This is a genomic window from Amycolatopsis sp. NPDC003676 (assembly GCF_053587275.1).
The window spans coordinates 1-53816 of record NZ_JBSFNS010000046.1; the positions used below are offsets into that span (position 1 = coordinate 1).

Consider the following 53816-nt stretch of genomic DNA (forward strand, 5'->3'; position numbering starts at 1 on the left):
GTCAAGGCATCTTTCCCGCCTTGACAAGCACCCCCAGACCGCAGGGACGCTTCATATCGGGGTGCGGGGGAGGGGCTGGGTGCCTCGATAGCGGGTGCACGGGTGCCGGTTTGTTGGTGGGGCGGGCTGGGTGCCTCGATCGTTGGGTGCGCGGGCTGCGGTTCATGGTTGGGGTTAGCGCCCCAATGTGGCGTTGGGTGCATGCGACGCACCCAACGCCACATTGGGTGCGCGGGACGCAACCAATGCCGCATTGGGGCGCATCCTGGCGGGTGCTGGGTGGGTTGTGAGGGGAACCCTGAGGGAATCAGCGTTCGTGAGGGTGGCCCTCACGGAATGGTGGACAGGATTTCCTTGGTGTTTTTCACTGTTGCGAAGCCGCCGCCGTGGAGGTTTGTCGCGGTTGCTCGGGACAGTTCTTCTCCGGTCAGGGTGGTGCCGTCTGGGCCTTCCAATGCGAAGGTGAAGGTGGCGTCCAGGGCGAAAGTGACGTCGTAGCCTAGGTTTCCGCCCATGCGGGCGGTGGTTTCGCAGCAGAAGTTGGTTTGGATTCCGGCCAGGACGAAGCTCTTGATGCCTCGGGTTTTGAACCAGGCGTCCAGGTCGATGTCGCCCAGGAAGGCGGAGTTCACCTTCTTTCCGAAGACCAGGTCAGGGCGGGCGTTGGCTAGTTCGGGCTTGAAGTCGTTGCCTGGCTGGCCTGGGCGCAGGGGCGAATCGGGCTTGATGGAGTCGTGGTGGACCAGCACGACGGGGGCGCGCCGATCCTGCCAAGACTGCAGCAGCGCTTGGATGTTCGCTTCGGCGTCAGGGTTGTTGCGCGGGCCCCAGAAGTCGGCGTCGTCGAAGCCTTGTTGGACGTCGATCAGCAGCAATGCGGTGGTCATGAGCTCGATTTTGGCGGTGACCGCGGCAAAGGGGGAGTGGCATAAGAGGCGCGATGCGGTACTTTTCTGCCATGCGCACGATCGGGGTGCTGCTCTTGCCGGGCAGCCGGATGTTCGACCTGGCGGTGATCGCGGAGGTGTGGGCTCAGGACCGCACCGACAGTGGGATCGGTCCGTTCACGGTGCGCGTGTGTGCGCCTGGGCGGGGGCGGACGCGGGTGTCGCCGTTCGGGGAAGTTGTTGCGACGCATGGGCTTTCCGGGCTGGATGAGTGTGACCTGATTCTCGCGCCGGGGCGTGACGATCCGTTGGCTGAGGTGCCTGCCGCCGCGCGAAGTGCGCTTCGGCGGGCTCATCGGGGTGGGGCAACGGTTGCTGGGCTTTGTTCTGGGGCGTTCACGCTCGCTGCTGCGGGCCTGCTTGACGGGCGGCCTGCTACTACGCATTGGCGTGATCTGGACGCGCTCGCGACAGCTGCGCCGGCGGCGGAGCTTCGGCGTGACGTGTTGTACACCGAGCAGGACGGCGTGCTTACGTCGGCGGGGGTTGTTGGGGGTCTTGATCTTTGCCTGCATCTGGTGCGGCGTGATCATGGGGCGGATGTTGCGGCGCGGCTCGCTCGCCGTCTGGTGATGCCGCCGGTTCGGGAAGGCGGGCAGCGGCAGTATGCGGAGACTCCGTTGCCTGCCAATGCTTCGCGGCCTGGGATTGCGTCCACAATGGACTGGGCGATGACTCGGCTCGCCGAGGAGATAGGGGTGCCGGATCTGGTGGAGCACGCGGGGATGAGTCCTCGGACTTTTCATCGCGAGTTCGCCGCCGCTACGGGCAGCACGCCTGGGCGGTGGCTGCTCGTCCAGCGGGTGCAGCATGCGCAGCGGCTGCTGGAAACTACCGATCTGCCGGTCGCGCGGGTGGCGGAGCGGGCGGGGCTCGGCAGTGCTGCGAACCTGCGGCGCAGGCTGCGGGCGGAGGTGGGGGTCGGACCGGATTCGTATCGGCGCACTTTCCGCATCCCGGTCAGCGGGGTTACGGTCGGGGCATGGGCGAGTACGAGCACATCCTCGTAAAGCGGGACGGCGACACGGTCACCATCACGATGAACCGCGCGGCGCGGCGCAATTCGCTGTCCGCCGAGCATCTCGGCGAGTTGCTCGCCGCGTTCCGTGCGGCGGGCGAGTCCGATGCGACCGGCATCGTGCTGGCGGGGGCGGGGCCGGTGTTCTCCGCCGGACACGACTTCGGCGACGTCGCCGCGCGTGACCTCATGGGGGTGCGCGAGCTGCTCACCCTCTGCACGACGCTCATGCGGACGATGGAATCAGTGCCGCAGGTGGTGATCGCGCGGGTGCACGGACTGGCGACGGCTGCGGGGTGTCAGCTGGTGGCGTCGTGCGATCTGGCGGTCGCGGCGGAGTCTTCGGGGTTCGCGCTGCCGGGCGGGAAGGGCGGCTGGTTCTGCCACACGCCCGCGGTGCCGGTGGCGCGCGCGATCGGACGGAAACGCCTGATGGAACTGGCTTTGACCGGCGACGTGGTCGACGCGGCGACGGCGTTGGACTGGGGATTGGTCAACCGCGTGGTCCCGGACGACTCCCTGGACGAGGCGGTCGCGGACCTGCTCGGCCGCGCGACCCGCGGCAGCCGGGCCAGCAAGGCGATGGGGAAGCAGACTCTGTACGCCCAGCTGGACCGTCCGGAAGCCGACGCGTACGCGATCGCCGTCGAGGTGATGGCGTCGGCTTCGCAACTGCCGGGCGCGCGTGAGGGGATGGCGGCGTTCCTGGAGAAGCGCAAGCCCGACTGGACGGATTGATTCCGCGCCCTGGCCTCGGTTTCGTGCCGCCCCAATGTGGCATTGGGTGCGTCTGACGCACCGAACGCCACATTGGGTGCGTGGGGTGCACCGAACGCCGCATTGGGTGCGTGGGGTGCACCGAATGCCGCATTGGGTGCATCTGACGCACCCAATGCGGCATTGGGGCAGCAGCGTCGGAGCCGCCGGTGCCGTGAAGGCGGTCAGCGGCGTTCGTGCAGCAGCAACAACGTGTACGCCGCCACCGACTGCGCGTCCGAGAACTCCCCGGTGGAGATCATCTTCTCCACCTCGGTCCGGCTGAACCACGCCGTCCGCATGTCCTGTTCCTCCAGTTCCCGCTCCGGCTCGCCCTCCGTGAGGCCGGTCGCGAGATAGACATGCCCGCGCTGGCTGGTCAGGCCGGGCGCGACGTCGAGCATTCCCAGTTCCGTGAACGTCGACGCCCGCAACCCGGTCTCCTCCCGCAATTCCCGCTGCGCCAGCTCGGCGGGCGGGGTCTCGGCGAGGTCGGGCGCGGTGCCCTGCGGGAATTCCCATCGCCGCATCCCGACCGGGTACCGGAACTGATCGACCAGGTGCAGCCGGTCGCCGTCGAGGGGGATGACCAGTGCGTAGGTCGGTTTGTCGACGACGCCGTAGATGCCGTCGCTGCCGTCGGCGCGGCGGATGGCGTCCTCTCGCACCGTCATCCAGTTGTTCCGGTACACCTCGCGGGTCGCGACACGCTGAATGGGGTCCACCTCGCCAGTATCACCGAGACTGTCCTACCCTCGGCGGGTGCGTCTCGTGCTCCCTTCCCAGCAAGCCAGCCCGCTCCGTGCGGGGCGGGTCCGATGAGGCTCGTCGTCGCCCGGTGCCAGGTCGACTACGTCGGCAGGCTGACCGCGCATCTCCCGATGGCCAACCGCGTCCTGATGGTGAAGGCCGACGGTTCGGTGCTCGTGCACTCCGACGGCGGCTCGTACAAGCCGCTGAACTGGATGTCGCCGCCGTGCTGGCTCATCGAGGACCCGGACATCTGGACGGTCCAGAACAAGGCCGGCGAGAAACTCGTCATCACGCTCGCCGAGGTCATGCACGATTCGAAGCACGAACTCGGCGTCGACCCTGGCCTGCAGAAGGACGGCGTGGAAGCGCACCTGCAGGAACTGCTCGCCGAGCACATCAAAACCCTCGGCGACGGCTACACGCTGGTCCGCCGCGAATACCCGACCGCGATCGGCCCGGTGGACATCATGGCCCGCGACGCCAACGGCGGTTCGGTCGCCGTGGAAATCAAGCGCCGCGGCGAAATCGACGGTGTCGAGCAGTTGACCCGGTACCTCGAACTCCTCAACCGCGACCCGCTGCTCGCCCCGGTGCAGGGCGTGTTCGCGGCGCAGGTGATCAAGCCGCAGGCGCGCGTCCTCGCCGAGGACCGCGGGATCCGCTGCCTGGTCCTGGACTACGACGCGTTGCGCGGCACGGATTCCGACGAGTTCCGGCTGTTCTGACGGCGGTCAGGAAGCGATCGGCTGCTGATACCGCAGCGCCTGGGTCGCGACCCGCGCTCCGAGGTGGCGCGCCGTGGCGAGGTCCGCGGCGTGGACGGCGTCCGGGCCCTGGTCGTTCCACGTTTGCGCGCCCGCGCCGAGGTAGAAGCCGAGCCGGTTGTCGTCGTGTTCGCTGCTGGTGGTGGTGTTCCAGCCGGGCATCAGGCCGAGGCTGACCCAGTGCATGCCGTGCTGCGCGGCGAGCAGCGCGAGGTACTGCAGCGTGTGCAGTTTGTCGCCGCTCATCGATCCGGAGTTGGTGAACCCGGACGCGAGTTTGTCCAGCCAGCGCTGGGTCATCCAGCGCTTCGAGGTCGCCTCGGCGAACGCGTGGAATTTCCCGGAAGCCGATCCCATGTAGGTCGGGGTGCCGAAGACGATCGCGTCGGCGGCGTCGAGGGTTTCCCACTTCGCGTCGGACATCTCGGCTACGTCGACCAGGTCGACGCGAGCTCCGGGCACTGATTCGACACCCGCGCCGACGGCCTTCGCGAGCTCGAGCGTGTGCCCGTATCCGGAGTAGTAGGCGATGGCGACGTGCACAGAAGGCATGAGCTGATCCTTTCGGTGTTGACGTTGATAACGCTATTACCGTGACAGCGTCAGTGTCAACGTCAACAGAATTCTGTTATCGTCGGCACATGGCAGTGGAGGACCAGCGCGAGCGCATCCTGAGCGAAGCGGTGAAATTGCTGACCGCGGCCGGACCGTCGGGGCTGTCCACCCGGGCTGTCGCGACGGCGGCCGGAGTGCAAACACCCACGCTGTACCGGCTTTTCGCGGACAAGGACGGGCTGCTCGACGCCGTGGCCACCTTCGGGTTCGAGAGCTACCTCGCGGAAAAACGCGCGTTCGAACCCGGTGACGACCCGATCGACGACCTGCGCCGCGGCTGGGACGTGCACGTCGCGTTCGGGCTGGCCAACCCCGCGATCTACGCGCTGATGTACGGAAGCGTCCGGCCGGGCAGCCGGCCCGCGGCAGTCGCGGAAAACCGGGCCATCCTGTGCGGCATGCTCGAACGCGCCAACGCCCAAGGCCTGCTCCGGACCTCGGTCGAGGCGGCCGCGGTGGCCATCGAGGCGTCCACGACCGGCGCGGTTCTGCACCTGCTCGCCCAGCCGGAAGAAACGCGGGATGTCGAGTTGATCCGGCCGTTGCGCGACATCGTGCTCAACGCGCTGACCGAGCAAGACGCACCTGAGGAGAGTTCCCCGATCGCCGACCGTGCGCAGGCATTGCTCGGGATCGTCACGCCCACTAAAGACGCCGACCCGGTGACCGACGCGGGCTTCAGCGTCTCCGAAGCCGGTCTGCTGCGCGAATGGCTCGCCCGGCTCGAAGAGGCCAGCCGGTAACTGAAAAGGGCTCCCGACCCAGGTCGGGAGCCCTCAGTTCAGTGCATACGTCAGATCGTCGATCCGGGTTGCGGGGCAGCCGGACCAGCCGCGCCCCGGCGCTGCGCCGCCTTCGCCTCGAACCAGTCCTTGACCTGTTGCTGGAACAGCGTCGTCACCACCAGCCCGGCCAGCACCAGCCCCACGAGCGCCTGCGGGCTGCCGGACACCAGGTTGATCAGCCCGCCGATCGCGGACAGCCCCTCGCACACCAGCAGCGCCCACCGGCCCCAGTCGTAGCCGAGCAGGATCGCGATGCCGGACGCCAGCAGTCCGGCGGCGAAGACGTAGGACAGGAATTCGATCAGGTACAGGACCCCGGCCGGGTCTTGGCCGTGGTCCACCCATCTCGCGATCTCCAACTGGGCGAAGATGCCGAATATGCCGTTGAGCAGCGCCTGAAGGAACACGAACACGAGCGCGCCGCGCAGTCGTCCTGGCATGCGGAGAGGGGAAGCGGGACCGGTCATCACAGGGGAGTCCTTTCCGGGGTCCTCGAAGGTTCCGGGATCTTATGGGCGGCGACGGGGAACCCTCCCGGATCGGGTGAATCTGTGACCTTGGTGAGTCCTTGTCCGGTGATGCGACAGGACTCAACACGGGTGCTTCCGGGCACGCGGAATGCACAGGTCAGCGGCAGGTTGGTGAAAAACCGCGGTGTCGGGGTGCCTGTTCGGAATCCATGCAGTACTGTCCCGGTCTGACAGGAACGATGGTGTTTTCTGTGTGAGAATGTTTGATTCGGAGGTGGCAGGGGTGCCGTTCCTCGCCGACGCGAACTTGCGGCTCGACGCGAGTCCGATCGACTACATCGAGTTGGCGTTCTATTTCGTCCTGGTGCTCGGTATCGGCGCTCTCGCCCGAAGGCAGGTGTCGAGCAGCCTCGACTTCCTGCTGTCGGGCCGGTCGCTGCCCGCGTGGGTCACCGGCCTGGCGTTCATTTCCGCGAACCTCGGCGCGGTCGAGGTCATGGGCATGTCCGCCAACGGCGTCCTCTACGGCCTGCCGACGGTCCACTACTTCTGGATCGGCGCCATCCCGGCGATGCTGTTCCTCGGCCTCGTGATGATGCCGTTCTACTACGGCTCCAAGGTCCGCAGCGTGCCCGAGTTCATGCGCCGCCGGTTCGGGCCGACCGCGCATCTCGTCAACGGCATCAGCTTCGCCGCGGCGCAGATCCTCATCGCGGGCGCGAACCTGTTCCTGCTGGCCAGCGTCGTGAACCTGCTGCTGGGCTGGCCGCTGTGGGTGTCGATCGTCATCGCCGCCGCCATCGTGCTCGGCTACACCGCGCTGGGCGGGCTGTCCGCCGCGATCTACAACGAGGTGCTGCAGTTCTTCGTGATCGTCGTGGCGCTGCTGCCGCTCACCATCGTCGGCCTGGTCAAGGTCGGCGGCTGGCAGGGCCTGGTCGACAAGATCACGCACAGCCCCGGCGGCACCGCGCAGCTGCACTCCTGGCCGGGCGACAACCTGACCGGCTTCGGCAACAACTTCCTGTCCGTCCTCGGCATCGTGTTCGGCCTCGGCTTCGTGCTGTCGTTCGGCTACTGGACGACGAACTTCGTCGAGGTCCAGCGCGCGATGGCGTCGAAGAGCATGTCGGCCGCGCGGCGCACGCCGATCATCGGCGCGTTCCCGAAGATGCTGGTGCCGTTCATCGTCATCATCCCCGGCATGATCGCCGGCGTCGTGGTGCCGGAGTACTTGCAGGACAAGGGACTTCTGCTCGCGGACAAACCGGCCACGAGCGGGGTCACCGCGAACAACGCGCTCCTGCTGCTGATGCGCGACCTGCTGCCCAACGGCATCCTCGGCATCGCGATCGCCGGTCTGCTCGCGTCGTTCATGGCGGGCATGGCGGCGAACCTCAGCTCGTTCAACACCGTGTTCACGTACGACATCTGGCAGACGTACGTGAAGAAGGACAAGCCGGACGGCTACTACCTGAACCTCGGCCGCAAGACCACGGTCGTCGCGACGGTCCTGGCCATCGGCACCGCGTTCGTCGCGTCGCAGTCCGCGAACATCCTGACCTACCTGCAGGACCTGTTCTCGTTCTTCAACGCGCCGCTGTTCGCCACGTTCATCCTCGGCATGTTCTGGAAGCGGATGACCGCGGCCGCCGGGTGGATCGGCCTGGTGGCCGGTACCGCGTCGGCGATCACCATCTGGGCGCTCTCGCAGCTGGACGTGCTTTCCCTTGCCGGTCAGGGCACCAGCTTCGTGGCGGCGGGCACCGCGTTCGTCGTCGACATCGTGGTGAGCATCGGGGTTTCGCTGGCCACTCAGCCGAAGCCGGACGCGCAGCTGGTCGGCCTGGTCTACTCGCTCACGCCGCGCGACGCGCTCAAGCACGACAACACCGGCGAGAACGCGGGCTGGTACCGCAAGCCGGGTCTGCTGGCCGGCATCGTCCTCGTGATCACCATCGCCCTCAACATCATCTTCTGAGGAGGCCCGCATGACCGAGAAAACCTCGCGGCCGCACAAGGCGGGCGCCTTCGACATCCGGCTGATCATCGCGCTGCTGCTCGGCGTCTACGGCGTGATCCTCACGATCATGGGCGCCGGGTTCACCAGCGACGCCGATCTGAAGAAGGCCGCCGACGTGAACATCAACCTCTGGTCGGGCATCGGCCTGCTGGTGGTGACCGCGTTGTTCGTGCTGTGGGCGGTGCTGCGGCCGCTGGTCGTGCCGCCGTCCACGGAAACGACGGAAAGCTCACCCGCCGAATAACCGGGTTGTTCCCACGTCCGGCAACCTAGCCCGCTAGGTTGCCGGACGTGGTGCACGATCGCCGGTTCGGCCGGTTCCTGAAGTTGTCCGCCCTGGTCGCCGCGGGCATCGTCGCGGCGTCCGCTGTGTCCGCGTGCGGCGGCCCGAATCTGGGCAAGGAGAACTTCGCGCGCACGACCGTCCCCGCCGCCGGGGACGGCGCCGCGACTTCCGGCCCCATCACCGATCCCGCGGTCGCCCCGGCCGTCCTGCGCGACCTGCTGCCGTGCCAGTTCGTGGACAAGACCGCGATGAGCCCGCTCGGCACGATGCAGGGCGAGGCGACGGCGTCGAGCACGCAGTTCGACTCCTGCGTCGCCAAGGCGAACGACCCAGGCGGCAAGGAAATCCGCGCGAGCGTCGAGGTCGGCGGCATCGTGACGTTCGCTTCGGACAAGACCACCGGTGCGGTCGGCGGCCTGCCGCAGGTCGAGGTGCCCGACCTCGGCGGCGGGTCCGGCTGCGTGGTCAGCGCGCTGACCGCGCGGAACCCGACCTTCGGGGTGTCCTTCCGGATCGACTACACCGGTGGCGACGCCTGCGCGGCCGGCCGCAAGCTCGTCGCGACGGCCGTCGAGAAACTGCACAACAACCCGCAGAAGTACACGCCAGGCCCGGGCTCGCTGCTGGCTGTCGATCCGTGCACGGTGCTCGACACCGCCGCGGTGGACGGCGTCGTGAAGGGCGGGACGCCAAGGGCGTCCGGGCTGCACTCGTGCGAATGGGGCCTCATCCCGAGCGTCCGGGTCACGATGTTCCCCGGCATCGCGCCGTCCGAGGGCGACGGCTGGCTGAAGGCCGACGTCGGCACGCCGAACCAGGCGTACGCGAAGCAGGGCACCTCCGGATCGAGCTGCCAGGTCAAATGGCAGCACCGGCAGTGGAAGGAAGACCACGTCGAGGTTGTCCAGCTGGAGTACACGAACTCCGACGCGCAGGCGGACAAGGACGACCCGTGCGGCAAGACCGTCGGGCTGGCCAAGCAGCTGGCCGGGAAACTGCCCAAGGCGTGACCAGGGGGCGCTTTGCGGCGGGCCGGGCGACCTCATAGGTTGGGGCAGTCCACGACGCCGAGGTGCCGGAGGTCCGCCATGAAGAAGATCATCAACGATCCGGCGGCCGTTGTCGCCGAATCGCTGAGAGGGCTCGCGGTCGCGCACGCGGACCTGCTGCGCGTGCGCGACGATCCGGCGTTGGTCGTGCGCGCGGACGCGCCGGTGGCGGGCAAGGTCGCGGTGGTCTCCGGCGGCGGGTCCGGGCACGAACCGCTGCACGGCGGGTTCGTCGGGCCAGGGATGCTCGACGCCGCGGTGCCCGGTCCGGTGTTCACCTCGCCGACCCCGGACGCGGTGCAGGGCGCGATCGCCGCCACCACCGGTCCGGCCGGTGCGCTGCTGATCGTGAAGAACTACACCGGCGACGTGCTGAACTTCGAGACCGCCGCCGAACTGGCCGCGGCCGAGGACCTGGACGTGCGCAGCGTGGTCATCGACGACGACGTGGCGGTCAAGGATTCCACGTTCACCGCCGGGCGGCGCGGCGTCGGCGGAACCGTGCTGCTGGAGAAGATCACTGGCGCGGCGGCCGAGCGCGGCGATTCGCTGGATGCGGTGGAAGCGTTGGCGCGCAAGGTGATCGGGCAGGTGCGGTCGATCGGGGTGGCGCTGTCCGCGCCGACCGTTCCGCACGTCGGCGAGCCGAGTTTCGACCTCGGCGACAACGAAATCGAATTCGGCATCGGCATCCACGGCGAGCCCGGCCGCGAGCGGATCCCCGCCGTGCCGGCCGACGCGCTGGTCGCCCGGATGGTCGAGGCCGTGGTGTCCGACCTGCCGTTCTCCGCCGGCGACAAGGTGCTGCTGTTCACCAACTCGATGGGCGGCACGCCGCAGCTGGAGCTGTACCTCGCGCACGGCATCGCCGAGCGGCTGCTGGCCGAGCGCGGCATCCTGGTCGAGCGCAGGCTGGTCGGCCCGTACATCACGAGCCTGGAAATGCAGGGCATCAGCCTGACCCTGCTGAAATTGGACGACGAGCTTACGCAGCTGTGGGACGCGCCGGTGCGCACGCCCGCGCTGCGGTGGGGGATCTGATGGCCTGCACTGCCGAAGGGGTCGCGGCCGCGGTGCGCGCCGCCGCCGAAGTGATCGCCGAACACCGCACCGAACTGGTGGACCTCGACCGTGCGATCGGCGACGCCGACCACGGCGAGAACATGAGCCGGGGCTTCACCGCGATCGTCTCCGCGCTGGAGACCGCGGTGCCGGAAACGCCGGCCGGGGTGGTGAAACTCGCTGCCACCACACTGATTTCCAAGGTCGGCGGCGCGGCCGGACCGCTTTACGGCACGGCTTTCCTGCGTGCGTCGGCGAAGCTCGGCGACGCGGCGGAGATCGACGTTCCGCTGCTGCTGGACGCATTGCGCGCGGCCTTGGAAGGCGTGCAAGCGCGCGGCAAGGCGGTCGGAGGCGACGCGACGATGGTCGACGCGCTGATCCCGGCCATCTCGGCGGCTGAAGGCGCTGCCGACGGCACCATCGCCGATGTGCTCACCGCGGCGGCGGACGGGGCCGACCGCGGCGCGGAGTCCACTGTGGACTTGATCCCGCGCAAGGGCCGCGCCTCGTACCTCGGGGAACGCGCGGTCGGACACATGGATCCGGGTGCCCGTTCGACAGCTCTGCTGCTGCGCGCGTTCGCGGAGGCCGCCCGGTGACCGTCGGAATCGTTCTTGTGTCGCACAGCGCGAAACTGGCCGAAGGACTGGCCGAACTGGCTGCTCAGATGGCCCCGGACGTCCGGATCGTTCCGGCGGGCGGGCTGCCCGACGGCGGCGGCATCGGCACCGACTACGACGAGGTCGTGGCCGCCACCCAACGCGCCGATTCCGGCGACGGCGTGGTGCTGCTGTACGACCTCGGCAGCGCGCAGATGACCGCTGAGCTGGCGGTAGAGTCGCTGGCCGATCCGTCCGCCGCGGTGGTCGTCGACGCACCGCTGGTGGAAGGCGCGGTGGCGGCGGCCGTCGCTGCGCAGGGCGGCGCGAACGCCAAGGCGGTGGGCGAGGCCGCGGCGAGTGCCGGGGTCGCGCCCGACCTGGCTTTCACCGAGGCTTCGGCGGCCAGCGAGGAAGGCGTGGTGGAGAAGGAATTCACGCTGACCAACGACGTCGGCCTGCACGCGCGCCCGGCCGCGGTCGTGGTGCGCAGCCTGGCCGAATTCGAGGCCGAGGTGTCGATCCGGCTGGGCGAGCAGGAGGCGGACGCGCACAGCGTGCTGGCGCTGATGTCCCTCGGTGCGCGGCAAGGCGACCGGATCGTGGTGCGGGCCCGCGGACTGCAGGCGAGCGAGGCGGTCGCGAAGGTGGCCGAGCTGGTGGAGGCGAACTTCGGGGAGTGACCTGCGGGTTTCCGACCGGGTGACTTCGCCCTGACTGACTCGATTCCGATGTGCTTTCGGGGGTCTCGCGTGGCACAGTGAGCGGCAATTACCAGCGGGTAACCTCTGGAGGCCTTGTGGCACGGGAAATCTCGACGGTCGGTGTGGTCGGTCTTGGCACGATGGGCGCGGGCATCGCGGAGGTGCTCGCCCGCAGCGGGCTCGACGTGATCGCGGTGGAACTGGACGAGGCGGGCGTCGAACGCGGCCTCGGCCATCTGCGGCATTCGACCGAACGGGCGCTCGCGGGCGGAAAGCTCGACGAGGCGGGCCGGGAGGCACTGCTGGGCCGGATCCGCGCCACCACCTCGCTCGCCGATCTGTCCGAAGTGGACCTGGTGATCGAGGCGATCCCGGAGAATCTCGCGGCGAAGGCCGAGGTGTTCACCCAGTTGGACCAGGTGACGCGGCCGGACGTGGTGTTCGCGTCCAATACGTCGTCGCTGTCCATCACCGAGATCGGCGTGCACACCGCGCGGCCGGGCAAGGTCGTCGGGATGCACTTCTTCAACCCGGCGCCGGTGCTGAAACTGGTCGAGGTCGTGCGCACGGTGGTGACGGAACCGGACGTGGTCTCCGACATCGTGGAATTCGCGCAGAAGCTGGGCAAATCGCCGGTGGTGATGGGCGACCGGGCCGGGTTCATCGCGAACGCGCTGCTGTTCGGCTACCTCAACCACGCGGTGCGGATGTACGAGCAGCGCTACGCGACTCGCGAAGATCTTGACGCGGCAATGCGATTCGGCTGCGGCTACCCGATGGGCCCGCTCGCGCTGCTCGATTTGATCGGGCTGGACACCGCGTACGAAATCCTCGACACGATGTACCACCAATCCCGCAACCGGCTGCACGCTCCCGCACCGCTGCTGAAGCAGATGATCACCGCGGGTCAACTGGGACGAAAGAGCGGCCACGGTTTTTACACCTACGACGCACCGGATTCGCCGGTGGTGGTGGATTCGGTCGCTTCGTCCGAAGTGGACTCTTCGGTGGCTCGCGAAGTGCGCACTGTCGGCGTGATCGGCACCGGGACCATGGCCACCGGCATCGCGGAAGTGTTCGCCAAGCGCGGTTTTGACGTCGTGCTGCGCGCGCGGAGCATGGAGAAGGCGCAAGCGTCGGTGGCGAAGGTGAAGAAGTCGCTCGACAAGGCCGTGGTGAAGGGCAAACTGTCCGAAGAGGACGCTGCCGCCGCGCTTGGCCGGATCCGCCCGGTGACGGAGTTCGAGGAACTCGCCGAGGTCGACCTGGTGGTCGAGGCGGTGGCCGAGGAGCTTTCCGTTAAGCAGGCGGTGTTTTCGGCTTTGGACGAGGTCGTCCGGCCAGGTGCGGTGCTCGCGACCACGACGTCCTCGCTGCCGGTCATCGAATGCGCGGCGGCGACCTCGCGTCCCGGCGACGTGGTCGGCCTGCACTTCTTCAACCCGGCGCCGGTGATGAAACTGGTGGAAGTGGTGTCGACGATCGCGACCGCCCCGGACGTCACCGCCACCGCGACCGCGGTGTGCGCGGCGGTCGGCAAACACCCTGTCCATTGCGGCGACCGGGCCGGATTCATCGTGAACGCGTTGTTGTTCCCGTATCTCAACGACGCGGTGAAAATGCTGGAGGCGCATTACGCCTCGGCGGACGACATCGACACCGCGATGAAGGTCGGCTGCGGGTTGCCGATGGGACCGTTCGAATTGCTGGACGTGGTCGGGCTGGACGTGTCGCTGGCGATCGAGCGGACTCTGTTCAACGAGTTCCGCGAAGAAGGCTTTGCTCCAGCGCCGTTGCTGGAGCACCTGGTGACCGCCGGACGATTGGGTCGCAAGACTGGCAAGGGATTCAAGGATTACTGACGCTTGTACGTGTAGAGAATGAAGCCGTCGTGGAATTTTCCTACCCGATCGTAAAGCGCGCGGGCCGGGGCGTCCTCGAGCGTATTCCAATAGAGCGACGGAAAACCGTGCTCCTCGGCGTCGCGGGCGACCCATTCGATCAACGCCGTCGCGACTCCCTTGCGCCGGACGTTCTCGGACACGAACAGGTCGGCGAGGTAGCACTTCCCGGAGTACCAGATGCTGGCGTGGAACAGGTAGTGCGCGATGCCGACCATCGCACCGTCCAGCTTGGCGGCGATCCCGCGGATCCGGTCGTCGTCAAGCAGGCGGCGCCAGGTCCGGTCGTAGCTTTCGTCGGCGCGCTCGACGTCGAAGTAGGCGTCTTTGCCGCGGGCGAGAGTTTCCCAGTCGCCGCGGTCGGATTCGGTCAGGAAGCTGATCTGCACCCGTCCATCTTGCGCTGCCGCGCGTAATCAGTGCAGGGGCAAGCTTTCGAGGGTGAACACCGGGCTGGTCGGCGGTTCACCGCGCAGGTACCCGTTCATCTGGGAGTTGCTCACCAGCAGCCGGTTCCCGCTCACGGCGACGCCGGTCGTGGTGTCGGCGCCAGGGTAGGTGCGGTCGCCGACGACGGTGGCCTGGGTGTAATCGCAGGACAGCCGCACAGTGGTGATCTCGTTGTTCACGGAGCGTGCGACGTACAGCGTGTTCCCGCGCAGCAGTATGCCGTCGGCGCTGGTCAGCGGCGGCGCGGCGATCTTGCGGATTTCGCCGGTCGCGAGGGTGAGCCGGTAGAGCGCGCCGCTGTACCAGTAGCCGATGATCAGCGATTTTCCGTCGGGGGTGGCGACGATGCCGTTGCCGTTGGACTGGCCGGCCACGTAGTCCGGCAGGCGATAGGCGGTCTGGAGAATCCGGTGGGCGCCGGTGGCCGGGCCGTGCACCTCGGCGGCCGGGATCCGGTAGAGCACGGGGCGGAACGAGTCGGTGACGTAGACGTCGCCGTGGGGTGTGACGGCTTCGTCGTTCACGAGGGTCTTCTCGCCCGAGTCGGGGACGCTATAGCTGGCAACGAGTTTCCCGGTGCTGGTGTAGGTGAACAAGCGCCCGGTGAAAGCTCCGGCGACCACCAGGCGATTGCCGCTGACCTTGATCCCCGCGACCTCGGTGCGGCCGTCGCGACCGCCGGGCAGGAAGGGATCGAGAGTCTTCGACCCGAGGCGCCCGCGGTAGACGGTGCCGTCGGCGATGCTGCCGGTGTAGACGTATCGGTTGTCGGTCGCGATGCTTTCGGGATAGGCGTTGGCGCCGTTGATGGTGATCGTGGCGGGGCTGCCTTCACGGGTTGCGGCCGTGGCGGGAACCGCGAAGGCAGCCAGGGCGGTGAGGGCGAGCAGCGCGGTGCGGGGGTACATCGTGGGAGCACCTTTCCGGTGTCGGCGGGACTTCCTGCCGCAGGCCTCCTGCGGCGTCGCGGTCCACGATGACCTGGCGACTTCCTATCGGGAAGTAGCCACTTTTTGGTAAGGTAGCCACCCGTCGGAAAGCAGTGAGGTGAGCGCTGTGGCAACCGCCAAGGCCGTGACGGGGACGACATCCTCGTGGGATCCGTACACGCGCGGATGCCCGTCCCGCGACCTCCTCGACCGGATCGGCGACAAGTGGTCGATCCTCGTGCTCGGCGAACTCGGCAAAGCGGGACCGTGCCGGTTCACCCAGCTGCGCAACCGATTGGCGGGAGTGAGCGAGAAGATGCTCACCCAGACGCTGCGCGCCCTCGAACGCGACGGCATCGTCCGGCGAACGGTGTACCCGACCGTGCCGGTGCGCGTGGAGTACGCACTGACTCCGTTGGGCGAGTCGCTGCGGGCACCTCTGAAGGCGCTCACGGAGTGGTCGGTGCTGCACTTGAATGAGGTTCTCGATGCCCGCGAGGAGTACGACAACCGCGCTGAGCAGTCCGGCTGAGCAGGGCTTGTTCTTGCTTTGCGTTGCGCGAGCCTGCCAGTCAGCTCATCGGTTGCGCTGGCGGATGCGCGCGCCCTGAGCGGGCTCGCCGTCCGGCGGCAGCAGCGGACCGCCTTGCCACTGCTGGAACACGAGGTTCGTGTGCACACGGGCGACCTCGTCGCGGGAGGTGAGTTCGTCCAGCACCAGCCGTTGCAATTCAGCGGCCGAGGTGGTGGCGACGTGCGCGAGGAAGTCGTCAGGCCCGGTCAGGTGGTAGACCGCGCGGATTTCCGGCAGCGCCAGCAGATGTTCCACGAACTGCTCCACCAGCGGCCGACGATGCGGCCGGACCTGCACGAACAGGAACGCCTCCAGCGGACGCCCCACCTTCGCCGCGTCGACCTTGGCGTGCTGGCCGGTGATCACGCCGGTCTCCCGGAGCCGCGCCACCCGGTCCAGACAGGTCGACGGCGCGAGCCCGACCGCCGCAGCCAGCTCCTTGTTCGACGTCCGGGCATCGTTCTGCAGCACCCGCAGAATCTCAAGATCAACCGTACTGAGTTCGACTGTGTCGGACATTCTCGAATCTTATCCGAGATTATTGCTTTGCGACCGTTGCTTGTCCGAACGTGACTGCCATGACTTCCGCCCTGCGCACCCGAGCCGTCCACGCCGGTCGCGACGATCTCGCCGACCTCGGTCTGCACGCCGCCCCGCTCGACTTCTCCACGACCTACCCCGCGCGCGACAGCGCCGAGGAGGCCCGCCGGATCGACGAATTCGCCGCGGGCGGGAACGTCACCGGCATCTACGGCCGGATCGGCAACCCGACCGTCGAACGGTTCGAGCAAGCGCTCGCGGAACTCGAAGGCTTCGATCACGCCGTAGCTTTCGCCAGCGGCATGGCGGCGGTCTCGGCGTGCCTGCTTTCCGCGGTGTCGCAAGGAAAACGCCACATCGTCGGCGTCCGCCCGCTGTACGGCTGCACCGATCACTTGCTGACCACCGGACTCCTGGGCACCGAGGTCACCTGGACCGCCCCCGAGGATGTCGCCGACGCATTGCGCCCCGACACCGGCCTGGTTTTCGTTGAAACGCCCGCGAACCCGACCCTGAGCGAACTGGACATCGCCACCCTGACCGAGGCGTGCGGCGACGTCCCGGTTTTGGTCGACAACACCTTCGCGACGCCGGTCCTGCAGCGTCCCGGCCGTCTCGGTGCCCGCATGGTGCTGCACAGCGCGACAAAGTTCCTGGGCGGCCATGGCGACGTCATGGGCGGCATCGTGGCTTGCGATGCGGAGGAAGCCGCGCGGTTGCGTTCCCTGCGCTTCGCCACCGGTGGTGTGCTGCACCCGCTCGCCGGATACCTGTTGCTGCGTGGCCTTTCGACACTCCCGCTGCGCGTCAAGGCCGCTTCGGAAACGGCCGCTGTTTTGGCTTCGCGGCTAGCCTCGCACCCCTCGGTGAGCACCGTGCACTACCCGAAACTGGGCGGCCCGCTGGTGGCCTTCGAGGTAACCGGCGACCCGCACGCGGTGATCGGCGCCGTCCGGCTGATCACGCCCGCGGTGAGCCTGGGCAGCGTGGACACCTTGATCCAGCACCCGGCTTCCCTGACGCACCGAATCGTCGCCGAGGACGACCGCACCGGCTCAGGCATCACGCACGGTTTGCTGCGGCTTTCGGCCGGGCTGGAGGATGTTGAGGACTTGTGGCTTGATCTGGATCAGGCTCTGAAGGGTTGCTGAGCGATTCGGCTCCGGTCGGGCTGACGGCGAATGCCGCGGCCCGACTCGGTGCCGATGAACTGCAGCAGCCGCCTCCGCCGCATCCTCCGCCAGTCGGTGCGGGTGCGGAGGCTGAGCCGGTGAGCGTGCTCGCGCTGATCAGCTGCAGCAACCGCCTTCGCAGCACCCTCCGCCAGCGGGTGCGAGTGCGGGTGCGGAGGCTGAGCCGGTGAGCGCGCTCGCGCCGATCAGCTATAGCAACCGCCTCCGCCAGCCGGTGCGGATGCCCGCGCCAGTAAGCGTGCTCGGTGCCGGTCAGCTGCAGCAACCGCCCCCGCAGCATCCTCCGCCAGCGGGTGCGGGTGCGGAGGCCGAGCCGGTGAGCGCGACGGTCGTGAGCAGCTTGACCGTGTCCGTGTGCCCCTCCGGGCAAGGGGCGGGCGCGCTCGACTCCGCCATCGGGCGCTGGAGTTCGAACGTCTCGGTGCAGTCGCGGCAACGGTAGGCGTAGGTGGGCATGCCGTGATTATCGCTGGCGGGCCGCGTTGGTGGGAAGCTGTCCGGGTGGATGTGCCCCAGTACGCGGATGTTCCGCACCTAGGCCAGGTCGTTCCAGCCCTGCTCGGCGCGCTGGGCGTGCCCGGCGAAGACGGCGGCCTGGCGTTGCCCGAAGCCCGCAGTGCCTGCGTGCTCCTCATCGACGGCCTCGGCTGGGAACTGCTCGCCCAGCACGCCGCGGACGCCCCCGTCCTCACCGAACTGGCCAGCAGCCCCCTGCGAGTCGGCTTCCCGTCGACCACTGCGGCCGGCGTCGCCGCGATCGGCACCGGCTTGGCTTCCGGCGAGCACGGCATGGTCGGCTACACCTTCGAGATCCCGGGCGCGGGCGTCATGAACGCCCTGCGCTGGCGCTCCCACGAAGACGGCAGCGACCTGCGAGGCTCCCTGCCTCCGCGAGAAGTCCAACCCCTGCCGACGACCTTCGAACGCGCCGCCGCCGCCGGGATCGAGGCCGCAGTGGTGTCCTCGGCGCATTTCGCCAACACCGCCCTGACCCAAGCGACCCAGGGCGGTGCCCAATACGTCGGCGTGCACGCGCTGGGCGACCTGGCCGCGCGAACCTTGGACGTCCTGTCTTCGCGGTCGTTCTGCTATGCCTACCACAGTGAATTGGACCTGCTGGGCCACCTCTACGGCCCCGGCTCGACCGCGTGGCGCATGCAACTCCGTCACGTCGACCGCCTGGTAGAGTCCATTGTGGACGGACTGCCCGCCGGTGCGGTGCTGGCGGTGGTGGCGGACCACGGGATGGTGACCGTCGAGGAGAAACTGAACCTGGAGGACACACCGGAACTGCTGGCAGGCGTCCGCGCTTTCGGCGGCGAAGTCCGCGCACGACATGTCTACACGGAACCCGGCGCGACCGCGGATGTCGTGGCCGCGTGGCGTTCGGTGCTGGGTTCGCGGGCCTGGGTCCTGCCGCGCGAAGAGGCGATCGCCGCAGGCTGGTTCGGTACCGCGGTAAGCGACCGGGTACGCCCGCGAATCGGCGACGTCGTCGCCGCGGCGACCGGGACGTTCGGCATGGTGCGCGAACTGGCCGAAGCGGTGGAGACGAACCTGGTGGGCCAGCACGGTTCGCTGACGTCGGCGGAGCAGCTGGTTCCGCTGGCGATCGCGCGGGGTTGATCGACGACCTGGACGCTGTTTCGGGTGCTCGATTGGTGATTGCGCAGGGGTGGTCAATGAACTGGACGCCGCTTCGGGGTGCTCGATTGGTGATTGCGCGGGGTTGATCGACGACCCGAACGCCGCTTCGGGGTGCTCGATTCCTGCCCCGCTGCGGCCCTGGATCGAGATATCCGGCGTCCCTGGCTCACTCAACGCACCGAACGCGAGTGGTTGCGGTCAGCCAATTCAGCGGGGTCCGCGAGAGGCGCTTCCCCGGCAGCCAGGCTGAGCCGGTAGTTCGGGGTGCGTGGCTGCGCCTTCCCCCGGACGTCCAGTTACCGTGACTGCGTGCCCAGACGCAATCGACCCGGCCGAGGCCGTCCCGCTTCCGGCGAGCGTCCGGACGCCGGTGCGGTCAGCGGCTGGGCCCGCAGCGAATCCGGTCCCGACGGGGACTGGCTGGTGCGCACCGTCCCCGGCTCGCAAGCCGCCAAGACCTACCGCTGCCCCGGCTGCGACCACGAGATCCGGCCCGGCGTCCCGCACCTGGTCGTCTGGCCCGCGGACGAGACCGGCGGCGTCGCGGATCGTCGGCATTGGCATCGCCCCTGCTGGGAAGCCCGGGCCCGGCGTCGGCCGAACCGGCGTTGGTGACCGGGGAAACGGTTACCACGAAAGGCTTCCTGGCACCGCGCTCGATCCCGCCGGACCGCATCGCGGTTGACGCAGGCGGCCGAACATCCATCACCACCGAACATCCATCACCACCGAACGCCCACCACCTCCGAACCCCTCATCTCGCGAAACCCCGTCACCGCCGAAAGTGCCGCGAAACCGCCCCCTCGTACTCCTCCTCCACGTACTCCGTGAACCCCAGCTTCTCCACCACCCGCAACGACGGCGCATTGGTCACCGCCACGCTGATCAGCACCGGAATCGCCGGGATCTCCCGTTCCGCCCACTCCACCGACGCCCGCGCCGCCTCCGCCGCGTAGCCCTTCCCCCACGCCGACGGCCGGAAGCGGTACGCCAGGTTCAGCACCTTCTCGCCCCGGAACTCCCGGTTGCGCACTCCGGCCATGCCGATCACGTCCGACCCGTCGGCCGCCTCCGGCCTGCCCCGCTCCCGGACCGCCAGGTATCCGTAGCCGAACTCCGCCCAGTGTTCGAGCCAGCTGTCGAACATCACCAGCGTGGTCGCGGTGTCCGGCGGACGCGGGTTGTACCGGTTCGTCTCCGGGTCGCTCTGGATCTCCGCCACTGCCTGCCGGTCGGTCTCCACGAAGTGCCGCAGCACCAGCCTTTCCGTCACGATCTCTGTCACGCCCTCGACCATAACGACGGGGTACGACAAAAACCGAAGCAATAAAGACGACAATCTCCGCCATGACCGAACTGCCGTTGGTGCTCCTGCACGCCTTCCCGCTCGACGCCCGCATGTGGGACCCGGTCCGCGCGCCGCTCGCGGAACGCCTCCGGGTCATCACGCCCGACCAGCGCGGTCTCGGCCGGAGCCCGTTGCCCGAAACCGAAGCCGAGCCCGATCTCGCCGACGCTGCCCGGGACGTCGTCGCGCTCCTCGACAAGCTCGAACTCGACCAGGTGGTTCTCGGCGGCTGTTCGATGGGCGGCTACCTCGCGATGGCCGTCCTGCGGCAGGCTCCCGAGCGCGTCGGGGGACTGGTCCTCATCGACACCAAAGCCACCGCGGACACCCCCGAAGCCGCGCAGACCCGGCTCGACGTCGCGAACCGGGCGGAGGCCGATGGCGTCGAAAACTGGCTGGCGGACGCGAACCTGCCGAACCTTCTCGCCGACACCGCGTCCGCCGACGTCCTCGCGCGCGTGCGCGAATTGATCGACGCGCAGCCGCCGTCCGGGGTCGCCTGGGCCGCGCGGGCGATGCGCAACCGGCCTGATTCCGTTGACCTGCTGCGCGAAACGGACGTACCGGTGCTCGTCATCGTGGGGGAGCGCGACGCGATCACGCCGCTCGACGCCGCCAACACCATGGTCGAAGCGCTTCCCGACGCGACTCTCGCGGTCCTTCCCGACGTCGGGCACCTGACGCCGCTGGAGGACCCGGCTGGCGTGGTCGAAGCGATCCTCGGCTGGGTCAGCTGAAGTACTCGACCGCTGCGGCGCGCGCATCGGCGAGGCGGTGCGGGAAACGCTGTGCGATCAAGAACCGCCACGCCACTGCGAAGAGCAAGCGAAGCTGCGTACACGTCGCGAGAACGGCTTCGTCCGCTTCGCCCGGGTACGCGGCCAGGAACTCCGGGCCGCCTTGCCGAGCGAGGATCGCCAGGTCCCATTCGAGTGGTCCGCGCCAGGTGTCCTCGAAGTCGAGCCAGCACGGACCGTCGGCGGTCTCGATGAGGTTGCCGGGGTGCGCGTCGCCGTGCAGGGCCTGGACCGGGCCGGACGGCAGCAGCGCCGCTAGTCGTTCGGTCTCCGCGCGGATCCGGTCCGCGAAACCGTCCAACAGCGAAGCGTCGCGCGTGACGGTGTCCAGGAGTTCGCCGACCGGGCCGCGGGAGGGCAGTTCGCCCGGGTAGTCGCGCAACGCGGCGTGGACCCGGGCGAGCGATCCGGCGGTCTCGTCCGGCCCGTGCCGATGGTCCGGATCGTGCGGGGTCCAGTGCCAGAGCGTGACCGGCAGGCCCTCGGCGAAATGCGGTCCGGCCGGGGGATCCGCGGCCGGTGAGACGACGCGCACACCACGTTCGGTGAGATAGGCCGAAAGGGCGACATCCCGCTCGAGCCCCGCGGTCGCGTCCGGCCGCAGCAGCCGGGTGGTGGCCGGGACCCTCGCCACGACCGGACCCATCCTCACCAGCACGTTCGAGCGCTCGTGCAGCACCTCGGCGGCATCGGCCGGGAGGCCGAACCGGCGGCCGACGGCGAGCGCCGAAGAGACCGCCGCGACGCGGTACGGGTCGGTCATGCGGTGATCTAACCAGCCGGTGCGAGCGACTGTCGGTACCGAGGGCTACGATCCCCTTGACCGCCCGGAATCAGGCCCGCCTGAGCCCGAGCGCCCCGAAGTTGACCACCACAAGGTTGCAGTGTTGGAGGCAGGAGTGACGGCCGTAGCCCCCAAGCCGATCGCGACGCGCCCGTATCCCGCGCGCGAGACGGCAAAGGGTTCGTACCTGCTGCGGTTGTTCCGCACGACGGACCACAAGCAGATCGGGATCATGTATCTGGTCTCGTCGTTCGCCTTCTTCATGATCGGCGGCGCGATGGCCATGCTCATCCGGACGGAGCTCGCCCAGCCGGGGCAGCAGTTCCTGTCGCAGGAGCAGTACAACCAGCTGTTCACCATGCACGGCACGGTGATGCTGCTGCTGTACGCGACGCCGAGCCTGTTCGGGTTCGCGAACTTCATCCTGCCGCTGCAGATCGGCTCGCCCGACGTGGCGTTCCCGCGGCTGAACGCGTTCTCCTACTGGCTGTTCCTGTTCGGCAGCCTGATCGTGCTGTCCGGCTTCCTGACGCCCGGCGGCGCCGCCGACTTCGGCTGGTTCGCCTACACGCCGCTGTCGGACGCCATCCACTCGCCCGGCGTCGGAGCCGACCTGTGGATCGCCGGCCTGGCGGTGTCCGGTCTCGGCACGATCCTCGGCGCGGTCAACATGATCACCACCGTGGTCTGCCTCCGCGCGCCCGGCATGACGATGTACCGGATGCCGATCTTCACCTGGAACATCCTGATCACGAGCATCCTGATCCTGCTCGCGTTCCCGATCCTCACCGCGGCCCTGTTCGGCCTGCTGGCGGACCGGCACCTCGGAGCCCACGTGTTCGACCCGGCCAACGGCGGGGTGATCCTGTGGCAGCACCTGTTCTGGTTCTTCGGCCATCCAGAGGTCTACATCGTCGCGCTGCCGTTCTTCGGGATCGTGTCGGAGATCTTCCCGGTCTTCAGCCGCAAGCCGGTGTTCGGCTACAAGGGCCTGGTCTTCGCGACGCTGTCGATCGCGGCGCTGTCGGTGGCGGTGTGGGCGCACCACATGTACGCGACCGGCGCGGTCCTGCTGCCGTTCTTCTCCTTCATGACGTTCCTCATCGCGGTCCCGACCGGCGTGAAGTTCTTCAACTGGATCGGCACGATGTGGAAGGGCCAGCTGTCCTTCGAGACGCCGATGATCTTCTCGATGGGCTTCATCGTCACGTTCCTCTTCGGCGGTCTGACCGGCATCATGCTGGCCGCTCCGGCGATCGACTTCCACGTGTCGGACAGCTACTTCGTGGTGGCGCACTTCCACTACGTCCTCTACGGCACGATCGTGTTCGCGACCTTCGCCGGGATCTACTTCTGGTTCCCGAAGATCACCGGCCGGATGATGGACGAGAAGCTCGGGAAGTGGCACTTCTGGACCACGTTCATCGGCTTCCACACCACGTTCCTGGTGCAGCACTGGCTGGGCGCGGAAGGCATGCCGCGGCGCTACGCGGACTACCTGGCCAGCGACGGGTTCACCACGCTGAACACGATCTCCACGATCGGCGCGTACATCCTCGGGGCGTCCACGCTGCCGTTCATCTGGAACGTGTTCAAGAGCTACCGGTACGGCGAAATCGTCACGGTCGACGACCCGTGGGGCTACGGCAACTCGCTCGAGTGGGCCACGTCCTGCCCGCCGCCGCGGCACAACTTCACCGAACTGCCCCGGATCCGCTCCGAGCGGCCCGCGTTCGAGCTGCACTACCCGCACATGGTCGAACGCCTGCACGCGGAAGGCGAGATCGGCTTCTTCGGCAAGGCCAAGCACGTCGCGGCCCCGTCGCAGAAGCTCGTGGACGCCACCATGCCGGGCGACCACAGCAAGGACAACGCGAGCGAGCAGTAACGGCGCTCGGAACAGTCGCACGGCGCGTGCCCGGTCGAGGATTTCTCGGTCGGGCACGCGCCGTTTTTCATGCCGGATGAGGGCTGCCGAGCCGGGGTGCCAGGGGCCGGGGTTGGCCTGTGCTGGCGGGGTGGGAGCGGTTGTGCTGGTCTTAATCGGGATGAACGCTCACGAGGCTCGATCCATCACGCTCCCTGTCTAGCCCGGGCGGCTCGTCCGTCGCCGCGCCCAGCCGCACTGGTCCGCCAGGCCTCATCCCGACCCCGCACCACCCCTCTCGTCGCCCGTTAGTGGCACCCGCGGTGTGAAGCACGGCACGGGGGCGTTCTGCCCGCCGCCGCTGGAGGCCAGACTGGGCGTGCCGACTCGCCGTGGCCTAAGCGTCGGTGCCGAGACGAACGAGGGATACCGAACCAGTGAGCCAGACTCCCGTCCTCATCACCACGACCGGTCCGGACAAGCCCGGGGTCTCGTCCGTGCTGTTCGCCGTGCTCACGCGGCACGACGTGGACGTGCTCGACATCGAGCAGGTGGTCATCCGCGGGCAGCTCGTGCTCGGCGTGCTCGCCGGCGTCTACCGCGACCCGGAGGGGCTCCAGGAGTCCGTCGAGCAGGCGATGGCGACCGTCGGCATGGAGGTCGAGGTCCGGATCGGCGACGCGATCGGCGCGGATCCGTTCGCGCTCGGGCGGCGCGATTCGTCGCACGTGCTCGTCCTGCTCGGGCGTCCGGTGACCGCGCGGGCGTTCTCCGAGATCGCGCGGCGGCTGGCGGGCATCGGGACGAACATCGACTCGATTCGCAGCGTTGCCGACTATCCGGTGACTGGGCTTGAGCTGTACGTCTCGGTGCGCGAAGACAGCGAAGAGGCCGACGCCGAGCTTCGGTCCATGCTGGCCGACGCGGCGTCCGAGGCCAACGTCGACGTCGCCGTCGAGCGCGCGGGCATCACGCGCCGGGCCAAGCGGCTCGTGGTGTTCGACGTCGATTCCACGCTCGTGCAGGGCGAGGTCATCGAGATGCTCGGCGCGTACGCCGGGGTCGAGGAGCAGGTCCGCGAGATCACCGAGGCCGCGATGCGCGGCGAGCTGAACTTCGCGGAGTCGCTGGAACGGCGCGTTTCGCTGCTGGCCGGGCTGCCCGCCACCGTGATGGACGAGGTCGCGGCGAAGCTCGAGCTGACCCCGGGGGCTCGCACGACCGTCCGCACGCTGAAGCGCATGGGCTTCCGCTGCGGCGTCGTGTCCGGCGGGTTTACCCAGGTCATCGACCATCTCGTGGACGACCTCGGTCTCGACTTCGCGGCGGCCAACGAGCTGGAAGTCGTCGACGGCAAGCTCACCGGCCGCGTCGTCGGCGACATCGTGGACCGCGCGGGCAAGGCGACCGCGCTGCGCCGGTTCGCGGGGGAGTACGGGATTCCGCTCGGCGCCTGTGTCGCGGTCGGCGACGGTGCCAACGACATCGACATGCTGGCCGCGGCTGGCATGGGCGTCGCGTTCAATGCCAAGCCCGCGCTGCGCGAGGTCGCCGACACCGCGCTCTCGCACCCGTACCTCGACGCGGTGCTGTTCGTCCTCGGCGTCACGCGCGCCGAGGTCGAGGCGGCGGACGCGGCCGACGGTCTCGAATTGGCCCGCCCGTGAACCCTCTACTCGAACCGCTGCGCAGCCGCTACGCCTCGTGGCTCGGCCTCCCCGCCGAGGACACCTCGGACACCTCCGACGAAAACCCGGACGAGGTCCGCGCGATGCCGATCATTCTGCGCATCGAACGCGCCGAGCCGCCCGGCCGGACGGCGCTGCTCGAAGCGGCGGCCGCGGCGGCGCTGGCGGTGTGCCTGGACGAACGCGTCGAGCCCGGCGGCGAATGGGCCGAGCCGGTGCAGGCGTGGCTCGACAACCGGATTCGCAAGGTCGCGCGCCGGGCTCGCGGCGCGCATTGGCAGGCGGTGCTCGACCTGCCGGGCATCACCATCGAGGTCGACGGTGCGGAGGCGCGGGCGCTCGTGCCTGGGCTCGTGAAGGAGGCCCCGAAAGAGGTCTCGCGGCTGCAGATCTCCGGCAGCGAACTGCCCGCCGACACCCCCGGCCCGGCCCCGGCTGATGTCCCGCTGCTGATGCTGAACCCGGATGTCCCGATGACCGTCGGCAAGGCGTCCGCGCAGGTCGGCCACGCCACGATGATCCTCGCGTCGCTGCTGCCGGACGACGAACTGGCGGCGTGGGCGGCGAAGGACTACCGGGTCGCGGTCCGGACGCCCAGCCCGGCGCGATGGAAAGAGCTGTGCCCGGTCGACGATCCGGAAGCAGGCTGGCGGGACAACCGCGTGGTCGCCGTCCGCGATGCGGGATTCACCGAGGTCGATCCCGGCACGATCACCGTGCTGGCGCAGCAGCCCGGAACATCGGCGTGACCGGCGCGGTTGCGCCAATGCAGTGATCCGACGGGTGGAAAGGCGTCTCCGATGACTTTGGAAGTACAGCGCGAAGGCACGCACAGCTTCGTCGGCCGCAACGAACGCGGCGCGGAGGTGCGGTTGGGCCGGGCTGGTGCGGAGGGCGCGTTCTCCCCGGCGGAACTGCTGCAGATCGCGGCGGCGGGCTGCTCCGCGGTGACGGCGGAGCAGCTGATCACGCGGCGGGTGGGCGAGGACTCGAAGTTCCGCGTCGCGGTGACGGCTGACCGGCGTGAAGGGGCCTCGGAACTGGACGCGGTGCATGTCGCGTTCGACGTCGACGTGTCGGGCCTCGACGAAGCTCAGCGGGAAGCGCTGGCGGGCGCGGTAGATCGGGCGATCGAGCGGCTGTGCACGGTGAGCCGGACGCTGAAGAAGGCCATTCCGGTGACGGAGACCTTTCCGACCGCTTGAGCCGCGACGGTTTTTGCGTCGGGTTGGTGAGTCGCGGTGCAAGGCGGGTTGCTGGGCTGGTGTGGCGGGCGGTTCGCGCGGCGGGTTTCGTGAGTCGTAGCGGCGGGCGGGTTGCGGAGCTGGTCTGGCGGGCGGTTCGTGCGGTGGGGCGCAGCGGCGGACGGTTGTTGCAGCGAGGTCGTCGAGCCGGATGGCGGCCGGTTCGCGCAGAGCGCTCGCCGTGGCGGCGGCAGCGGTAATCCGGCTCATCGAGCTGCTGCGGCCAAGACCTGGCGAAGCCGCGGCGCGCCCACCCTTGCCCAGCAAGCGTTCCCGGCCGAGCCGAGGTCAGCGAAAGCCGCAGCAGCGAAAGCCGCAGTAGCCCGGAGCGGGCTTCAGCGAGCCTGGATCAGCTTTGCCACACCACGTACGCCTGGTCGGCGTCCGTGGTCATCGCTTCGATGAACTTCTCGTTGTCGAAGCCGGGCAAGGTCTGCAGGCGTTCGATGAGGGCGTCCGCGGCCGGGTCGCCGCTCGGGACTGCCGTGCCTTTGCCGTCGTTGCCGACCAGCATGAAGAAGACGTCTTCGTTCCAGGGGCCGTCGGGGATGACTCTCACCATGACTGAGCTCAGTTCTGACCACGTCACAGCTTCTTCGCTGCCATCGGCGAGCCGGCGCCGCACCCCGGTGTCGTCAACACTGACGGTCCGGGATTGTGCGCTGGACGAATCCTGGGTCAACGGTGCTCCCTGTCGTGTTCGTTCCACTCACCGTACCCGCCTTGCCCGTGCGCTCGGTCAGGCGGGCGCGGCCGCGTCGAGTCGCTTCAGTGCGTCCCGTGCGACCTGCGGATCTGTTGTCGGCCAGAACGGCGGCAGCGACGCGCGCAGGAAACCGCCGTAGCGCGCGGTGGCCAGCCGGGAGTCCAGCACGGCTACCACGCCGCGGTCGGTGACCGAGCGGTGCAGCCGTCCGGTGCCTTGGGCCAGCAGCAGCGCGGCGTGCGTGGCGGCGACGGTGAGGAATCCGTTGCCGCCCCGGGCTTCCACCGCGCGTTGGCGCGCGGACGACACCGGATCGTCCGGGCGGGGGAACGGGATCCGGTCCACCACCACGAGCTGCAGCGACGGGCCGGGCACGTCGACGCCCTGCCACAGCGTGAGCGTGCCGAACAGGCAGGTCCGCGCGTCTTCGGAGAACTGCCGCACCAGCAACGGCGTGGCGTCGTCGCCCTGGCAGAGGATCGGGTGGTCGAGCCGTTCCCGCATCGCCTCCGCGGCCTGTTTCGCCGCGCGCATCGAGGAGAACAGGCCCAGCGTACGGCCGCCCGCGGCTTCGACCAGCTCGGCCAGTTCGTCCATTGTGGACTCGGCGAGCCCGTCGCGGCCCGGCGGCGGCAGGTGCTTGGCGAGGTAGAGGATGCCGTTGCGGCGGTGGTCGAACGGCGATCCGACGTCCAGCCCGGTCCACTTCGGGCCGTTGTCCTCGTCCGACGGCGCTTCCTTGTCGGTGGCCGTCCCCGGCGACTTCACCACGCGCGCGCCGCTCGGCGGAAGACCCCATTGCCGGGCCATGGTGTCGAATTCGCCGCCGAGGGTGAGCGTCGCCGAGGTCAGCACGGTGGTGTGCTGGTTGAACACGCGCTCCCGCAACAAACCCGCGACACCGAGCGGCGCGACTTTCAACGCGGGCGGTCGCGGATTCGCGGAGTACTTGTCCCCGGTCAGCCAGACGACGTCGCGTTGGTGCGCCAAGTCCTCGTCGTACGCGTCGAGCAGCCGGACCGCGGTGTCGTGCACTTCTTCGAGCAGCGACCGGGCCAGCTTGCGCGCGGTGGCCTCGCCGACGTCTTCCTTGCGGTCCGAACCCAGCGCGGTGAGGCATTCCTTCGCCGCGTCGCGCACCGCCGGGATCGCGCCCTGCAACGGCTTCGGCAGCGCGTCGAGCCTTCCGGACGGGATGTCGTCGAGGATCAGCGCGAGTCCGTCCGACGACTCCAGCAGCCGGTCCGCGATTCCCGCGTCCATCAGCTTTCCGCAGCGGCGCGCGGCGGCCGAGACCATGGCGCTGGTGAGCTCGCCGGTCGCGACGGACGTGACCCGGTCGACCAGGTCGTGCGCCTCGTCGATGATCACCAGGTCGTGGTCCGGCAGCACCTGGTAGCCCTGCAGCGCGTCGATGGCCAGCAGCGCGTGGTTGGTGACCACGACATCGGCGCGGCCCGCCTCGGCTCGCGCGCGTTCGGCGAAGCAATCGGTGCCGACCGGGCACTTCGCGGCGCCGAGGCATTCCCTCGCGGTGACGGAAACCTGCCGCCACGCCTGGTCGGACACGCCGGGCACCAGCTCGTCGCGGTCGCCGGTTTCGGTGTCCGACGTCCACTCGTGCAGCCGCGTGACTTCCTTGCCCAGCCGGGACACCGCGAACGGGTCGAACAGCTGCGCGTCCTCGGGCTCGTCGGCCGGGCCGGTGTCGAGCCGGTGCAGGCACAGGTAGTTGCGGCGGCCCTTGAGGATCGCGAAGGTCGGTTCGCGCCCGAGCGGCTTCTTGAGCGCCTTGGCGAGACGCGGGAGATCACGGTCGACCAGCTGGCGCTGCAACGCGATGGTGGCCGTGGAGACGACGACGGTGGTGTCTTTCTCCACCGCGTGCCGGATCGCGGGCACCAGGTACGCCAGCGATTTGCCGGTGCCCGTTCCCGCTTGCACGGCGAGGTGTTCGCCGGTGCGGATGGCGTGGCCGACGGCATCGGCCATCTTCACCTGGCCGGGGCGTTCAGCGCCGCCGACAGACTCCACCGCGTGGGTGAGGAGTTCGAGGACGCCGGGGAAATCGGTTCGGGCGGGCACAGCGAGACACGATAGCCGCCAGGTCCGACAGGATCTTCGATCCGGCGCGAACGGACCCCTCGCGCCGGATCGAAGATCCCGGGATTACGGCTCAGTCTTCCTTGCGGAACCGCGAAACCGCGGCCCACGCGAGCGGCAGCACACCCGCCGCGACCACGGTCTTCAGCACGTCGCCCACGAGAAACGGCGTGACGCCCTTGTCGAAAGCGGTGGCGAGATCGAATCCGGTGGCGGCCATCAGCCACGGCACGCCGAACGCGTAGATCGCGACGTTGCCGAGCACCATGGTCCCCGCCATGCGCAGCGGAGTGCGGTCGCCGCCGCGGCGGGCGAGCGCGCCCACGAGGGCGCCGGCGAACACGAAGCCGACGATGTATCCGGCCGAGGCTCCGGACAGCCCGGAGGTCCCGCCCTGGAACCACGGCACGCCGGCCGCGCCGACGAGCAAGTACAGCAGCATCGAGGCCGCGCCGCGGCGCATGCCGAGCGTCGCGCCGACGAGCAGCGCGGCGAAGGTCTGGCCGGTCATCGGCACCGGCGTGCCCGGAAGCGGGATGACCAGCTGCGCGGCGGCTCCGGTGAGCACGGCTCCGCCGGCGACCAGCGCCAGGTCGCGCACCAGGGTGCCGGGCACGAGGTCGGCCAGCACCTGACGGCGGGCCGGGAGAGACAGTGACGACACGGGACCTCCAACCACGGAAAACGGACGTCCGGGCAGGTTATCGTCGAGCGACGGGGCGGAACGAGACAAGTTGCGTTCCTCACCACCCCTGTCTTCCGCCACACGTACGGGTGAGCTGCCCCGGTCGACGTTTGGGACCCCTGCCGCGCTGCCGATGTCGAAGCACGGGCGAAGGGAGACAGGTCGAATGCGCGGACGAATCCTGCTGGTCACCGGGGTTCTGCTGGCTGCGGCTCCGGCGGTGGCACACGCCGATCCGCCGGTCACGTCCACCGGCTGGGGTTCGGCGGGCAGCCTCGACGTGCTGGTGGACCACGAGCACGTGGTCACCGGCGAACTCGCCCGCTGCGACGCCGACGGACCGGCGTCCGCGCGTACTCCCGGCGGCGCGGCGGGCGAGGTCGCGGTGTTCGGGTTCGGCGGCACCAGCTGCGAGCGGAAGGGCCCGGTCGCGCAGGTGAAGACCGGCGGGCAGCGGTTCGAATCCGACCTGCTGACGCGGTACGGCGGGCCCGAGCTGAAAGTCCGCACGTACTCGGTCGGTTGCGCCACCACGACGGATTCGGGCAGCACCGGTTCGATGTCGATCGGCGAGGTCTCCGGCTTCACCATTCCGTCGTCGATCCCGGCGAACTACCGGATCACGATCCCCGGCGGCGCGGCGGGCACGGCGCTGGCCACGATCACGCTGAACGAGACCGTGACGCCTACGCCGGCCGACGGCAGCCTGGTCACGCACGCGGTGCACGTGAAGCTGTTCCCGCAGGGTGGTCCGGCGAGCGGGGACATCTACCTCGGCACCGCGGCGTGCAACCCGTATGGCAAGGGCGGCGCGCCCAAGCAGTGAACGGTCAGGCGGGCGGCAACGCGGGCGTGCCGGTGTAGCGCACGCCCGCCTCGTCGAAGTCCTTCAGCGTCGCGTCCACCGTCGGCTGCGAACCGCCCACGGTCAGGTCCAGGAGCACCTGCACGTTGAACCCAGCCTGAGCAGCGTCGAGCGCGGTGGCTCGCACGCAGAAGTCCGTCGCGATGCCGACGACCTCGACGTCGGTCACTTCGTGCGCGCGAAGCCATTCCTCGAGCGTCTTGCCGTCGCCGGACTTGCCCTCGAAACCGGAGTACGCGGCGGTGTACTCGCCCTTCGAGAAGACCGCCTCGACCGGCACCACGTCCAGCGCCGAGTGGAACGACGCGCCCGCCGTGCCCGCGACGCAGTGCACCGGCCAGCTGGTGTTGAAGTCGGGCGTGTCGCTGAAGTGGTCGCCCGGATCGATGTGGTGGTCGCGAGTGGCGACGATGTGGGTGTAGCCGCCGTCGGCCATCCGCCGCGAGATGGCCGCCGCGGCAGCCGCCCCGCCCGGCAGGCCGAGCGAGCCTCCCTCGCAGAAGTCGTTCTGCACATCCACCACGATCAGCGCGGTTCCCATGGTCGGCTCCCTACAGAAAAGTCGTCGGTATCGCGGGCTCGCCGTGCGAGAGCTTCAGGCCCTCCCACGGCAGGCTCACCTGCGCGCGCCGCAGGCGGGCACGCGCGTCGTCCAGCGTGGGCAGATCATCCACCGGCGCGCCCTCGCGCACCAGGGGGATCTGCAGGTCGAGATCGTTCTCGCCGGGCTCCGGGCGTCCGCTGGCGGCGGTCCAGACCACTTCCTCGACCGCCGTGCCGGTGCTGCGGTGGCGGCGCAGCGCGTGCTTGCGCCCGCCTCGGGATTCCTTGTGCGCACTGCGTTTCGCGACCGGGCGGCCGTCGACCTCGACCAGCTTGTACACCATCCCGGCGGTCGGCGCGCCGGATCCGGTGACCACCGAGGTGCCCACGCCGTACGCGTCCACCGGTTCCGCGCGCAGCGCCGCGATCGCGTGCTCGTCGAGGTCGCCGGACACCACGATCCGGGTGTCTTTCGCGCCGAGCGCGTCGAGCTGGTCGCGGGCCTTGCGGGCGAGCGGGCCGACGTCGCCGGAGTCGATCCGGATCGCGCCCAGCTCCGGGCCGGCGACGCGCACGGCCGCCTCGATGCCCGCGGTGATGTCGTAGGTGTCCACCAGAAGGGTGGTGTCCGCGCCCATCTTGCTGACCTGCGCGCGGAACGCCGCTTCCTCGCTGTCGTGCAGCAGCATGAACGCGTGCGCGACGGTGCCGCGCGTCGGAATCCCGTAGCGGCGGCCCGCTTCGAGGTTCGACGTCGTGGCGAATCCGGCCAGGTAGGAGGCGCGCGCGGCGGCGACCGCGGCGTACTCGTGCGTGCGCCGTCCGCCCATCTCGATGATCGGCCTGCCGTGCGCCGCGCCGGACATCCGCGCCGCCGCGGACGCGATCGCGCTGTCGTGGTTGAGGATCGACAGCACCAGCGTCTCCAGCACCACGGCCTCGGCGAAACTGCCGGTCACGGTGAGGATCGGCGAACCCGGGAAGTACAGGTCGCCTTCGCGGTAGCCGTCGATGTCGCCGCGGAACTCGTAGTCGGCCAGCCACGCCAGCGTTTCCGGGTCGACGACCGCGGTCTGCTCCAGCATGGTCAGCTCGGCGTCGGTGAAGCGGAAGTCGGCGATCGCGTCGAGCACGCGCGCGGTGCCCGCGACGACGCCGTAGCGGCGCCCGTCGGGAAGCCGCCGCGCGAAGACTTCGAACACGCACGGCCGGTCGGCCGTCCCGTCCGCGAGCGCGCTCGCCAGCATGGTCAGCTCGTAGTGGTCGGTGAGCAGCGCCGTGCTGGCGCTGGTGACCGGCTCGGGGGAACCCATGGGAGCAGCCTATTCACTCACATGGACGGACCTGGCGCGGCGTACCGGGATGGCCCCGTGACACCATGGTGTGCATGTCCACGCCTGTCGCATCCGAACAGACGCAGGTCGATCCACTCGGGGCCGAGCTGGCCGAATCCGACCAGCCCTGGCGGACGATCGTCTGGAACGACCCGGTGAACCTGATGTCGTACGTGACGTACGTCCTGCAGAAGCTGTTCGGCTACAGCCGGGACCACGCCACGAAGCTGATGCTCGACGTGCACAACAAGGGCAGGGCGATCGTGTCGTCCGGTTCGAAGGAGAAGGTGGAGACCGACGTGGCGAAGCTGCACGCGGCGGGCCTGTGGGCGACCATGGAACAGCCCTCGTGAAGGCCTGGCGGCGCAAGGGGGACGCCATCCTCGCCGGATTCGAACAGCAGGAAGCCGCGGTGCTGCGCGGGCTGGTCGGGCAGCTCGAGGACATGCTCACCGCCCGGGCCGAGGAGGCCCCGCAGGACGAACTCGCCGAGCTGACCGGGATCCGCACCGGCCCCGCCGAATCGCCGGACGACCCGGTGCTGTCGCGGCTGCTGCCGGACTTCCACCGGCTCGACCCGGACAACCCGAGCCGCGAGGACCTCGATTCGGCGGCGGCGATGCGGTCGCTGCACGAGCCGGAGCTGCTGGAAAAGAAGGTCGGCGTCGCGAAGATCGTGCTCGACACGCTCCCGCGCGACGGCGGTTCGGTGAAGCTGACTTTCGAGCAGGCCGACGCCTGGCTCGGCGCGCTGAACGACGTCCGGCTGGCGCTGGGCACGGCGCTCGACGTCACCGAGGACATGCCCGACGAACTGCCCGACGACGACCCCCGCGCACCCCATCTCGGCGTCTACCATTGGCTCACATGGGTGCAGGAGACGCTGATCCAGGCGCTGACCGGCTGACCGGCGGGAAAATCACCGACGTTCCTGGCGTGCTCGTAGGCCATCACGAGAGGCTCGGCGACGGCTGGGCCACCGGAACCACTGTCGTGCTCGTGCCGGACGGCGCGACCGGCGCGGTCGATCAGCGCGGCGGCGCGCCCGGAACGCGCGAAACCAATCTGCTGGAGCCGGAAAACCTGGTACAGCAGGTGAATGCGGTCTGTCTCTCCGGCGGCAGCGCGTATGGGCTCGCGGCGGCGGACGGCGTGATGCGGTGGCTGTCCGAGCGGAATTTCGGGTTTCCCGTTGGGGCGCAGCCGTATGAGGTGGTCCCGATCGTGCCCGCGGCCGTGCTGTTCGATCTGCCGCGCAGCAAGTGGGGCAATCGGCCGGACGCCGATTTCGGTTACGCCGCTTGCGAAGCGGCCGGGGACGTCGTCGCGATGGGCACCGTCGGCGCGGGCTCCGGCGCGGTGGTCGGTTCGCTCAAGGGCGGAATCGGGACGGCGAGCGAGGTCGTCGGCGAGGTGACCGCCGGCGCGATCGTCGCGGTGAACGCGGCGGGCCAGGCCGTGGATTTCGCGACTGGGCGAGCGTTTGCCGGAGACCATGAAGTGGACGGCGAGTTCGGCGTCCGCTGGCCGGATCGGCCGGGCGAGGTGCCAGGGCAGCGGACCGACCTGAACACCACGATCGGTGTGGTGGCTTGCGATGCGGAGTTGACGAAGGCCGAGGCACGCCGGTTGGCGGTGGCCGCGCAGGACGGGTTGGCGCGCGCGGTGCGTCCGGCGCATTCGATGTTCGACGGCGACACCGTGTTCGCGCTGGCGACGGGCGCGCGGGAGCTGCCGGGGGAGCCTGGGTCGTTCGCGGTGGCCGCGCGGGCGGGTGCGTTGGACGCGTTGTGCGCGGCGTCGGCGCGGGTGTTCGCGCGGGCGATGGTGCACGGGCTGCTGTCGGCGACCTCCGCGGCTGGCATCCCGGCGTATCGGGACGTGTGGCCGGAGGCGCTGGGCTGAGGTCAGAACGGGTCTTGCGGGAGGGCGTCCTCGCTCCGTTCGAGATCGGCGGCGCGCACGGTGGCCACGTACTCCTCGTCGATCTCCAGCACGAGGTCGCCGAACGACACGGCCGGCCCGAGCGACGGATGCAGCTCCACCGGGCCCAGTTCGGTCGAGCGCGGCAGCTGCGCCCACACCGAAACCGGCTTCGACCGGCGGAAAGTGCTGCAGGCCAGCACCGTCACGTGCCGATCGGTGACCACGACGACGAAGCTCCGGTGCGCGGCCATCATCGAAATCATCAGCGATGTGGCGGGGAACACGTACTGGACGACGTCGCCCTCGGCCAGCAGCGGACGGCAGCGTTCGCGGACCTTCGAGGACACCGGCATCCCGTTATTGTGCCCTGACCTGCGGATGAGCGGTAGCTCTCACAGTGTGGACTCGCTCGGTCCACGAACTAAGATGTGCGTGTGCTCCGGATCCGCCGTGAACTCGTCGACGAGATCGTCGCCCACGCCCGCCGTGACCACCCCGACGAAGCGTGCGGGGTGGTGGCCGGTCCTGTGGGCTCGGACCGCCCCGAGCGGTTCATCCCGATGCTGAACGCCGCGCGCTCGCCGACGTTCTACGAGTTCGACTCGGGCGACCTGCTCAAGCTTTACCGCGAGATGGACGCGAACGACGAGGTCCCGGTGGTCATCTACCACTCGCACACGGCGACCGAGGCCTATCCGTCGCGCACCGACGCGAACATCGCCGCCGAACCCGACGCGCACTACGTGCTCGTCTCGACAAGAGAGCCCGATTCGCACGAGTTCCGCTCGTACCGGATCGTGGACGCCGAGATCACCGAGGAGCCGGTCGAGATCCTCGACTGAACTCCAGCGGAATAAAGCGCGGCGTCCGATGCGTCAGCGTGTAGGAACCCACCCGGAGGTAAGAACCATGGCCGTGACCGTGTCCATCCCGACCATCCTGCGCACCCACACCGGCGGCGAGAAGTCCGTCGAGGCGGCGGGCAAGACCGTCCTCGAGATCATCGACGACGTCGAGTCGCGGCACGCCGGGCTGAAGGCGCGCCTGGTCAAGGAGGAGAAGCTGCACCGCTTCATCAACGTCTACGTCAACGACGAGGACGTGCGCTTCTCCGGCGGGCTCGACGCCGAGGTCAAGGACGGCGACACCCTCACCATCCTGCCCGCCGTCGCGGGCGGCGCGCGCTGAGTCGATGACTCGCTACGAGTCCCTCCTCGACGCACTCGGCGGCACCCCCCTGGTCGGCCTGCCCCGGCTGTCGCCGACCGACGAGGTGCGGCTGTGGGCGAAGCTCGAGGACCGCAACCCGACCGGCTCGATCAAGGACCGGCCCGCGCTGGCCATGATCGAGGCGGCGGAGCGGGACGGCATCCTGCGGCGCGGGTCCACGATCCTCGAACCGACCTCGGGCAACACCGGGATTTCGCTGGCCATGGCCGCGAAGCTCAAGGGCTACGGCCTGGTGTGCGTGATGCCGGAGAACACCTCCACCGAACGCAAGCAGTTGCTGCAGGCGTACGGCGCGCGGATCGTGTTCTCGCCGGCCGCGGGCGGTTCGAACGAGGCGGTGCGGCGGGCCAAGGAGCTGGCGAAGCAGAACCCGGACTGGGTGATGCTGTACCAGTACGGCAACCCGGCCAACGCGGACGCGCACTATCGCGGGACCGGGCCGGAGCTGCTGAAGGACCTGCCGACGCTGACCCATTTCGTCGGCGGGCTCGGCACGACCGGGACGCTGGTGGGCGTCGGGCGGTACCTGCACGAGACCAAGCCGGACGTCCAGGTCATCGCGGCCGAACCCCGGTACGGCGAGCTGGTGTACGGCCTGCGCAACCTCGACGAGGGGTTCGTGCCGGAGCTCTACGACGAGAGTGTGCTCAACGGACGCTATTCGGTGGGGGCGTACGACGCTCTCCGGCGAACGCGGGAGTTGCTGGAGCACGAGGGCATTTTCGCCGGGATCTCCACGGGCGCGGTGCTGCACGCGGCGCTCGGGGTCGCGGAGAAGGCCGCCGCTCGCGGCGAGAAGGCGGACGTGGCCTTCGTGGTCGCGGACGCCGGCTGGAAGTATCTGTCGACCGGCGCGTATTCCGGGTCGCTGGACGAAGCTGCAGAACGGCTTGACGGTCAGCTCTGGGCCTGACCTTCCGTGAGGGGAACCCTGAGGGACTCTGATTCCCTCAGGGTTCCCCTCACGGCAGTAATCCTACGACGAGTGCGCGGACGCCTCGTTCGTAAGTGTCTTGTGCGGTAAGGGTTTCCCAGCGCGGTCCGATCTCGGCGAGCGCCGGGAATTCCGTCGCGTCCAGTTCCGCGAAGACTCGCTCGCGGTAGGTGTCGCCGCCCCGATCCCGTCGGCGCGCGGCGGCCGCGCGGGAACTGATCTCGCCCAGCGTGTAGTGCCACACCGCTCGGTAGACCTCCACCGCCGTATCGGCCGGCAGGCCCGCTTTTACCGCCGCCGCAACGATTTTCTCCGGATACCACAGCCCGCCGACGGACAGCAGGTCGTCGGAGCGCAGGACGTCCACGATCCACGGGCAACTCGCCAGCCCGTCCCGCATCGCCTTCGCGACCGCCACGATCCGCTCCGCCGGTTCCTCCGGGAGGTTCTCCGGCCGAGGCATCTTGCCGTGCGCGTAATCGTCCAGCAGCAGGAGAAGCAGGCCCTCTTTGTCGCGCACGTGGTGGTAGAGCGCCATCGCCGTGCTGCCGACCTCGCGGGCCAGCCGCCGCATGGTCAACGCGTCGACGCCGTCCTCCTCGATGACCCGGTGGGCGGCGGCCACGATGTCGGCCTTGGAGATCTTCGGCGGTCGGCCGGTGCGCGCTGGCATGTCGCCATGCTACTTTTTATACATGTATAAAAACTACTGGGGGACGGTCGCCGCGCTGGCGTTCGCGGTGGCGGTCGGGACTTTGCAGATGACCGTCGTGGTGCCGTTGCTGCCGCAGCTGCAGCTCAAGCTGGGCGTGCCGCTGAGTTCGGTTTCGTGGGCGCTGACCGCCGGGCTGCTGGCGGGCGCGGTCGCGATTCCGCTGGTCGCGCAGCTCGGCGACCTCTACGGCAGGCGCACGATGTCGCTGGTCGTGCTCGCGTTGCTGGTCGGGGGATCGGTGCTGGCGGCGGTGGCGGACTCGCTGCCGCTGCTAGTCGTCGGCCGGATCCTGCAGGGCGCGGCCGCGCCGTTGCTGCCGCTGGCGATCGGACAGGTCAGGACCGTTTTGCCGGCCCGCTCGCTGCCGACTGCGATCGGCGTTCTGAGCGCGACGATCGGTGCCGGGAGCGGCGGCGGGATGATCCTCGCCGGGCTGGCCGGGGGCGATCACCAGCTGGTGTTCTGGGTGCTGGCGGCGCTCGGCGTGGTGGCGTTCGTGCTGGTCGCCGCGGTTAAGGAGGACCGGACGGCCGCGGTGCGGAGCGGTTCGCCGGACCTGCTGGGCGCGGTGCTGGTGTCGGGGTGGCTGATCTGCCTGCTGCTGGCGATCAGCAAGGGTTCCGAATGGGGCTGGGCGACCGTCGGACTGCTGGTCGCGGCCGTCGTGCTGGCGGCGGTGTGGGTGGTGACGGCGCGGCGCACGAAGACGCCGCTGATCGAGATTCCCATGCTGCTGCACCGAAAAACGGTCGGCGCGACGGTGGCGTCGTTCCTGCTCGGCTTCGCGTTGTTCGCCACGATCATGACGCTTTCGGCGTACGCGCAAGGCGTGCTCAGGGCGTCGGTGTTGCAGGTGGGGCTTTATCTCTTGCCGACGACGATCTTGATGCTGGTGGTTTCCGTGCTGGCCGGCTCGTTGATGCGCCGGTTCAGCGCGCCCGCGCTGGTCGCTGGCGGTTCGGCGGTGGTGCTGGTGGCCGCGTTGTGGCTGACGACGTTGCCGGGGGACGGGCTCGGGCTTTATGCCGTCGCGGCGGTGCTGGGGCTGGGGATCGGGCTCGGTTACGCCGCGCTGGGGACGATGGCGGTCGAGCACGTCGAGCCCGCGAAGACGGCCGCCGCCGGCGGGATCAACGCGCTGGTCCGGGTGGTGGGCAGCAGCCTCGCCGGAGCGGTGGGCGCGGTGGTGCTGTCGGCAGGCGGTCCGGGATGGAGCTTCGCGGTGGCGGCGGTGGCCGCATTGCTTTCCGCCTTGTTCGCCGCTGCCTATGGAAACTTGCTCCGGAAGCCCGCAATGGTGTGACTAGCGGTCCGTGAAGGGCTCCTTGAAGGAATCAGATTCCCTCAAGGAGTCCTTCACGGCAGGTCACCCAGGGGCCAAGTTCAGGGATTTCTCCCGAGGCCGTCCGCCTCCCGCCGACGTAGCCTGAGGACGTGAGCACACTGCCTCCCCTCCCGCCGACGTCGCCGCCGCCCGTACCAGGCGGCGGCAAGCCGGTCGACGCCGCGAAGCGCATCCTGCCGCCCAATCCCAAGGCCGCGGCGTTCGTCGCGCTGGGGTTCGTCGGGGTGCTGTACCTCGTGGAACTGCTCGATGTGATCCTGCCGGGCAAGTTCACCGACGGCGGGATCCTGGCACGCCACGCGTCCAGCCTCGACGGCATTCTCTGGGCGCCGCTGCTGCACGCCAACTGGTCGCACCTGTTCTCCAACACGGTGCCGGTGCTCGTGTTCTCCTTCCTCGCGATGGCGGCGGGCATCGGCCGGTTCGCCGTGGTCACGGCGATCATCTGGGCGGTGTCCGGGATCGGGGTGTGGCTCGTCGGGCCGTCGGACGCCTACACCGTCGGCGCGTCCGGGCTGGCCTTCGGCTGGCTCGCGTACCTGCTGGTGCGCGGCCTGTTCCACCGGTCGCTCGCGCAGATCGCGGTCGCGGTCGTGCTGCTCGGCGTCTGGAGCGGGATGCTCTGGGGCCTGCTGCCCGGCAATCCCGGCATCTCCTGGCAGGGCCACCTCTTCGGCGCGCTGGCCGGCATCCTCGCCGCGTGGCTGACTTCACGCGGCGAACGCGTCAAATCCCCGAAGATCGAGCCGACGACGCCGGGTAACCTCGGGGCGTGAGTTCTCCCGGCGCGCCCATCGGTGTTTTCGACTCCGGCGTCGGCGGGCTCACCGTCGCACGCTCGATTCTCGAACTGCTGCCTGCCGAACAGCTCCGCTACGTCGGCGACACCGCGCGCAACCCGTACGGCCCGCTGCCCATCGCCACCGCTCGCGAGTACGCGTTGGCCGCTCTCGACGACATGGTCGAGAGCGGCGTGAAGGCGTTGGTGATCGCGTGCAACACGGCGTCTGCGGCCTGCCTTCGCGACGCGCGCGAACGCTACGACGTACCAGTCATCGAAGTGGTCCTTCCCGCTGCGCGGCGGGCCGCTGTCGCCACACACAGCGGACGCGTCGGCCTGATCGGCACCGAAGGCACTGTGCGTTCGAGGGCGTACGACGACGCCTTCGCCGCCGCGCCGGCCGTACGCCTCACCAGCGTCGCCTGCCCGCGCTTCGTGGACTTCGTGGAGCGCGGGATCACTACCGGCCGACAGATTCTCGGGCTGGCACAGGGTTATCTGCAGCCGTTGCTCGAAGCCGAGGTCGACACGCTCATCCTCGGCTGCACGCACTATCCGCTGCTGTCCGGCGTGCTGCAGATCGTGATGGGACAGGACGTCACGCTCGTCTCCAGCGCCGACGAAACCGCCAAAGACCTCTACCGCGTGCTGACCGAACTCGACCTGCTCGCCGAGCGCGACGAGCCGCCGAAGCACGAGTTCCTCGCCACCGGTTCGCCGGAGCCGTTCGCCCGCTTGGCGCAGCGGTTCATGGGCTTCGCGCCGGGTGCGCTGGACCCGGTCAGCGCGTGACGCTGCGCCGCTGCTGAGCGGAGTTAGGGTGACGGGGTGCGACTGACGATCCTCGGGTGTTCGGGCAGCATCCCCGGGCCGGACGCCGCCGCGTCCGGGTACCTCCTGGAGGCGGAGGGCTACCGGCTCGGCCTCGAGCTGGGCACCGGCGCGTTCGCCCAACTGCAGACCGTGCTGGACCCGTTCGACCTGGACGCGCTCGTCCTCTCGCACCTGCACGCCGACCACTGCGCCGACGTCAACTCCCTTACCGTGCTTCGCCGCTACCACCCCGCGCCGCCGTACCCGGCGCGGCCGAGGCGGTTGCCGCTGTACGCGCCAGCAGAAGCGCCTTCGCGCCTCGCACACGCGTACGCCGCCGACGCCGCTGAGCGCGCTGCTGCGGATCTGTCGGACGTGTACGAGTTCCACGAGTTGCGCGAAGAGAGGATCGAGATCGGTCCCTTCGACGTGACCGCTGTTGCCGTGTACCACCCGACGCCGGCTTTCGGCCTGCGCATCGCGTACGGCGGCACCATCCTCGCGTACACCGGCGACACCGGGTTGTGTCGCGGCCTCGGCGAGCTGGCTGACGGTGTCGATGTCCTGCTCTCCGAAGCGTCCTGGACCGATGCCGCCGACCGTCCGGAAGGCGTGCACCTTTCCGGAAAAGAAGCTGGCGAGTTGGCCAAGGAAGCTGGTGTCGGCCGCCTGCTGCTGACCCACGTCGCGCCATGGACGGACCGAAATGCGGTCCTGGCCGAGGCTAAAGCCGTGTTCCCGGATGCCGAGCTAGTGACTCAGGGCGCGGTCTACGACCTCTGATCGCGAAAGTGTCAGAGGTACGTCCTAGAGTGCTCCCCGTGGTGAGAAAAGATGGCAGGAACGACGACCAGCTCCGCGAAGTGAAGCTCACCCGCGGGTTCCAGAAGTGGCCTGCCGGGTCGGTGCTCGTCGAGTTCGGCAACACCAGGGTGCTGTGCGCGGCGAGCGTGACCGAGGGCGTGCCGCGCTGGCGTGCCGGGTCCGGTCTCGGCTGGGTCACCGCCGAGTACGCGATGCTTCCGTCCGCGACCAACACCCGCAGCGACCGCGAAGCCGTGAAGGGCCGGATCGGCGGCCGGACGCACGAGATCTCCCGGTTGATCGGCCGCTCCCTGCGCGCCTGCATCGACCTGGCCGCGCTCGGCGAGAACACCATCGTCATCGACTGCGACGTGATCCAGGCCGACGGCGGCACCCGCACCGCCGCGGTCACCGGCGGCTACGTGGCCCTGGCGGACGCGATCACCTGGCTGGGCGCGGCGAACCGGCTCAACGACCCGCAGCCGCTGTCGTCCTCGGTGGCCGCGGTGAGCGTCGGCGTCGTCGACGGCCGGGTGCGCCTTGACCTGCCGTACGAGGAAGACTCGCGCGCCGAGGTCGACATGAACGTGGTCGCCACCGACGCCGGAACCCTGATCGAGGTGCAGGGGACCGGCGAGGGCGCCACCTTCGCGAGGTCCACTTTGGACACCATGCTGGACCTGGCGCTGGCCGGCTGCGAGGAACTGACGCGGCTGCAGAACGAGGCGCTGGCCCTGCCGTACCCGGGCGAGCTGCCGGAACCGCGGCCGGACAAGAAGAAGGGCCAGAAGTGACCAAGCTGCTGCTGGCCACCCGGAACGCGAAGAAGCTGGGCGAACTGCGCCGGATCCTGGAAGCGGAAGGCATCCAGGGCGTCGAGGTGCTCGGCCTGAACGACGTCGAGGAGTTCCCGGAGGCCCCGGAAACCGCTCCCGACTTCGAAGGCAACGCGGCGGCCAAAGCGCGGGACGCGGTAGCCGCCACCGGGTTGCCCGCCATCGCGGACGACTCGGGCCTGACCGTCGACGCCCTCAACGGCATGCCCGGGGTCCTGTCCGCGCGCTGGTCCGGCAAGCACGGCGATGACGAAGCGAACCTGAACCTGGTGCTGGCGCAGCTGACGGACACCCCGGACGAGCGCCGGGGCGCGGCCTTCGTCTGCGCGGCGGTACTGGCGCTTCCGTCCGGCGAGGCCACGACGGTCCGCGCCGAATGGCGAGGCACGCTGACGCGGGAAAAGCACGGAACCAACGGTTTCGGCTACGACCCGATCTTCGTGCCGGAAAACGAAACGAAAACCAGCGCGGAACTTTCCCCGGCGGAAAAAGACGCCGCTTCCCATCGGGGCAAAGCCCTGCGCGCACTTCTGCCAGCCCTGCGGAAATTGGCCGACGCATAACTGACGGGTCCGCCCCGGAGCCGCGCTGGTGGCTCCGGGGTGGGCCTGCGGCTAGTCTCGGCAAGCATGTGCGCCAATATCGTCCTTGCCGAAGACGATCCCAAACAAGCGGAACTGGTCCGCCGCTATCTGGAACACGAGCAGCACACCGTCACCGTCGCGCCCACCGGCGAAGCCGCACTGGCGGAAATCCGCACGGCAGAACCCGATCTGCTCATCCTGGACGTCATGCTCCCCGGCATGAACGGCCTGACCGTCTGCCGGACCATCCGGGCGTCCTCCGACCTGCCGATCCTCATGCTGACGGCCCGCTCGACCGAGGACGATCTGCTCCAAGGCCTCGACCTGGGCGCGGACGACTACGTCACCAAGCCCTACAGCCCGCGTGAACTCATGGCTAGGGTCCGGACCCTGCTCCGGCGAACGAACGCGGCGAAAGACGGTCCCATCAAAGTGGGCACCCTGACTGTCGACAAAGACAAACACGAGGTCGCGGTAAGCGGAAACCCGATCGAAACCACTCCGGGAGAATTCCGGATCCTGGAGGTCATGGCCGCGCGGCCGGACCAGGTTTTCACCAGGGCGCAACTCTTGGAACACCTGCACGGTTTCGACCGCTACATCACCCAGCGCGCTATTGACGTGCACATCATGAACCTCAGAAAGAAAATCGAACCCAATCCGAGAAAGCCGGCGAAACTCCTCACGGTCTACGGCGTGGGCTACAAACTGACCGCCAAGTCCGATGCCCCGTAGCCTCCTCTTCCGCCTCTTCGCGGTCACCGCCGCCATCGCGGTGTGCGCGATCGCCGCCACCGCCTGGCTGGCTTCCCGGACCACTTCCGGTGCCATCGAACGAGAACAAGGCCAGCTCTTCGCCGACGACGGCACGATCTACCAAGCCCTGCTTTCCTACGCGGCGACCCATCCCACGTGGTCCGGCGCGACCAAGACCATCAACGACTACGCGGACAAAACCGGTCGCAAAATCGTCCTGACCACCCCGCAGGGCAAACTGATCGCCAGCTCGGAACAGAACCCCGGCAAGCTCCCGGCGCAGCCTTCCGCGGTCATCGACCCCTTGGCCGTCGACACCCGCCTCGGCATCAAATCCACCCCCGACCGGATCGACCCCGACGCGGTCGGCCCCTACAAGCTCCCCGCGGACGAACGCGACGACCTCCAGGAGGTCGCCGAAAAAGTCCTTTCCTGCACCCAACGCCGAACCGGCCTGGGCAGCATGGAAATCTCCCCGAGCGGCCATCCGAGGGTCATCGCCCCCGCTGGCACCGCCCAATGCGGCACCGCTCTGCTGGAACGCCCCACCGAGACCGAGCGCGCCGCTCTGACCAAGCTGTCCGGCCTGATCGACGCCTGCCTCGGCCGGAACGACAGCACGATCCCGGTAGCCAAACTGGGCTTGTTGTGGACCTTCGAGGGCCCGGTCGTCCAAACCACCGACCAGACCATCACCAACTGCGTAACCTCCGCCCGCAAAGAGCAGCTGACCCCCTACGTCGCACCCGCGGCCTGGCTCTACATCACCGAAAAAGGCACTGACCAGCCCCCGACCGGCTTCACTCTGTCGTCGGAAAACCGCACGAAGCTCATCGCCGTCACCGCCGCGATCCTCCTGCTGACGGTCATCGTCACCGCACTGGCGTCGATCCGCCTGATCCGCCCCCTCCGCGCGTTGACCGGCGCGGCCCAACGCCTGAAGGCCGGCGAAACGGGCGCCCGGGTCCGCGTCAAAGGCAAGGACGAGATCGCCCGCCTGGCCACCGCGTTCAACGACATGGCGCGGGCGAGGGAAGAGCTGGAGAACGCCCGCAAAGCGATGGTCAGCGACGTCGCGCACGAACTGCGCACGCCGCTGGCCACCATCCGAGGCTGGCTGGAAGCGACCCAAGACGGCATCAGCCAGCTGGACGACGACCTGGTCGCCTCCCTGCTCGAAGAAGCGGTCCACCTGCAACACATCGTGGACGACCTGCAAGACCTGGCCCTGGCCGACGCCGGTGCCCTGCGCGTCCACCCCGAACCCATCGACGCGAACACCCTGCTGACCCACCTCGCCGCCGCCCACGCCCCGCGCGCCGAAACCGCGGGCGTCCAGCTTTCCGTTCCGCCGATGGAAAACCCGGCCATCACCGCGGACCCGGTACGTCTGCGCCAAGCCCTCGACAATTTGGTCTCCAACGCGATCCGCCACACCCCGCCCGGCGGCTCAGTGACCGTCACCGCGACCCAACGGGAAAACGACGCGATTTTCGAAGTAACCGACACCGGAACCGGCATCTCCCCAGAAGATCTGCCGCGCGTTTTCGACCGCTTCTGGCGCGCCGACCCGTCGAGAAGCCGAATCTCCGGCGGCAGCGGCCTAGGCCTGGCAATCGTGCGCAAATTGACCGAAGCCCACGGCGGCGAAGTAACCGCCACCAGCACTCCCGGCGAAGGCACGACTTTCACTGTGCGCTTCCCGGCGAATTTCCACGGGTAGCGCTTGCTGGCCGGCGTCGGCAATGCTGTGGGCGTGGAGTACGTGTCCAGACCGCCGAGACCGCCGCTGGACGGGCTGATCGACGACCTCTACTACCTGGAGGGCGCGCCGCCATATGCCCGCCTGACGCTGCCGCCAGCACCTGCCGCGCTGCTCATCGTCAACCTCGGCGCGTCCTTCCGCATCCGTACCGTCCTCGAGACGGCCGAGTACGCCGACGGCTGCGTGATCACCATGCCCACCCGCGCGTACGAGTTCGGCTACCCGCCCCGGACCCGCTCCGTCGGCGTGCACGTCAAACCGTGGGGTCTGGCCCCGTTCCTGCCGATGCCCGCGACCGAACTGTGCGACCGTCCGGTGACGCTAGAACAGATCTGGGGCCGATCCGCCGTCGCCGCGTTGCGAGACCGCCTGGCCACGGCAAACAGTCCGCACCAGATGCTGACCCTGCTGGAAGACGAACTGATGCGTCGGCTGCAGGAGACCTCCGGCCTAGGCCTGGTCCGCCACACAAGCCGCATCATCGCCGCGACCAACGGGTCGATGCCGATCGGCGAGCTGACCGCGGCAGCCGGAGTCAGCAGCACCCACTTGGCGAAGCGGTTCAAAGAACTCGTTGGCGTCACTCCCAAACGGCTGGCCCGCACCCACCGCTTCACCGCCACCGTGTTCGCGTTGGACCCCACCGGCCCGATCGACTGGGGCGACGTAGCGGGTCGAGCGGGCTACTTCGACCAGGCTCACTTCGGCCACGAGTTCCGCGCCTTCACCGGCCTCACCCCGACCCAGTACCTCGAAGTCCGGCGGCGCTTCCTGCGCGAACACCCCGGCCACACGCTGAACAACTGGCCGCTGCCGACCGATTGATTTCTTACAAGAGCCGCAGCTCGCCACCCGCTAATTTGGGGTCACCCCAGTGCAAAGGAGACCCCGTGGGCAAGGTCGTCATGTACAGCTCCGTGTCGGCGGACGGCTTCATCGCCGACGAAAACGACCAGCCCGGCCCCCTGTTCGACTGGTTGACCAGCGGCGACGTCCCGCTGGACGACAGCGGCGCGCTAAAGGTGTCGCAGCAGTCCTACGACTACACCCGCCAGTATTGGGACCAGATCGGGGTGACGATCGTCGGCCGTCACGTCTTCGACCTGACCGACGGCTGGGACGGAAAGCCGCCAAGCGGAATCGACCACGTAGTCGTAGTGACGCACCGCCCGGCACCCGAAGGCTGGAACCCCGAGGCGCCATTCCACTTCGTCGACGGCGTGAAAGCAGCCGTAGCGAAAGCACAAGAGCTGGCAGGCGACCGTACAGTCGAAGTCGCCGCAGGAAATGTAGGCGGTCAGGTCCTCGCGGCAGGCCTAATTGACGAGGTACGCATGGACATGGCACCCGTCATCTTCGGCTCCGGCAAACGCTACTTCGGCTCAGTCAACGCACAGCACCTGCTGGAGAACCCCGATGTGGTTCAAGGCGACCGGGTGCTTCACCTGCGCTACCAGGTGCGTCGCTGACCAGGCGCGGAGAGGCGTATCCAGCCTCTCCGCGCTCCGCGAAACAATTCAGGAAGCAATCCCCAAGTCCCGAATCAATTTGGCCACATGTCCAGTAGCCCGCACGTTATAAGCGGCCTTGGCGATCTTGCCCTCCGCGTCCACGATAAACGTAGACCGGATCACCCCCTGGTAAACCCTTCCGTAATTCTTCTTCTCCCCGAACGCGCCCCACGCGGACAGCACTTCCTTGTCCACATCGGACAACAGCGGGAACGTCAGCCCCTCCGCTTCCACGAACTTGGCCAGCTTCTCCGGCTTGTCCGGCGAAATCCCCAGCACCTGATATCCCGCGTCGTTCAGCTCCGCGAGATTGTCCCGGAAATCGCAAGCCTGCTTGGTGCACCCCGGCGTCCCCGCGGCCGGATAGAAGTACACCACCACGGACTGGCCGCGGAAGTCGCTGAGCGAGACGTTCTTGCCGGTGCTGTCCGGCAGGGTGAATCCGGGCGCTTCGTCGCCCTCGGCAAGTCGCTGGTCGGTCATGGAGACGAGGGTAATTCAGGCGTCTCCGCAATAGGTGACGACGGCGGGCTCGCCCGTGCTGGGCCGCACCTGCACCGCCATCCGCGCGCTCTCGGCGGGCACCGCGAAAGCGAGCGTGACCTGCGTAGACCGGCCCGGCAGCAGATCCTTGCCCGCGTCGGAAACGCCGCCGAGACCCTGCGTGGCGTCCACAACCTGCTTGGCGGGCTTCCCAGCGACCGTCGCCGTCACCGAGAGCGCGGAAACCCGGTACGGATCAGTGCCGTTGTTCGTGACCTGGATGTAGAACGCCGCAGCCCGGGCACTGCGCGGATACGCCGCCGGGCTCGGCTGGAACGACTGCGGGGCCGACAGCGACACCGTGATCCCGCTGGCGAACCGGTGGTTGGCGCCGAACTGCAGGTCACCGGAGGCTTGCGCGGCCGCGGGCTGCGCCGCCGGGTTGCCGACGCCCATCGCGGCCGAGCCTTCCCGAGCGTTGACCCCGCCGCAGGCTGCCACGGAAAACAGCAGGCAGGCGGTCAACAGCAGTTTCGGGGTGCGCGGGGGCGCCATCGCGGGGGTACTCCAGTCGGGGCGGGGCGGTGTGCCGTTCGGCGTAGTTGCCGAGCGGACCCGCTCCACTCTGGCGGCACTAATGCCGTCACGGTGCGGAAGACGCGGACCTGGTGTACAGCCGTGGCCGATCCGTGATCGAAAGAGCACTCCGGGTGACAGTCATCACCCCGATGTCAACGGCCGCAAGTCGGGATTCAGACCGCGAACGCGAACAACAGGATGAACACCGCGACGCCGGCGCCCCACGCGACCATGAGCCAGCCGAAGTCGCGCACCGGGTCGACCGCGCGGCTTTCCTCGCCAGGGATGTACACGCCGCGGTTTTCGAACCAGTCCGCGCATTTGCGCAGGACCCGCAGCGGATTGCGTCCCGGCACGGCCCACACCTCCCCGATCTCCGGGCCCAGCCTACGGGTTCGCGAGCGTTTCGCGGCGGTCGAGCCCGGCGATGCGCACGGCGAGTTCGACGAACGAGCGGACCAGCGGCGGCGTCGAATCCTCGCGCCACGCGACCACGAGCTGACTCGGCGGACAGTCCGCCAGCGGAACCGTCGCGACGCCTTCGGGAAACGAGTGCGCGAGCGGGGCGAGCCCGACAGTTCCGTTCCACAGCACGGCTTGCAGGCATTCGTGCACCGTCCGCACGACCGGCCCGCCCGCGCCGCCGCTCCAGAACGCCTGCCACCGCGGGTCGGTGCCGTCCGGGAACCGGAACCACGCGCGGTCAGCGAGTTCCTCCCGGCGCACCTCGTCGCGTCCGGCCAGCGGATCGTCCGCGCGCAGGACGACGCCCATCGGGTCGGAACGCAGCACGTGCGTGCGGATTCCGGTGGTGTCGAACGGAATCCGGGTGAGCGCGACGTCCACGAGCCCGGCGCGCAGCCCGGTGGTCGGGTCGGTGAGATCGGCCTCGCGGACGCTGATCCGCACGCCCGGATGCCGTTCGCGGAACTCGCCGGCGAGCCGGATCCCGACCGGTTCGGAACTGTCGGCGAGGGTGCCGAGCGTGAGCGTCCCGGGCCCGGCGGCCGCGGCGACCTTCGCGCGGGCTTGGTCCGCTGCCTCTAGCAGGGTGCGAGCCTCGTCGTAGAGCGCGGTTCCGGCGGCGGTGAGCGTGACCCCGGACGGCGAACGGTTCAGCAGGGCCGCGCCGAGGTCGGTTTCGAGCTGTTTGATCGCACGGCTCAGCGGCGGCTGGGTCATGTGCAGCCGCGCCGCCGCCCGGCCGAAGTGGCGTTCCTCGGCGACCGCGACGAAGTACCGGAGCGAACGGAGATCCACGACCAGCGACAATACCCGTGCGGTATCGGGAAAAGCGGATCGGTCTTGGACGCAGCGCGGGCGCGGCGCTGGACTGGAAGGGTCACTGATCCCACATTTTCTCAAGGAGCATCCGGCGATGGCCGACTATCCGTATCCCGATCCCGTCGTGCGGATCTCGCAGGTGCGCGAACTCGCCCGCGACCTGGTCGTGGTCCCGAACCAGGGCGTGCAGCTGGTGCCGAACGTCGGGGTCGTCGGCGGGACGCATTCCGTGCTCGTCGTCGAGACCGGCATGGGGCCGCGCAACGCGGAAACCGTGCTGAAATTCGCGACCGAGTACGCGCGCGGCCGCCGGATTTACCTCACCACCACGCATTTCCACCCCGAGCACGCGTTCGGCGCGCAGACCTTCGCCGGGGCCGCGACCTACCTGGTCAACCGCGCGCAGGCGACTGACCTCGCTACGAAAGGACCCGGCTACCTGCAGATGTTCACCGGCCTAGGAGAGCCGGTCGCGCGGCAGCTGGAGGGCGTCGAGCTGCCGGCCCCGGACGTCGTCTACGACTCTTCGCATGACCTCGACCTCGGCGGGCGCGTGGTGCAGCTGCGTGCCACCGGCCGCGCGCACAGCAAGGGCGACCAGGTCGTGACGGTCCCGGACGCGGGCGTCCTGTTCACCGGCGACCTCGCCGAGACCGGCCAGTTCGCGATCTTCCCGTGGTTCCCGCCGCACGACACCGACGTGTCCGGCATCCGCTGGATCGAGGTCATGCGGAAACTTTCCGAGCAGCGGCCGGAAATCGTCGTCCCCGGCCACGGCGACATCAGCGGTCCGGAGCTGCTCGACGACCTGCGCGCCTACCTTGAACTGCTCCGCGACGAGACTTGGCGTCGCCGCGATTCAGCGATGGCCGAGGAGACCGTGATCGCGGAGGTACGGGAGGAACTGATCAAGCGGCATCCGGAGTGGGAGGGACGCGAGTGGATCGACACCGCGGTGGCGTGCCTGTGCGCGGAGCACGTCAGTCGCGGTTGAGCAACGGTCCGAGCGTCTTCACGATGGCCTGCCGGGTCGCTTGGGTTCGCTGTTCCGCGGTCAGTTCGTCGGTGCGGGCGAGCATGGCTTGCGACGCTCCGCGCACCGCGCCGGCGAACGCACCGGTCAACGTGCGGGCGGTGAGGTCGTCGAGCTCGTCGGGAAAGGCTTCGGCGAGGATTTCGGCGATCCGGCGCTCGGCGTCGAACTGGATCTGCAGGGCCCGGCCTTGGACGGCGGGCACGGTCTGGAGCAGCCGCATCCGCAACGGGGTCAGCTTGCCGATGATGTCGTCGCTGACCTTGCCGCCGTCGGCAAGGACCCGGACTAGCAGGTCGATCGGCCGGTCGTCCGGGGCGCGGTTGGCGAGGGCTTCGAGCAACGCCTGCACGCGGCTTTCGGCGTCCGGGAACACCAGTTCTTCCTTGCTGGCGAAGTAGCTGAAGAACGTGCGCGTGCCGATGTCGGCGGCTGCGGCGATGTCGGCGATGGTCGTCTCGTCGTAGCCGTTGCGCTCGAAGAGGTCCGTCGCCGCGTCGATCAGGGCTTGGCGGGTGCGGGCGCGCTTGCGATCACGGAGAGACACTTCGGCAGCTTACGACACTGGATGCAAATCTGCACTCATTGCAGGATTGCACTGAGTGCGGATATCTTGGAGGGCATGACTCGTGACGTCCTCGTGTGCGGTGCCGGGATCGCTGGCTCGACCCTCGCGTTCTGGCTGGCGCGCAACGGTTTCCGGCCGACTGTCGTAGAGCGGGCGGCTGGCCAGCGCAGCAGCGGCAACCCGGTGGACGTCCGCGCAGGCGCGATGGAGGTGGCCGACGCGATGGGCGTTGTGCCGCGGTTGCGCGAGGTCGCGACGCACGCGAAGCGGCTGCGAGTGCTCAACGCGCGCGGGCGTTCGGTGACCACGGTGCGGATGGCCGTGCGCAAGGAGATCGAGGTCCCGCGCGCGGATCTCGCCACCGCGCTGTACGAATCGGCGCGCGACGACGCGGAGATTCTCTTCGACGACACCATCACCGCGTTGCAGCAGGACGACGGCGGGGTTGACGTCACCTTCGAGCACGCTGCTCCGCGCCGGTTCGACCTGGTGATCGGCGCGGACGGCGTGCATTCGGCAGTGCGGCGGCTTGTGTTCGGCGCCGAGGAGAAGTTCGTCCGACATGCCGGGCTGTATGTCGGGACGGTGTCGCTCGGCGAGCCGTCCGACTACCCGGAGGACGTGGTTCTGCTGAACACCCCAGGCCGGCTCGTGGCGATCCATCCGGTGCGGGGAAATTCCGGCGTCGCGTTCATCTTCCGCGCGCCGAATCCCGGACAGGGCAAGGAAATCGTGTCCACCGCCTACCGGGGTCTCGGCTGGCGGGTCCCGGAGTTGCTGGCCCGTTTCGAAGCAGCGGATGACGTCTTCTTCGACGCGGTTGCGGTGGTCGATCCGCCTCGCTGGTCGCACGGCCGGGTCGCGCTGGTCGGCGATGCCGCGTCGTGCGTCTCGCTGCTCGGCGACGGTTCGAGCCTCGCGATCGTCGGGGCGCACACCTTGGCCACGGCGCTCGCTGACGGTGGACACGCCGAGGCGTTCGCGCACTACGAGACGACCCATCGAGCGCGCGTGAAGCCCAAGCAGCGCGGGGTCTGGACGGCGGCATCGATGCTGGTCCCGCGCACAAAACGGGGCTTGGCGGTCCGCAACCTCGCGGCCCGGCTGCTGCCCGGCTAAAAGAATTCCTTGACACGAATATTCGATCTGGTGAATACTTCTGTGCATGGACGGGATCGCCGCAGCACTCGCAGACACCACCAGGTGGCAGCTGGTCGGGCTCCTCGCTGAACGGCCGCGGTCGGTCGGCGAACTGGCCGAGCTGACCGGGTTGCGGCAGCCGCAGACGACCAAGCACCTGCAGACCCTCGCCCGCGCCGGCCTGGTCACCATGGCTCCGCTCGGGCAGCGCCGGGTCTACGCGGCCGAAGCGGCTCCGCTGCGGGAATTCGCGGACCAGCTCCAGAAGCTGGCCGCGACGATCGAGGCGCACGCGGGAGAGCGCGACGTGCTCGACCGTTACCGCGCGGCGATCGAAGCCGACACCGCCGCCGCGGACCGGGATCGCTGGGCCGACGGTCGCGCGTTCTCCTTCGAGCGCGTGCTGCCGGTGCCGCCGGAAACGGTTTGGCGGTACTGGACGGACGCCGGGCTGCTGGCGTCGTGGTGGGTCCCGCCGTCCCTGACTGTCACCGAGTGTGTCCTCGAACCGGAGCCGGGTGGGCGCGTCGTTCTCGCCTACCGCGACGCCGAAGGCACCTACCGCTCGGAAGGGCAGGTCCGGACCGCTCGCGAAACCGAGCGGCTCGGGTTCGACCTGTCGGTGCTGGACGCGGCGGGAGCCGTCGCGTTCAGCGGCCACTACGACCTCGCCCTCGCCGCCGCGGCGAACGGCGGCACCCGGCTGCGGCTGGGTCTGGAAATCAGTGCGACAACCGTCGAGGCCGTGTCCGCCATCGCCGGAATCGAAACCGGCTGGGGACAGGTCCTCGACCACCTCACCGAAGTCATCACCCGAAAGGAAACCCAGTCATGACCGAGCGTCGTGTCACCGCCAACCTCGCCCTGACCCTCGACGGCCGCTACCACGGCCCGGAAGGCCCTGGCGACATGAGCGCGATCATCCCTTACGTCACCACGGAAACCGCCCGCAACCAGATGACCCGCATCTGGGAGAACGCGACGACCGCCCTGCTCGGCCGCCGCAACGCGGAAGGCTTCCTCGGCTTCTGGCCGACCGTCGCCGCCGACGAAAACGCCGACCCGCGCGATCGCGGTTACGCGAAGTGGTTGGTGGACACGGAAAAGGTCGTCCTGTCGAGCACGCTCACCGAATCGCCATGGGAGCGCACGCGCGTCGTGAACGCGCCCGCCGCCGAGGTCGTCGCCCAGCTCAAGGCCGACGGCGAGGGCGACATCCTGGTCAACAGCAGCGTCAGCGTGATCAAGGCGCTGCTGGCCGAGGACCTCATCGACACGCTGTACCTGACCATCTGCCCGCAAATCGCCGGCGGCGGTCCGCGCCTGTTCGACGACGGCCTTCCGGGTACTAAGTGGACAGTCGCGCACCAGGAGACCGGCGATCTCGGCGAAGTGGCCCTGGTTTACCACCGCGTGCGCTGAGCGGCTTGACCTTCACGCATACGGCAATGTTTAGCGTCGATTGTCATGAGTGAAGGACAGTTTGAAGGCAAAGCCGTGATCGTCACCGGCGGCGGAACGGGCATCGGACAGGTCACCGCACGCGAGTTCGCCAGGCAGGGCGCGAACGTCCTCGTCGTCGGCCGGACCGCCGCGCGCCTCGCCGAAACCGCGGAAGGTTCCGCGCGGATCCGCCCGTTCGCCGCCGACATCACTTCGCCGGGTGCCGCAGAGGAGATTGTCTCTGCGGCACTTGC

Annotated in this window: 64 protein-coding genes (1 of these 64 running past the window's edge); 42 read left to right on the forward strand and 22 right to left on the reverse strand. The window is 68.9% G+C overall.

Annotation, left to right across the window (positions count from 1 at the left end):
* Nucleotides 1-329: 329 nt before the first annotated feature.
* Entirely contained in the window at nt 330-887 is a 558-nt protein-coding gene (locus tag ACWDNU_RS25005) for a cysteine hydrolase family protein (protein ID WP_449670682.1), read from the reverse strand.
* A 71-nt stretch (nt 888-958) separates the two neighbouring features.
* On the opposite strand from ACWDNU_RS25005, the gene ACWDNU_RS25010 reads away from it, so the two are divergent.
* Complete coding sequence (locus ACWDNU_RS25010; RefSeq protein WP_370934662.1) at nt 959-1957, forward strand: GlxA family transcriptional regulator; 999 nt, start codon at nt 959-961, stop codon at nt 1955-1957.
* The gene (locus tag ACWDNU_RS25015) at nt 1930-2703 is read left to right on the forward strand and encodes an enoyl-CoA hydratase-related protein (RefSeq protein WP_370934663.1); all 774 of its coding nucleotides are present in this window, start codon (nt 1930-1932) and stop codon (nt 2701-2703) included. The genes ACWDNU_RS25010 and ACWDNU_RS25015 overlap by 28 nt, the downstream gene beginning before the upstream one ends.
* A 203-nt stretch (nt 2704-2906) precedes the next feature.
* Here the strand turns inward: ACWDNU_RS25015 and ACWDNU_RS25020 are convergent, their stop codons facing one another.
* Nucleotides 2907-3446, reverse strand: a complete 540-nt coding sequence (locus tag ACWDNU_RS25020; protein WP_449670683.1) for an NUDIX domain-containing protein — start codon at nt 3444-3446, stop codon at nt 2907-2909.
* Nucleotides 3447-3539: 93 nt separating this feature from the next.
* Between ACWDNU_RS25020 and nucS the strand changes: the two genes are divergently transcribed.
* On the forward strand, nt 3540-4199 hold the full coding sequence (nucS, locus tag ACWDNU_RS25025; RefSeq protein ID WP_370934680.1) for an endonuclease NucS: 660 nt from the start codon (nt 3540-3542) through the stop codon (nt 4197-4199).
* Nucleotides 4200-4205: 6 nt separating this feature from the next.
* Here nucS and ACWDNU_RS25030 read toward each other — a convergent pair whose 3' ends face one another.
* Nucleotides 4206-4790 (reverse strand): flavodoxin family protein, encoded by a 585-nt coding sequence (locus tag ACWDNU_RS25030; protein WP_449670684.1) that lies wholly within the window; start codon nt 4788-4790, stop codon nt 4206-4208.
* Between the two features lie 89 nt (nt 4791-4879).
* Between ACWDNU_RS25030 and ACWDNU_RS25035 the strand changes: the two genes are divergently transcribed.
* The gene (locus tag ACWDNU_RS25035) at nt 4880-5596 is read left to right on the forward strand and encodes a TetR/AcrR family transcriptional regulator (RefSeq protein WP_370934682.1); all 717 of its coding nucleotides are present in this window, start codon (nt 4880-4882) and stop codon (nt 5594-5596) included.
* A 50-nt stretch (nt 5597-5646) separates the two neighbouring features.
* On the opposite strand, the gene ACWDNU_RS25040 is transcribed toward ACWDNU_RS25035, so the two are convergent.
* Nucleotides 5647-6078 (reverse strand): hypothetical protein, encoded by a 432-nt coding sequence (locus ACWDNU_RS25040; RefSeq protein ID WP_370934683.1) that lies wholly within the window; start codon nt 6076-6078, stop codon nt 5647-5649.
* Between the two features lie 313 nt (nt 6079-6391).
* Between ACWDNU_RS25040 and ACWDNU_RS25045 the strand changes: the two genes are divergently transcribed.
* The 7 genes from ACWDNU_RS25045 (at nt 6392) to ACWDNU_RS25075 (ending at nt 13696) form a co-directional block, all read left to right on the forward strand.
* Complete coding sequence (locus ACWDNU_RS25045) at nt 6392-8089, forward strand: sodium:solute symporter family protein (RefSeq protein ID WP_344272323.1); 1698 nt, start codon at nt 6392-6394, stop codon at nt 8087-8089.
* A gap of 10 nt (nt 8090-8099) precedes the next feature.
* Nucleotides 8100-8375, forward strand: a complete 276-nt coding sequence (locus tag ACWDNU_RS25050) for a hypothetical protein (RefSeq protein WP_449670685.1) — start codon at nt 8100-8102, stop codon at nt 8373-8375.
* 47 nt (nt 8376-8422) lie between these two features.
* Nucleotides 8423-9427 (forward strand): hypothetical protein, encoded by a 1005-nt coding sequence (locus tag ACWDNU_RS25055; RefSeq protein WP_449670686.1) that lies wholly within the window; start codon nt 8423-8425, stop codon nt 9425-9427.
* A 78-nt stretch (nt 9428-9505) separates the two neighbouring features.
* Nucleotides 9506-10507 carry a dihydroxyacetone kinase subunit DhaK gene (gene dhaK / locus ACWDNU_RS25060; RefSeq protein ID WP_449670687.1) on the forward strand — a complete coding sequence of 334 codons (1002 nt, stop codon included), beginning with the start codon at nt 9506-9508 and terminating at the stop codon, nt 10505-10507.
* Complete coding sequence (gene dhaL, locus ACWDNU_RS25065; protein ID WP_449670688.1) at nt 10507-11130, forward strand: dihydroxyacetone kinase subunit DhaL; 624 nt, start codon at nt 10507-10509, stop codon at nt 11128-11130. Before dhaK ends, dhaL begins: the two co-directional genes overlap by 1 nt.
* Nucleotides 11127-11813 carry a dihydroxyacetone kinase phosphoryl donor subunit DhaM gene (dhaM, locus tag ACWDNU_RS25070; protein WP_449670689.1) on the forward strand — a complete coding sequence of 229 codons (687 nt, stop codon included), beginning with the start codon at nt 11127-11129 and terminating at the stop codon, nt 11811-11813. Before dhaL ends, dhaM begins: the two co-directional genes overlap by 4 nt.
* A gap of 116 nt (nt 11814-11929) precedes the next feature.
* On the forward strand, nt 11930-13696 hold the full coding sequence (locus ACWDNU_RS25075) for a 3-hydroxyacyl-CoA dehydrogenase family protein (RefSeq protein WP_449670690.1): 1767 nt from the start codon (nt 11930-11932) through the stop codon (nt 13694-13696).
* Here ACWDNU_RS25075 and ACWDNU_RS25080 read toward each other — a convergent pair.
* Together ACWDNU_RS25080 and ACWDNU_RS25085 are read right to left on the reverse strand one after the other, a co-directional pair.
* Entirely contained in the window at nt 13690-14124 is a 435-nt protein-coding gene (locus ACWDNU_RS25080; RefSeq protein ID WP_370934690.1) for a GNAT family N-acetyltransferase, read from the reverse strand. The two genes, ACWDNU_RS25075 and ACWDNU_RS25080, sit on opposite strands and share 7 nt — an antisense overlap.
* A 27-nt stretch (nt 14125-14151) precedes the next feature.
* The gene (locus ACWDNU_RS25085) at nt 14152-15093 is read right to left on the reverse strand and encodes a hypothetical protein (protein ID WP_449670691.1); all 942 of its coding nucleotides are present in this window, start codon (nt 15091-15093) and stop codon (nt 14152-14154) included.
* 148 nt (nt 15094-15241) lie between these two features.
* Here ACWDNU_RS25085 and ACWDNU_RS25090 point away from each other — a divergent pair, with 148 nt between their 5' ends.
* A complete protein-coding gene (locus ACWDNU_RS25090) occupies nt 15242-15646 on the forward strand; it encodes a winged helix-turn-helix transcriptional regulator (RefSeq protein WP_449670692.1) in 405 nt (134 codons plus the stop codon).
* A 45-nt stretch (nt 15647-15691) separates the two neighbouring features.
* On the opposite strand, the gene ACWDNU_RS25095 is transcribed toward ACWDNU_RS25090, so the two are convergent.
* Nucleotides 15692-16207 (reverse strand): Lrp/AsnC family transcriptional regulator, encoded by a 516-nt coding sequence (locus tag ACWDNU_RS25095; RefSeq protein WP_449670693.1) that lies wholly within the window; start codon nt 16205-16207, stop codon nt 15692-15694.
* Nucleotides 16208-16266: 59 nt separating this feature from the next.
* Here ACWDNU_RS25095 and ACWDNU_RS25100 point away from each other — a divergent pair, with 59 nt between their 5' ends.
* Nucleotides 16267-17379 carry a trans-sulfuration enzyme family protein gene (locus tag ACWDNU_RS25100; protein ID WP_449670694.1) on the forward strand — a complete coding sequence of 371 codons (1113 nt, stop codon included), beginning with the start codon at nt 16267-16269 and terminating at the stop codon, nt 17377-17379.
* 294 nt (nt 17380-17673) lie between these two features.
* Here the strand turns inward: ACWDNU_RS25100 and ACWDNU_RS25105 are convergent, their stop codons facing one another.
* Nucleotides 17674-17877 (reverse strand): FmdB family zinc ribbon protein, encoded by a 204-nt coding sequence (locus ACWDNU_RS25105; protein ID WP_078870550.1) that lies wholly within the window; start codon nt 17875-17877, stop codon nt 17674-17676.
* 45 nt (nt 17878-17922) lie between these two features.
* Here ACWDNU_RS25105 and ACWDNU_RS25110 point away from each other — a divergent pair, with 45 nt between their 5' ends.
* Together ACWDNU_RS25110 and ACWDNU_RS25115 are read left to right on the forward strand one after the other, a co-directional pair.
* Nucleotides 17923-19047 (forward strand): alkaline phosphatase family protein, encoded by a 1125-nt coding sequence (locus ACWDNU_RS25110; protein ID WP_449670695.1) that lies wholly within the window; start codon nt 17923-17925, stop codon nt 19045-19047.
* 330 nt (nt 19048-19377) lie between these two features.
* On the forward strand, nt 19378-19683 hold the full coding sequence (locus ACWDNU_RS25115) for a hypothetical protein (RefSeq protein ID WP_370934697.1): 306 nt from the start codon (nt 19378-19380) through the stop codon (nt 19681-19683).
* Nucleotides 19684-19840: 157 nt separating this feature from the next.
* Here ACWDNU_RS25115 and ACWDNU_RS25120 read toward each other — a convergent pair whose 3' ends face one another.
* A complete protein-coding gene (locus ACWDNU_RS25120; protein ID WP_370934698.1) occupies nt 19841-20365 on the reverse strand; it encodes a GNAT family N-acetyltransferase in 525 nt (174 codons plus the stop codon).
* Between the two features lie 50 nt (nt 20366-20415).
* On the opposite strand from ACWDNU_RS25120, the gene ACWDNU_RS25125 reads away from it, so the two are divergent.
* The gene (locus tag ACWDNU_RS25125) at nt 20416-21153 is read left to right on the forward strand and encodes an alpha/beta fold hydrolase (protein WP_449670696.1); all 738 of its coding nucleotides are present in this window, start codon (nt 20416-20418) and stop codon (nt 21151-21153) included.
* Here the strand turns inward: ACWDNU_RS25125 and ACWDNU_RS25130 are convergent.
* Nucleotides 21146-21976: a phosphotransferase enzyme family protein gene (locus ACWDNU_RS25130; protein ID WP_449670697.1), complete on the reverse strand. Its 831-nt coding sequence runs from the start codon at nt 21974-21976 to the stop codon at nt 21146-21148. The genes ACWDNU_RS25125 and ACWDNU_RS25130 overlap by 8 nt on opposite strands.
* Before the next feature lie 136 nt (nt 21977-22112).
* Here ACWDNU_RS25130 and ctaD point away from each other — a divergent pair, with 136 nt between their 5' ends.
* The 4 genes from ctaD (at nt 22113) to ACWDNU_RS25150 (ending at nt 26757) form a co-directional block, all read left to right on the forward strand.
* Complete coding sequence (gene ctaD, locus ACWDNU_RS25135; RefSeq protein WP_344271569.1) at nt 22113-23885, forward strand: aa3-type cytochrome oxidase subunit I; 1773 nt, start codon at nt 22113-22115, stop codon at nt 23883-23885.
* A 416-nt stretch (nt 23886-24301) separates the two neighbouring features.
* The gene (gene serB, locus ACWDNU_RS25140; protein ID WP_449670698.1) at nt 24302-25531 is read left to right on the forward strand and encodes a phosphoserine phosphatase SerB; all 1230 of its coding nucleotides are present in this window, start codon (nt 24302-24304) and stop codon (nt 25529-25531) included.
* On the forward strand, nt 25528-26301 hold the full coding sequence (locus ACWDNU_RS25145) for a peptidyl-tRNA hydrolase (protein WP_449670699.1): 774 nt from the start codon (nt 25528-25530) through the stop codon (nt 26299-26301). The genes serB and ACWDNU_RS25145 overlap by 4 nt, the downstream gene beginning before the upstream one ends.
* A 51-nt stretch (nt 26302-26352) precedes the next feature.
* Nucleotides 26353-26757 (forward strand): OsmC family protein, encoded by a 405-nt coding sequence (locus ACWDNU_RS25150; protein ID WP_344271578.1) that lies wholly within the window; start codon nt 26353-26355, stop codon nt 26755-26757.
* Nucleotides 26758-27145: 388 nt separating this feature from the next.
* Here the strand turns inward: ACWDNU_RS25150 and ACWDNU_RS25155 are convergent, their stop codons facing one another.
* The 3 genes from ACWDNU_RS25155 to ACWDNU_RS25165 form a co-directional block, all read right to left on the reverse strand.
* On the reverse strand, nt 27146-27478 hold the full coding sequence (locus ACWDNU_RS25155; RefSeq protein WP_067593690.1) for a hypothetical protein: 333 nt from the start codon (nt 27476-27478) through the stop codon (nt 27146-27148).
* Nucleotides 27479-27535: 57 nt separating this feature from the next.
* A complete protein-coding gene (locus ACWDNU_RS25160) occupies nt 27536-29587 on the reverse strand; it encodes an ATP-dependent DNA helicase (protein WP_370934704.1) in 2052 nt (683 codons plus the stop codon).
* Between the two features lie 91 nt (nt 29588-29678).
* Entirely contained in the window at nt 29679-30269 is a 591-nt protein-coding gene (locus ACWDNU_RS25165) for a biotin transporter BioY (RefSeq protein ID WP_370934705.1), read from the reverse strand.
* Between the two features lie 187 nt (nt 30270-30456).
* Here ACWDNU_RS25165 and ACWDNU_RS25170 point away from each other — a divergent pair, with 187 nt between their 5' ends.
* The gene (locus ACWDNU_RS25170; RefSeq protein ID WP_370934706.1) at nt 30457-31116 is read left to right on the forward strand and encodes a choice-of-anchor P family protein; all 660 of its coding nucleotides are present in this window, start codon (nt 30457-30459) and stop codon (nt 31114-31116) included.
* Nucleotides 31117-31120: 4 nt separating this feature from the next.
* On the opposite strand, the gene ACWDNU_RS25175 is transcribed toward ACWDNU_RS25170, so the two are convergent.
* Both ACWDNU_RS25175 and ACWDNU_RS25180 read right to left on the reverse strand, forming a co-directional pair.
* Complete coding sequence (locus ACWDNU_RS25175) at nt 31121-31696, reverse strand: isochorismatase family protein (RefSeq protein WP_370934707.1); 576 nt, start codon at nt 31694-31696, stop codon at nt 31121-31123.
* Between the two features lie 10 nt (nt 31697-31706).
* Nucleotides 31707-33011 carry a nicotinate phosphoribosyltransferase gene (locus ACWDNU_RS25180; RefSeq protein ID WP_344271600.1) on the reverse strand — a complete coding sequence of 435 codons (1305 nt, stop codon included), beginning with the start codon at nt 33009-33011 and terminating at the stop codon, nt 31707-31709.
* A 74-nt stretch (nt 33012-33085) separates the two neighbouring features.
* Between ACWDNU_RS25180 and clpS the strand changes: the two genes are divergently transcribed.
* The 3 genes from clpS to ACWDNU_RS25195 are packed head-to-tail and all read left to right on the forward strand — an operon-like array spanning nt 33086 to nt 34937.
* Nucleotides 33086-33385 carry an ATP-dependent Clp protease adapter ClpS gene (gene clpS / locus ACWDNU_RS25185; protein ID WP_067593947.1) on the forward strand — a complete coding sequence of 100 codons (300 nt, stop codon included), beginning with the start codon at nt 33086-33088 and terminating at the stop codon, nt 33383-33385.
* Entirely contained in the window at nt 33382-33939 is a 558-nt protein-coding gene (locus ACWDNU_RS25190) for a DUF2017 domain-containing protein (RefSeq protein ID WP_067593672.1), read from the forward strand. Before clpS ends, ACWDNU_RS25190 begins: the two co-directional genes overlap by 4 nt.
* Nucleotides 33900-34937, forward strand: coding sequence for a P1 family peptidase (locus ACWDNU_RS25195; RefSeq protein ID WP_449670700.1), 1038 nt, complete (start codon nt 33900-33902; stop codon nt 34935-34937). Before ACWDNU_RS25190 ends, ACWDNU_RS25195 begins: the two co-directional genes overlap by 40 nt.
* 2 nt (nt 34938-34939) lie before the next feature.
* Here the strand turns inward: ACWDNU_RS25195 and ACWDNU_RS25200 are convergent, their stop codons facing one another.
* Nucleotides 34940-35311 (reverse strand): hypothetical protein, encoded by a 372-nt coding sequence (locus tag ACWDNU_RS25200; RefSeq protein WP_449670701.1) that lies wholly within the window; start codon nt 35309-35311, stop codon nt 34940-34942.
* 81 nt (nt 35312-35392) lie between these two features.
* Here ACWDNU_RS25200 and ACWDNU_RS25205 point away from each other — a divergent pair, with 81 nt between their 5' ends.
* From ACWDNU_RS25205 to ACWDNU_RS25215, 3 genes are all read left to right on the forward strand, one after another.
* Nucleotides 35393-35800 carry a Mov34/MPN/PAD-1 family protein gene (locus ACWDNU_RS25205; protein WP_067593663.1) on the forward strand — a complete coding sequence of 136 codons (408 nt, stop codon included), beginning with the start codon at nt 35393-35395 and terminating at the stop codon, nt 35798-35800.
* Nucleotides 35801-35867: 67 nt separating this feature from the next.
* On the forward strand, nt 35868-36146 hold the full coding sequence (locus tag ACWDNU_RS25210; protein ID WP_370934711.1) for a MoaD/ThiS family protein: 279 nt from the start codon (nt 35868-35870) through the stop codon (nt 36144-36146).
* 4 nt (nt 36147-36150) lie between these two features.
* Nucleotides 36151-37101, forward strand: a complete 951-nt coding sequence (locus ACWDNU_RS25215) for a PLP-dependent cysteine synthase family protein (RefSeq protein WP_370934712.1) — start codon at nt 36151-36153, stop codon at nt 37099-37101.
* A gap of 49 nt (nt 37102-37150) precedes the next feature.
* Here ACWDNU_RS25215 and ACWDNU_RS25220 read toward each other — a convergent pair whose 3' ends face one another.
* The gene (locus ACWDNU_RS25220; protein ID WP_449670702.1) at nt 37151-37795 is read right to left on the reverse strand and encodes a TetR/AcrR family transcriptional regulator; all 645 of its coding nucleotides are present in this window, start codon (nt 37793-37795) and stop codon (nt 37151-37153) included.
* A 22-nt stretch (nt 37796-37817) separates the two neighbouring features.
* On the opposite strand from ACWDNU_RS25220, the gene ACWDNU_RS25225 reads away from it, so the two are divergent.
* From ACWDNU_RS25225 to ACWDNU_RS25270, 10 genes are all read left to right on the forward strand, one after another.
* Nucleotides 37818-39140 (forward strand): MFS transporter, encoded by a 1323-nt coding sequence (locus ACWDNU_RS25225; protein WP_449670703.1) that lies wholly within the window; start codon nt 37818-37820, stop codon nt 39138-39140.
* Between the two features lie 131 nt (nt 39141-39271).
* Complete coding sequence (locus tag ACWDNU_RS25230; RefSeq protein WP_370934715.1) at nt 39272-39958, forward strand: rhomboid family intramembrane serine protease; 687 nt, start codon at nt 39272-39274, stop codon at nt 39956-39958.
* A complete protein-coding gene (gene murI / locus ACWDNU_RS25235) occupies nt 39955-40755 on the forward strand; it encodes a glutamate racemase (protein ID WP_449670704.1) in 801 nt (266 codons plus the stop codon). Before ACWDNU_RS25230 ends, murI begins: the two co-directional genes overlap by 4 nt.
* A gap of 36 nt (nt 40756-40791) precedes the next feature.
* Complete coding sequence (locus ACWDNU_RS25240; RefSeq protein ID WP_449670705.1) at nt 40792-41559, forward strand: MBL fold metallo-hydrolase; 768 nt, start codon at nt 40792-40794, stop codon at nt 41557-41559.
* Nucleotides 41560-41597: 38 nt separating this feature from the next.
* On the forward strand, nt 41598-42374 hold the full coding sequence (gene rph / locus ACWDNU_RS25245) for a ribonuclease PH (protein WP_182891025.1): 777 nt from the start codon (nt 41598-41600) through the stop codon (nt 42372-42374).
* The gene (rdgB, locus tag ACWDNU_RS25250) at nt 42371-42979 is read left to right on the forward strand and encodes an RdgB/HAM1 family non-canonical purine NTP pyrophosphatase (protein WP_344271634.1); all 609 of its coding nucleotides are present in this window, start codon (nt 42371-42373) and stop codon (nt 42977-42979) included. Before rph ends, rdgB begins: the two co-directional genes overlap by 4 nt.
* Nucleotides 42980-43045: 66 nt before the next feature.
* The gene (locus tag ACWDNU_RS25255) at nt 43046-43735 is read left to right on the forward strand and encodes a response regulator transcription factor (RefSeq protein WP_344271637.1); all 690 of its coding nucleotides are present in this window, start codon (nt 43046-43048) and stop codon (nt 43733-43735) included.
* Nucleotides 43725-45479, forward strand: coding sequence for a sensor histidine kinase (locus tag ACWDNU_RS25260; RefSeq protein WP_449670706.1), 1755 nt, complete (start codon nt 43725-43727; stop codon nt 45477-45479). The genes ACWDNU_RS25255 and ACWDNU_RS25260 overlap by 11 nt, the downstream gene beginning before the upstream one ends.
* Nucleotides 45480-45512: 33 nt before the next feature.
* A complete protein-coding gene (locus ACWDNU_RS25265; protein WP_449670707.1) occupies nt 45513-46346 on the forward strand; it encodes a helix-turn-helix domain-containing protein in 834 nt (277 codons plus the stop codon).
* Nucleotides 46347-46411: 65 nt separating this feature from the next.
* Complete coding sequence (locus ACWDNU_RS25270; protein ID WP_449670708.1) at nt 46412-46990, forward strand: dihydrofolate reductase family protein; 579 nt, start codon at nt 46412-46414, stop codon at nt 46988-46990.
* A 48-nt stretch (nt 46991-47038) separates the two neighbouring features.
* Here the strand turns inward: ACWDNU_RS25270 and bcp are convergent, their stop codons facing one another.
* From bcp to ACWDNU_RS25290, 4 genes are all read right to left on the reverse strand, one after another.
* Complete coding sequence (gene bcp / locus ACWDNU_RS25275; RefSeq protein WP_370934722.1) at nt 47039-47515, reverse strand: thioredoxin-dependent thiol peroxidase; 477 nt, start codon at nt 47513-47515, stop codon at nt 47039-47041.
* Between the two features lie 15 nt (nt 47516-47530).
* A complete protein-coding gene (locus ACWDNU_RS25280) occupies nt 47531-48070 on the reverse strand; it encodes a hypothetical protein (protein WP_370934723.1) in 540 nt (179 codons plus the stop codon).
* Nucleotides 48071-48267: 197 nt separating this feature from the next.
* A complete protein-coding gene (locus tag ACWDNU_RS25285; protein ID WP_116205006.1) occupies nt 48268-48450 on the reverse strand; it encodes a hypothetical protein in 183 nt (60 codons plus the stop codon).
* A gap of 31 nt (nt 48451-48481) precedes the next feature.
* On the reverse strand, nt 48482-49354 hold the full coding sequence (locus ACWDNU_RS25290) for a LysR family transcriptional regulator (protein ID WP_449670709.1): 873 nt from the start codon (nt 49352-49354) through the stop codon (nt 48482-48484).
* A 118-nt stretch (nt 49355-49472) separates the two neighbouring features.
* On the opposite strand from ACWDNU_RS25290, the gene ACWDNU_RS25295 reads away from it, so the two are divergent.
* On the forward strand, nt 49473-50372 hold the full coding sequence (locus tag ACWDNU_RS25295; RefSeq protein WP_449670710.1) for an MBL fold metallo-hydrolase: 900 nt from the start codon (nt 49473-49475) through the stop codon (nt 50370-50372).
* Here the strand turns inward: ACWDNU_RS25295 and ACWDNU_RS25300 are convergent.
* Nucleotides 50359-50958: a TetR/AcrR family transcriptional regulator gene (locus ACWDNU_RS25300; protein WP_449670711.1), complete on the reverse strand. Its 600-nt coding sequence runs from the start codon at nt 50956-50958 to the stop codon at nt 50359-50361. The two genes, ACWDNU_RS25295 and ACWDNU_RS25300, sit on opposite strands and share 14 nt — an antisense overlap.
* 75 nt (nt 50959-51033) lie before the next feature.
* On the opposite strand from ACWDNU_RS25300, the gene ACWDNU_RS25305 reads away from it, so the two are divergent.
* The 4 genes in view from ACWDNU_RS25305 to ACWDNU_RS25320 are tightly spaced (at most 46 nt apart) and all read left to right on the forward strand, a layout consistent with a single transcriptional unit that may run on beyond the window.
* The gene (locus tag ACWDNU_RS25305) at nt 51034-52098 is read left to right on the forward strand and encodes an FAD-dependent oxidoreductase (protein WP_449670712.1); all 1065 of its coding nucleotides are present in this window, start codon (nt 51034-51036) and stop codon (nt 52096-52098) included.
* Between the two features lie 46 nt (nt 52099-52144).
* A complete protein-coding gene (locus tag ACWDNU_RS25310) occupies nt 52145-52954 on the forward strand; it encodes a metalloregulator ArsR/SmtB family transcription factor (protein WP_449670713.1) in 810 nt (269 codons plus the stop codon).
* Entirely contained in the window at nt 52951-53541 is a 591-nt protein-coding gene (locus tag ACWDNU_RS25315; RefSeq protein ID WP_370934729.1) for a dihydrofolate reductase family protein, read from the forward strand. The genes ACWDNU_RS25310 and ACWDNU_RS25315 overlap by 4 nt, the downstream gene beginning before the upstream one ends.
* A 45-nt stretch (nt 53542-53586) precedes the next feature.
* Nucleotides 53587-53816: the start of an SDR family NAD(P)-dependent oxidoreductase gene (locus ACWDNU_RS25320; RefSeq protein ID WP_449670714.1), read on the forward strand. It continues 526 nt past the right edge of the window; 230 of the gene's 756 nt are visible here — the first part of the coding sequence; its start codon is at nt 53587-53589; its stop codon lies off the right edge, out of view.

Bases quoted from the DNA above. Each gene is read 5' to 3' on its own strand.
- ACWDNU_RS25005 (WP_449670682.1), bottom strand. From the start codon at position 887: ATGACCACCGCATTGCTGCTGATCGACGTCCAACAAGGCTTCGACGAC.
- ACWDNU_RS25010 (WP_370934662.1), top strand. From the start codon at position 959: ATGCGCACGATCGGGGTGCTGCTCTTGCCGGGCAGCCGGATGTTCGAC.
- ACWDNU_RS25015 (WP_370934663.1), top strand. From the start codon at position 1,930: ATGGGCGAGTACGAGCACATCCTCGTAAAGCGGGACGGCGACACGGTC.
- nucS (WP_370934680.1), top strand. From the start codon at position 3,540: ATGAGGCTCGTCGTCGCCCGGTGCCAGGTCGACTACGTCGGCAGGCTG.
- ACWDNU_RS25030 (WP_449670684.1), bottom strand. From the start codon at position 4,790: ATGCCTTCTGTGCACGTCGCCATCGCCTACTACTCCGGATACGGGCAC.
- ACWDNU_RS25035 (WP_370934682.1), top strand. From the start codon at position 4,880: ATGGCAGTGGAGGACCAGCGCGAGCGCATCCTGAGCGAAGCGGTGAAA.
- ACWDNU_RS25040 (WP_370934683.1), bottom strand. From the start codon at position 6,078: ATGCCAGGACGACTGCGCGGCGCGCTCGTGTTCGTGTTCCTTCAGGCG.
- ACWDNU_RS25050 (WP_449670685.1), top strand. From the start codon at position 8,100: ATGACCGAGAAAACCTCGCGGCCGCACAAGGCGGGCGCCTTCGACATC.
- dhaK (WP_449670687.1), top strand. From the start codon at position 9,506: ATGAAGAAGATCATCAACGATCCGGCGGCCGTTGTCGCCGAATCGCTG.
- dhaL (WP_449670688.1), top strand. From the start codon at position 10,507: ATGGCCTGCACTGCCGAAGGGGTCGCGGCCGCGGTGCGCGCCGCCGCC.
- ACWDNU_RS25085 (WP_449670691.1), bottom strand. From the start codon at position 15,093: ATGTACCCCCGCACCGCGCTGCTCGCCCTCACCGCCCTGGCTGCCTTC.
- ACWDNU_RS25095 (WP_449670693.1), bottom strand. From the start codon at position 16,207: ATGTCCGACACAGTCGAACTCAGTACGGTTGATCTTGAGATTCTGCGG.
- ACWDNU_RS25100 (WP_449670694.1), top strand. From the start codon at position 16,267: ATGACTTCCGCCCTGCGCACCCGAGCCGTCCACGCCGGTCGCGACGAT.
- ACWDNU_RS25105 (WP_078870550.1), bottom strand. From the start codon at position 17,877: ATGCCCACCTACGCCTACCGTTGCCGCGACTGCACCGAGACGTTCGAA.
- ACWDNU_RS25120 (WP_370934698.1), bottom strand. From the start codon at position 20,365: ATGGTCGAGGGCGTGACAGAGATCGTGACGGAAAGGCTGGTGCTGCGG.
- ACWDNU_RS25125 (WP_449670696.1), top strand. From the start codon at position 20,416: ATGACCGAACTGCCGTTGGTGCTCCTGCACGCCTTCCCGCTCGACGCC.
- ACWDNU_RS25130 (WP_449670697.1), bottom strand. From the start codon at position 21,976: ATGACCGACCCGTACCGCGTCGCGGCGGTCTCTTCGGCGCTCGCCGTC.
- ACWDNU_RS25150 (WP_344271578.1), top strand. From the start codon at position 26,353: ATGACTTTGGAAGTACAGCGCGAAGGCACGCACAGCTTCGTCGGCCGC.
- ACWDNU_RS25170 (WP_370934706.1), top strand. From the start codon at position 30,457: ATGCGCGGACGAATCCTGCTGGTCACCGGGGTTCTGCTGGCTGCGGCT.
- ACWDNU_RS25175 (WP_370934707.1), bottom strand. From the start codon at position 31,696: ATGGGAACCGCGCTGATCGTGGTGGATGTGCAGAACGACTTCTGCGAG.
- ACWDNU_RS25180 (WP_344271600.1), bottom strand. From the start codon at position 33,011: ATGGGTTCCCCCGAGCCGGTCACCAGCGCCAGCACGGCGCTGCTCACC.
- clpS (WP_067593947.1), top strand. From the start codon at position 33,086: ATGTCCACGCCTGTCGCATCCGAACAGACGCAGGTCGATCCACTCGGG.
- ACWDNU_RS25195 (WP_449670700.1), top strand. From the start codon at position 33,900: ATGGGTGCAGGAGACGCTGATCCAGGCGCTGACCGGCTGACCGGCGGG.
- ACWDNU_RS25200 (WP_449670701.1), bottom strand. From the start codon at position 35,311: ATGCCGGTGTCCTCGAAGGTCCGCGAACGCTGCCGTCCGCTGCTGGCC.
- ACWDNU_RS25210 (WP_370934711.1), top strand. From the start codon at position 35,868: ATGGCCGTGACCGTGTCCATCCCGACCATCCTGCGCACCCACACCGGC.
- ACWDNU_RS25215 (WP_370934712.1), top strand. From the start codon at position 36,151: ATGACTCGCTACGAGTCCCTCCTCGACGCACTCGGCGGCACCCCCCTG.
- ACWDNU_RS25220 (WP_449670702.1), bottom strand. From the start codon at position 37,795: ATGCCAGCGCGCACCGGCCGACCGCCGAAGATCTCCAAGGCCGACATC.
- ACWDNU_RS25225 (WP_449670703.1), top strand. From the start codon at position 37,818: ATGTATAAAAACTACTGGGGGACGGTCGCCGCGCTGGCGTTCGCGGTG.
- ACWDNU_RS25255 (WP_344271637.1), top strand. From the start codon at position 43,046: ATGTGCGCCAATATCGTCCTTGCCGAAGACGATCCCAAACAAGCGGAA.
- ACWDNU_RS25260 (WP_449670706.1), top strand. From the start codon at position 43,725: ATGCCCCGTAGCCTCCTCTTCCGCCTCTTCGCGGTCACCGCCGCCATC.
- bcp (WP_370934722.1), bottom strand. From the start codon at position 47,515: ATGACCGACCAGCGACTTGCCGAGGGCGACGAAGCGCCCGGATTCACC.
- ACWDNU_RS25280 (WP_370934723.1), bottom strand. From the start codon at position 48,070: ATGGCGCCCCCGCGCACCCCGAAACTGCTGTTGACCGCCTGCCTGCTG.
- ACWDNU_RS25295 (WP_449670710.1), top strand. From the start codon at position 49,473: ATGGCCGACTATCCGTATCCCGATCCCGTCGTGCGGATCTCGCAGGTG.
- ACWDNU_RS25305 (WP_449670712.1), top strand. From the start codon at position 51,034: ATGACTCGTGACGTCCTCGTGTGCGGTGCCGGGATCGCTGGCTCGACC.
- ACWDNU_RS25310 (WP_449670713.1), top strand. From the start codon at position 52,145: ATGGACGGGATCGCCGCAGCACTCGCAGACACCACCAGGTGGCAGCTG.
- ACWDNU_RS25315 (WP_370934729.1), top strand. From the start codon at position 52,951: ATGACCGAGCGTCGTGTCACCGCCAACCTCGCCCTGACCCTCGACGGC.